The 56,162-nt window shown below is 70.4% G+C and carries 47 protein-coding genes and 10 pseudogenes (2 of these 57 cut by a window edge); 28 read left to right on the plus strand and 29 right to left on the minus strand.

Going from position 1 to position 56,162, the window contains the following annotated elements; translation table 11 throughout:
• The 3 genes and pseudogenes from ABZ721_RS14720 to istB all read left to right on the plus strand — a co-directional run.
• Positions 1–333 (plus strand): annotated as a pseudogene (locus ABZ721_RS14720) (transposase); its annotated part reaches 2 nt to the left of the window's first position; the annotation flags it as partial.
• A gap of 158 nt (positions 334–491) precedes the next feature.
• On the plus strand, positions 492–2,123 hold the full coding sequence (gene istA / locus ABZ721_RS14725) for an IS21 family transposase (RefSeq protein ID WP_358788991.1): 1,632 nt from the start codon (positions 492–494) through the stop codon (positions 2,121–2,123).
• A complete protein-coding gene (gene istB / locus ABZ721_RS14730) occupies positions 2,120–2,884 on the plus strand; it encodes an IS21-like element helper ATPase IstB (protein WP_358788992.1) in 765 nt (254 codons plus the stop codon). Before istA ends, istB begins: the two co-directional genes overlap by 4 nt.
• Here the strand turns inward: istB and ABZ721_RS14735 are convergent.
• Positions 2,870–4,657, minus strand: a complete 1,788-nt coding sequence (locus tag ABZ721_RS14735) for a reverse transcriptase domain-containing protein (RefSeq protein WP_358788993.1) — start codon at positions 4,655–4,657, stop codon at positions 2,870–2,872. The two genes, istB and ABZ721_RS14735, sit on opposite strands and share 15 nt — an antisense overlap.
• A 509-nt stretch (positions 4,658–5,166) precedes the next feature.
• On the opposite strand from ABZ721_RS14735, the pseudogene ABZ721_RS14740 reads away from it, so the two are divergent.
• Both ABZ721_RS14740 and ABZ721_RS14745 read left to right on the plus strand, forming a co-directional pair.
• Positions 5,167–5,328: pseudogene (locus ABZ721_RS14740) on the plus strand (ATP-binding protein); the annotation flags it as partial.
• A 557-nt stretch (positions 5,329–5,885) separates the two neighbouring features.
• A pseudogene (locus ABZ721_RS14745) lies at positions 5,886–6,188 on the plus strand (transposase); the annotation flags it as partial.
• Positions 6,189–6,420: 232 nt separating this feature from the next.
• On the opposite strand, the pseudogene ABZ721_RS14750 reads toward ABZ721_RS14745, so the two are convergent.
• Positions 6,421–6,573: pseudogene (locus ABZ721_RS14750) on the minus strand (transposase); the annotation flags it as partial.
• A gap of 14 nt (positions 6,574–6,587) precedes the next feature.
• Positions 6,588–6,818 (minus strand): annotated as a pseudogene (locus ABZ721_RS14755) (transposase family protein); the annotation flags it as partial.
• On the opposite strand from ABZ721_RS14755, the pseudogene ABZ721_RS14760 reads away from it, so the two are divergent.
• A pseudogene (locus ABZ721_RS14760) lies at positions 6,819–7,151 on the plus strand (hypothetical protein); the annotation flags it as partial.
• A gap of 254 nt (positions 7,152–7,405) precedes the next feature.
• Here the strand turns inward: ABZ721_RS14760 and ABZ721_RS14765 are convergent.
• The 6 genes and pseudogenes from ABZ721_RS14765 to ABZ721_RS14790 form a co-directional block, all read right to left on the minus strand.
• On the minus strand, positions 7,406–7,822 hold the full coding sequence (locus ABZ721_RS14765; protein WP_358788994.1) for a hypothetical protein: 417 nt from the start codon (positions 7,820–7,822) through the stop codon (positions 7,406–7,408).
• A 291-nt stretch (positions 7,823–8,113) separates the two neighbouring features.
• Entirely contained in the window at positions 8,114–8,623 is a 510-nt protein-coding gene (locus ABZ721_RS14770) for a GNAT family N-acetyltransferase (protein WP_358789084.1), read from the minus strand.
• A 70-nt stretch (positions 8,624–8,693) separates the two neighbouring features.
• A complete protein-coding gene (locus tag ABZ721_RS14775; protein ID WP_358788995.1) occupies positions 8,694–8,855 on the minus strand; it encodes a hypothetical protein in 162 nt (53 codons plus the stop codon).
• A gap of 137 nt (positions 8,856–8,992) precedes the next feature.
• Positions 8,993–10,125: pseudogene (locus ABZ721_RS14780) on the minus strand (IS630 family transposase).
• A gap of 93 nt (positions 10,126–10,218) precedes the next feature.
• Positions 10,219–10,635 carry a GNAT family N-acetyltransferase gene (locus tag ABZ721_RS14785; RefSeq protein WP_358788996.1) on the minus strand — a complete coding sequence of 139 codons (417 nt, stop codon included), beginning with the start codon at positions 10,633–10,635 and terminating at the stop codon, positions 10,219–10,221.
• 344 nt (positions 10,636–10,979) lie between these two features.
• A pseudogene (locus ABZ721_RS14790) lies at positions 10,980–11,210 on the minus strand (transposase); the annotation flags it as partial.
• Positions 11,211–11,645: 435 nt separating this feature from the next.
• On the opposite strand from ABZ721_RS14790, the gene ABZ721_RS14795 reads away from it, so the two are divergent.
• Positions 11,646–12,158: a hypothetical protein gene (locus ABZ721_RS14795; protein WP_358788997.1), complete on the plus strand. Its 513-nt coding sequence runs from the start codon at positions 11,646–11,648 to the stop codon at positions 12,156–12,158.
• A gap of 511 nt (positions 12,159–12,669) precedes the next feature.
• Positions 12,670–13,269: a hypothetical protein gene (locus ABZ721_RS14800; protein WP_358788998.1), complete on the plus strand. Its 600-nt coding sequence runs from the start codon at positions 12,670–12,672 to the stop codon at positions 13,267–13,269.
• A 635-nt stretch (positions 13,270–13,904) separates the two neighbouring features.
• On the opposite strand, the gene ABZ721_RS14805 is transcribed toward ABZ721_RS14800, so the two are convergent.
• From ABZ721_RS14805 to ABZ721_RS14815, 3 genes are all read right to left on the minus strand, one after another.
• Positions 13,905–14,297, minus strand: coding sequence for a hypothetical protein (locus ABZ721_RS14805; RefSeq protein ID WP_358788999.1), 393 nt, complete (start codon positions 14,295–14,297; stop codon positions 13,905–13,907).
• Positions 14,298–14,299: 2 nt separating this feature from the next.
• Positions 14,300–16,894, minus strand: coding sequence for a hypothetical protein (locus ABZ721_RS14810; protein ID WP_358789000.1), 2,595 nt, complete (start codon positions 16,892–16,894; stop codon positions 14,300–14,302).
• A gap of 560 nt (positions 16,895–17,454) precedes the next feature.
• Entirely contained in the window at positions 17,455–17,865 is a 411-nt protein-coding gene (locus ABZ721_RS14815; protein ID WP_358789001.1) for a DUF6479 family protein, read from the minus strand.
• 410 nt (positions 17,866–18,275) lie between these two features.
• On the opposite strand from ABZ721_RS14815, the gene ABZ721_RS14820 reads away from it, so the two are divergent.
• The 4 genes from ABZ721_RS14820 to ABZ721_RS14835 all read left to right on the plus strand — a co-directional run bounded on the left by ABZ721_RS14820 (position 18,276) and on the right by ABZ721_RS14835 (position 21,065).
• The gene (locus ABZ721_RS14820; protein WP_358789002.1) at positions 18,276–18,959 is read left to right on the plus strand and encodes an ANTAR domain-containing protein; all 684 of its coding nucleotides are present in this window, start codon (positions 18,276–18,278) and stop codon (positions 18,957–18,959) included.
• A gap of 418 nt (positions 18,960–19,377) precedes the next feature.
• On the plus strand, positions 19,378–19,770 hold the full coding sequence (locus tag ABZ721_RS14825; protein ID WP_358789003.1) for an ANTAR domain-containing protein: 393 nt from the start codon (positions 19,378–19,380) through the stop codon (positions 19,768–19,770).
• A 435-nt stretch (positions 19,771–20,205) separates the two neighbouring features.
• Positions 20,206–20,631 (plus strand): Hsp20/alpha crystallin family protein, encoded by a 426-nt coding sequence (locus ABZ721_RS14830; RefSeq protein ID WP_358789085.1) that lies wholly within the window; start codon positions 20,206–20,208, stop codon positions 20,629–20,631.
• A 50-nt stretch (positions 20,632–20,681) separates the two neighbouring features.
• Entirely contained in the window at positions 20,682–21,065 is a 384-nt protein-coding gene (locus ABZ721_RS14835) for an STAS domain-containing protein (RefSeq protein ID WP_358789004.1), read from the plus strand.
• 314 nt (positions 21,066–21,379) lie between these two features.
• On the opposite strand, the gene ABZ721_RS14840 is transcribed toward ABZ721_RS14835, so the two are convergent.
• The gene (locus tag ABZ721_RS14840; protein ID WP_358789005.1) at positions 21,380–22,354 is read right to left on the minus strand and encodes a helix-turn-helix domain-containing protein; all 975 of its coding nucleotides are present in this window, start codon (positions 22,352–22,354) and stop codon (positions 21,380–21,382) included.
• A 408-nt stretch (positions 22,355–22,762) separates the two neighbouring features.
• On the opposite strand from ABZ721_RS14840, the gene ABZ721_RS14845 reads away from it, so the two are divergent.
• The 5 genes from ABZ721_RS14845 to ABZ721_RS14865 all read left to right on the plus strand — a co-directional run bounded on the left by ABZ721_RS14845 (position 22,763) and on the right by ABZ721_RS14865 (position 28,471).
• Entirely contained in the window at positions 22,763–24,919 is a 2,157-nt protein-coding gene (locus tag ABZ721_RS14845) for a hypothetical protein (protein ID WP_358789006.1), read from the plus strand.
• A complete protein-coding gene (locus ABZ721_RS14850) occupies positions 24,919–25,329 on the plus strand; it encodes a hypothetical protein (RefSeq protein ID WP_358789007.1) in 411 nt (136 codons plus the stop codon). The genes ABZ721_RS14845 and ABZ721_RS14850 overlap by 1 nt, the downstream gene beginning before the upstream one ends.
• Positions 25,326–26,747: a PrsW family glutamic-type intramembrane protease gene (locus ABZ721_RS14855; RefSeq protein ID WP_358789008.1), complete on the plus strand. Its 1,422-nt coding sequence runs from the start codon at positions 25,326–25,328 to the stop codon at positions 26,745–26,747. The genes ABZ721_RS14850 and ABZ721_RS14855 overlap by 4 nt, the downstream gene beginning before the upstream one ends.
• Positions 26,744–27,079 (plus strand): hypothetical protein, encoded by a 336-nt coding sequence (locus ABZ721_RS14860; RefSeq protein ID WP_358789009.1) that lies wholly within the window; start codon positions 26,744–26,746, stop codon positions 27,077–27,079. Before ABZ721_RS14855 ends, ABZ721_RS14860 begins: the two co-directional genes overlap by 4 nt.
• 678 nt (positions 27,080–27,757) lie before the next feature.
• Positions 27,758–28,471 carry a GAF domain-containing protein gene (locus ABZ721_RS14865; RefSeq protein ID WP_358789010.1) on the plus strand — a complete coding sequence of 238 codons (714 nt, stop codon included), beginning with the start codon at positions 27,758–27,760 and terminating at the stop codon, positions 28,469–28,471.
• Between the two features lie 180 nt (positions 28,472–28,651).
• Here the strand turns inward: ABZ721_RS14865 and ABZ721_RS14870 are convergent, their stop codons facing one another.
• The 4 genes from ABZ721_RS14870 to ABZ721_RS14885 all read right to left on the minus strand — a co-directional run bounded on the left by ABZ721_RS14870 (position 28,652) and on the right by ABZ721_RS14885 (position 31,910).
• On the minus strand, positions 28,652–28,945 hold the full coding sequence (locus ABZ721_RS14870; RefSeq protein WP_358789011.1) for a DUF1330 domain-containing protein: 294 nt from the start codon (positions 28,943–28,945) through the stop codon (positions 28,652–28,654).
• Positions 28,946–29,044: 99 nt separating this feature from the next.
• Positions 29,045–30,529 (minus strand): MFS transporter, encoded by a 1,485-nt coding sequence (locus ABZ721_RS14875; RefSeq protein ID WP_358789012.1) that lies wholly within the window; start codon positions 30,527–30,529, stop codon positions 29,045–29,047.
• Complete coding sequence (locus tag ABZ721_RS14880) at positions 30,526–30,984, minus strand: MarR family transcriptional regulator (RefSeq protein WP_358789013.1); 459 nt, start codon at positions 30,982–30,984, stop codon at positions 30,526–30,528. The genes ABZ721_RS14875 and ABZ721_RS14880 overlap by 4 nt, the downstream gene beginning before the upstream one ends.
• A gap of 467 nt (positions 30,985–31,451) precedes the next feature.
• Entirely contained in the window at positions 31,452–31,910 is a 459-nt protein-coding gene (locus ABZ721_RS14885; RefSeq protein ID WP_358789014.1) for a MarR family transcriptional regulator, read from the minus strand.
• 61 nt (positions 31,911–31,971) lie between these two features.
• Between ABZ721_RS14885 and ABZ721_RS14890 the strand changes: the two genes are divergently transcribed.
• Both ABZ721_RS14890 and ABZ721_RS14895 read left to right on the plus strand, forming a co-directional pair.
• Positions 31,972–32,340 (plus strand): VOC family protein, encoded by a 369-nt coding sequence (locus ABZ721_RS14890; protein ID WP_358789015.1) that lies wholly within the window; start codon positions 31,972–31,974, stop codon positions 32,338–32,340.
• 376 nt (positions 32,341–32,716) lie between these two features.
• Positions 32,717–32,982, plus strand: a pseudogene (locus tag ABZ721_RS14895) (IS5/IS1182 family transposase); the annotation flags it as partial.
• Between the two features lie 46 nt (positions 32,983–33,028).
• On the opposite strand, the gene ABZ721_RS14900 reads toward ABZ721_RS14895, so the two are convergent.
• Positions 33,029–33,886 carry an alpha/beta hydrolase gene (locus ABZ721_RS14900; protein WP_358789016.1) on the minus strand — a complete coding sequence of 286 codons (858 nt, stop codon included), beginning with the start codon at positions 33,884–33,886 and terminating at the stop codon, positions 33,029–33,031.
• A gap of 136 nt (positions 33,887–34,022) precedes the next feature.
• Here ABZ721_RS14900 and ABZ721_RS14905 point away from each other — a divergent pair, with 136 nt between their 5' ends.
• Positions 34,023–34,397, plus strand: coding sequence for a helix-turn-helix domain-containing protein (locus ABZ721_RS14905; RefSeq protein ID WP_358789086.1), 375 nt, complete (start codon positions 34,023–34,025; stop codon positions 34,395–34,397).
• A gap of 49 nt (positions 34,398–34,446) precedes the next feature.
• On the opposite strand, the gene ABZ721_RS14910 is transcribed toward ABZ721_RS14905, so the two are convergent.
• Complete coding sequence (locus ABZ721_RS14910; RefSeq protein WP_358789017.1) at positions 34,447–34,989, minus strand: winged helix-turn-helix domain-containing protein; 543 nt, start codon at positions 34,987–34,989, stop codon at positions 34,447–34,449.
• Between the two features lie 57 nt (positions 34,990–35,046).
• Here ABZ721_RS14910 and ABZ721_RS14915 point away from each other — a divergent pair, with 57 nt between their 5' ends.
• Complete coding sequence (locus ABZ721_RS14915) at positions 35,047–35,952, plus strand: S41 family peptidase (RefSeq protein WP_358789018.1); 906 nt, start codon at positions 35,047–35,049, stop codon at positions 35,950–35,952.
• A 102-nt stretch (positions 35,953–36,054) separates the two neighbouring features.
• On the opposite strand, the gene ABZ721_RS14920 is transcribed toward ABZ721_RS14915, so the two are convergent.
• Both ABZ721_RS14920 and ABZ721_RS14925 read right to left on the minus strand, forming a co-directional pair.
• Positions 36,055–36,798: a phosphotransferase gene (locus ABZ721_RS14920; protein ID WP_358789019.1), complete on the minus strand. Its 744-nt coding sequence runs from the start codon at positions 36,796–36,798 to the stop codon at positions 36,055–36,057.
• Between the two features lie 494 nt (positions 36,799–37,292).
• On the minus strand, positions 37,293–39,569 hold the full coding sequence (locus ABZ721_RS14925; protein WP_358789020.1) for a DUF4157 domain-containing protein: 2,277 nt from the start codon (positions 39,567–39,569) through the stop codon (positions 37,293–37,295).
• 373 nt (positions 39,570–39,942) lie between these two features.
• Between ABZ721_RS14925 and abc-f the strand changes: the two genes are divergently transcribed.
• Positions 39,943–41,598: a ribosomal protection-like ABC-F family protein gene (gene abc-f / locus ABZ721_RS14930; protein ID WP_358789021.1), complete on the plus strand. Its 1,656-nt coding sequence runs from the start codon at positions 39,943–39,945 to the stop codon at positions 41,596–41,598.
• A gap of 222 nt (positions 41,599–41,820) precedes the next feature.
• Here the strand turns inward: abc-f and ABZ721_RS14935 are convergent, their stop codons facing one another.
• Both ABZ721_RS14935 and ABZ721_RS14940 read right to left on the minus strand, forming a co-directional pair.
• A complete protein-coding gene (locus ABZ721_RS14935) occupies positions 41,821–42,156 on the minus strand; it encodes a hypothetical protein (RefSeq protein WP_358789022.1) in 336 nt (111 codons plus the stop codon).
• 49 nt (positions 42,157–42,205) lie between these two features.
• Positions 42,206–42,811 carry a dihydrofolate reductase family protein gene (locus ABZ721_RS14940; protein ID WP_358789023.1) on the minus strand — a complete coding sequence of 202 codons (606 nt, stop codon included), beginning with the start codon at positions 42,809–42,811 and terminating at the stop codon, positions 42,206–42,208.
• Positions 42,812–43,053: 242 nt separating this feature from the next.
• On the opposite strand from ABZ721_RS14940, the gene ABZ721_RS14945 reads away from it, so the two are divergent.
• Both ABZ721_RS14945 and ABZ721_RS14950 read left to right on the plus strand, forming a co-directional pair.
• On the plus strand, positions 43,054–44,244 hold the full coding sequence (locus tag ABZ721_RS14945; RefSeq protein ID WP_358789024.1) for an IS110 family transposase: 1,191 nt from the start codon (positions 43,054–43,056) through the stop codon (positions 44,242–44,244).
• A 581-nt stretch (positions 44,245–44,825) separates the two neighbouring features.
• Positions 44,826–45,383, plus strand: a complete 558-nt coding sequence (locus ABZ721_RS14950) for a GNAT family protein (RefSeq protein WP_358789025.1) — start codon at positions 44,826–44,828, stop codon at positions 45,381–45,383.
• A 508-nt stretch (positions 45,384–45,891) separates the two neighbouring features.
• Here ABZ721_RS14950 and ABZ721_RS14955 read toward each other — a convergent pair.
• Positions 45,892–46,263, minus strand: coding sequence for a helix-turn-helix domain-containing protein (locus tag ABZ721_RS14955; protein ID WP_358789026.1), 372 nt, complete (start codon positions 46,261–46,263; stop codon positions 45,892–45,894).
• A 92-nt stretch (positions 46,264–46,355) separates the two neighbouring features.
• On the opposite strand from ABZ721_RS14955, the gene ABZ721_RS14960 reads away from it, so the two are divergent.
• Positions 46,356–47,195, plus strand: a complete 840-nt coding sequence (locus tag ABZ721_RS14960) for an NAD(P)H-binding protein (protein WP_358789027.1) — start codon at positions 46,356–46,358, stop codon at positions 47,193–47,195.
• A 217-nt stretch (positions 47,196–47,412) separates the two neighbouring features.
• Here the strand turns inward: ABZ721_RS14960 and ABZ721_RS14965 are convergent, their stop codons facing one another.
• The 3 genes and pseudogenes from ABZ721_RS14965 to ABZ721_RS14975 all read right to left on the minus strand — a co-directional run.
• Complete coding sequence (locus ABZ721_RS14965; protein ID WP_358789028.1) at positions 47,413–48,213, minus strand: nucleotidyltransferase domain-containing protein; 801 nt, start codon at positions 48,211–48,213, stop codon at positions 47,413–47,415.
• Between the two features lie 291 nt (positions 48,214–48,504).
• The gene (locus ABZ721_RS14970) at positions 48,505–49,383 is read right to left on the minus strand and encodes a GNAT family N-acetyltransferase (RefSeq protein ID WP_358789029.1); all 879 of its coding nucleotides are present in this window, start codon (positions 49,381–49,383) and stop codon (positions 48,505–48,507) included.
• Positions 49,384–49,830: 447 nt separating this feature from the next.
• Positions 49,831–50,187, minus strand: a pseudogene (locus ABZ721_RS14975) (hypothetical protein); the annotation flags it as partial.
• A 145-nt stretch (positions 50,188–50,332) separates the two neighbouring features.
• Between ABZ721_RS14975 and ABZ721_RS14980 the strand changes: the two are divergent.
• Both ABZ721_RS14980 and htpG read left to right on the plus strand, forming a co-directional pair.
• Positions 50,333–50,986: a type III effector protein gene (locus tag ABZ721_RS14980; protein WP_358789030.1), complete on the plus strand. Its 654-nt coding sequence runs from the start codon at positions 50,333–50,335 to the stop codon at positions 50,984–50,986.
• 132 nt (positions 50,987–51,118) lie between these two features.
• Complete coding sequence (gene htpG / locus ABZ721_RS14985; RefSeq protein ID WP_358789031.1) at positions 51,119–53,038, plus strand: molecular chaperone HtpG; 1,920 nt, start codon at positions 51,119–51,121, stop codon at positions 53,036–53,038.
• A 242-nt stretch (positions 53,039–53,280) separates the two neighbouring features.
• Here htpG and ABZ721_RS14990 read toward each other — a convergent pair whose 3' ends face one another.
• Entirely contained in the window at positions 53,281–53,967 is a 687-nt protein-coding gene (locus ABZ721_RS14990; RefSeq protein ID WP_358789032.1) for a sigma-70 family RNA polymerase sigma factor, read from the minus strand.
• A gap of 157 nt (positions 53,968–54,124) precedes the next feature.
• Here ABZ721_RS14990 and ABZ721_RS14995 point away from each other — a divergent pair, with 157 nt between their 5' ends.
• Positions 54,125–55,156, plus strand: a complete 1,032-nt coding sequence (locus ABZ721_RS14995) for a MerR family transcriptional regulator (RefSeq protein ID WP_358789033.1) — start codon at positions 54,125–54,127, stop codon at positions 55,154–55,156.
• A gap of 27 nt (positions 55,157–55,183) precedes the next feature.
• Here the strand turns inward: ABZ721_RS14995 and ABZ721_RS15000 are convergent, their stop codons facing one another.
• Positions 55,184–56,162, minus strand: partial view of a glycosyltransferase gene (locus ABZ721_RS15000; RefSeq protein WP_358789034.1) — the end only. Its footprint extends 1,082 nt past the window's final position; 979 of the gene's 2,061 nt are visible here — the last part of the coding sequence; its start codon lies beyond the right edge, outside the window; its stop codon occupies positions 55,184–55,186.

Below are 56,162 nucleotides of genomic sequence, written 5' to 3' on the forward strand. Positions count from 1 at the left end.
CGGATGCAGCGGGGTCACCTGCTGGCGGCGCCTGCGGGACTGGACCGAGGCGGGAGTCTGGCCGCGCTTGCACGAAGCACTTCTGGCTGAACTGAGGGCGGCCAACCTGCTCGAGATGGACGATGCCGCGATCGACGGCTCGCACGTCAGGGCCCTCAAAGGGGGGATCACACGGGCCCCTCACCGGTCGACCGGGGCCGGCCGGGCAGCAAGCACCATGTGATCGTCGACCGGCACGGCACACCACTCGTCATATCTCTGACCGGCGGAAACCGGCACGATGTCACCCAGCTCATACCGCTACTGGACGCGATACCCCGTATCCGGGGCCTGGCATTAACGCTCTGATTCGGCTCCACTTTCCGGCTTGAGTTGGCCCCACCCCTGGGGGCGTACGGGAGCGTTCGGGGGTTGTTCCGGTCTGATCTGGCCCCACCGGGCGTCGAGCGGTGGGACGGTCGTGGTGGGCCACCGCGTGGGGGCGATGCCGGATGGAGTTGTCGAGGGAAGAGCTGTTCCTGCGGATCCGTCGTGACTCGTGGCAGGAGGGGCTGTCGATGCGGGCGCTGGCCCGCAAGTACGGCGTGCACCGCCGGCTCGTACGCGAGGCTTTGTCGTCGCCGGTGCCCAGGCCGCGGAAGACGCCGGTGCGGCCATCGCCCCGGTTGGATCCGTTCAAGAAGACGATCGACGAGTGGCTGCTGGGGGATCTGGAGGCGCCGCCGAAGCAGCGGCACACGGTCCAGCGGATCTTGAACCGGCTGCGGCAGGAGTGCGGGGCGGAGATCGCCTACACCACGGTCTGGGACTACGTCTCCCGTCGGCGTCGGGAGATCGCCGAGGCTGCGGGGGCGGCACCGGCGGCGGGGTTCGTGATCCGCCACAACCAGCCGGGCATGGACGCCGAGGTCGACTTTGGCGAGGCATGGGTGGACCTGGCAGGCGAGAGGACGAAGTGCTTCGTCTTCGCCCTGCGTCTGGCCTACTCGGGCAAGGCGGTGCACCGCATCACCACGTCCTGCGGGCAGGAGGCTTTTCTGGATGGCCACGTTCACGCCTTTCGCACGCTGGGCGGCGTCCCGGGCGGTCAAATTCGTTATGACAACCTCTCGCCGGCGGTCTCGCGGGTGATCCACAAGAGCCGGTCACGGGACGAACACCCCAGGTGGACGGAGTTCCGCCAGCACTTCAGGATCACCCCCTTCTATTGCGAGCCGGGACTTCGCGGCGCCCATGAGAAGGGTGGAGTGGAGGGTCAGGTCGGCTACTTCCGCCGCAACTACCTCACGCCCGTTCCCCGGGTGGGCTCGCTGGACGAGCTGAACGCGTCCTTCGCCGAGTTCGAGCGGGCGGAGGAAGGCCGGAGGATCGGGATGCGGATCCGCACGATCGGCCAGGACTTCGCCCGCGAGTCCGTGCTCCTGATGCCGCTGCCGCAGGATTCCTTCGAGACCGGCGTCGTGTTCACCCCGCGGGTGGACCCCTACGGGATGATCGCGGTGAGGGTCTGCCGCTACTCGGTTCCGGCCCGGTTCATCGGCCGCACCGTCCGGGTCGTGCTCCGCTCCAGTGACCTGATCGTTTTCCACGGCCGCACCGAGATCGCCCGCCACCCCCGCCTGACCGCGAAGGGAGCCGAGCGGGTCGTCCTGGACCACTTCCTCGAAGTCCTGCTGGCCAAGCCCGGCGCCATGGCCGGCTCCGAGGCTCTGGACCAGGCCCGCCTCGAGGGCACGTTCACCGCCGCCCACGAAGCGTTCTGGGCTGCGGCGAAGAAGGCCGAGGGCGACACCGAGGGCACCAAGCAGCTGGTCCACGTGCTCCTGCTGCACCGCCATCTCGAACACCGCGACGTGATCGCCGGAATCCGATCCGCCCTCGCGGTCGGTGCCCACACCGCCGACGTCGTCGCCCTCGAGGCCCGCAAGGCCGCTCAGAGCGATGGCCGTTCCCCCACCGTGACGGTCACCGGGCCGGCACCGGCACTGCCCGGGCCGGAGCCCAGCGAGGTGGTCAGCCTGAATGCCCGCCGGGCTGTCCGCCTCCCTACCGACCAGCGTCCCCTGCCCGCTCTTGACCGCTGGGACCAGCTGCTGAACCGCTCCAGGAAGGACGCGCCATGACCGGCCCGCACCACAACCTGACCGAGACCGCCTCCGACGCGGCGATCGACACCGCCTGCCGGGTCCTGCGGTTGCCCACCATGCGAGCCCAGTTTCCCGACCTCGTCGCCCGCGCCGAACGCGAACGGCTCTCCTACCGAGGGTTCCTGGCCGAGCTGCTGATGTCCGAATGCGAGGACCGGGACCGGCGACGCTCCGAGCGACGGATCCGGGCGGCCGGCTTCCCCCGCCAGAAGTGGCTCTCTGACTTCGACTACAGCGCCAACCCCAACGTCGTCCCGGCTGTGGTCAACAACCTCGCCACCTGCGACTGGGTCAAGAAGGGTGAGCCGCTCTGCCTGATCGGGGACTCCGGCACCGGTAAGTCCCACCTTCTGATCGGGCTCGGGACGGCGGCAGCCATGGCCGGCTGCCGCGTCCGCTATGCCCTGGCCGCCAAGCTCGTCAACGAGCTCGTCGAGGCCGCCGACGAGAAGCAGCTGTCCAAGACGATCGCCCGCTACGGGCGCGTCGATCTGCTCTGCATTGATGAGCTGGGCTATCTCGAGCTTGACCGGCGGGGAGCCGAGATGCTGTTCCAGGTTCTGACCGAGAGGGAGGAGAACAACAGCGTGGCCATCGCTTCGAACGAATCGTTCGGAGGTGAAGTAGGCCGCCGACGAGGTACCCCTGGCTGGGGTCCTTTTCCGACGGCCCCTTCCCGAACGGTACGGGCGCCTTTCAACGCATACCGCTCTCCAGTGATGTCATCTCCGGGTTGAGGCTGTGGCCCGACCTCTGTGGATGTCCCAATGACAGTCGTGACAGACCACAAGGGTCTTGCGTCGACGTTGTGCCATGAGCTTTATCCAGGGAGAGGCTTCGGGCCGACCGGGCCGGTTGAGATCTGCCATCTTGCGGATGTGGTGAACTTGCAGACCATCCCGCGATCCGCACATCTCGCACTGTACCGCCAAGAGCCGGTGGATCAGCTCGTTGCTGCCGGTGTATCTCGTTGACGGTTTCCTGTCGGCCAGGTCAGCAAAGCGTTGCCGCTTCAGCGGAATTCCGCCAAAGCGAGCGACCAGTGGCTTCCTTCCGTCACTGCGCTTGACGATGACCTGCATGCATGTCCGTGGTCCGTCGGGCGTTTGGACGGTCGCCCTGTGCCGGCGAGCCATCTTCGTGACGGTGGACTGATGCTTCCTGGCCAGTGTCTTGAGCATGGATGTCTCCATGGCCCAATGCAGCATGCCCAGGCGTCCTACGTCCTGGGCCAGAAGGTAGTACTGGACGAGTCCTCGGTATTCCGCCTGGTATTTCGCCACGATCGAGTAGTCCTGATCGTGCATCAGGGCCCCGCGGAATGCCGGTTTCCCGTACTTCATGTACAACGCGCATCGCTTCCGGACTACGTCCCGTGGCACGTAGAGGCCGATGCATCCGTTGACCGCTCGACGCCCGCGAGTGATCTTCGTGTCAGCTAGTTGGGTCCTCAGTTCATAGCCGAGGAAGCGCGCCGCCTGGCTGGCGGCGTGCGTGATCAAAGTTTTGGAATCCGAGAGTTCCAGCCTGAGTTCGTCACGCAGGTAACTCGTCATCCGTTCTTTAATCTCCAAGGCTTCTCGCTTTGGCCCGGCAAAGCCGAGCAGCCAGTCATCGGCATAGCGGACATACCGAAGTCGCCGATAGTCCGGATCGTTCGGGTCGGCACTGGGAAGGCGACGAAGATGCTGCCGAAGCGTATGCACCGCCGCTATATCCCCACGCTGGCCTGCCCGTTTGATCCTCGCTTCGACGCGCCAGTACTCCCGATTTCGCCGACGCAGTCTGCCCCGGTTGTAGTCCGGTATGAGGTGCTGCTCAACAAACTGATCCAACCGGTCCAGGTAGATGTTGGAAAGGATCGGGGAGGCCACGCCGCCCTGCGGCGCACCGCTGAGCGTGGCATTCCAGCGCCAGTCCTCAAAGTACCCGGCCTTGAGCATCTGGTGGATCAGCCGCAGAAACCGCCCATCATGGATTCGCTCTCTCAGAATCGCGAGCATTACCTCGTGATCCAGGCTGCCGAAGCAGTCAGAGATGTCACCCTCGATGAACCAGTGTGTTCCCTTCCAGACTTCCACAACCTCATTGAGCGCGGTGTGGCAGCCTCGTCCGGGGCGGAATCCGTGGGAATGGCGGGAAAACTGGACGTCGTAGTACGCCTCCAAAAGGAGGCGGACCACCTCGGCGACCAACTTGTCCGACCACGTAGGCAATCCGAGCGGCCTCTTCCTCCCGTTCTTCTTGGGGATGTAGGTCCGCCGAACCGGAGTCCATCGATACGTCTCGGCCCGTAGCCTGCCGATGATCATGTCGATCTTCTCCAGGGACATGCCATCCACGGTTTCCCCGGTGGCCCCGGGTGTCATCGCACCCTTATTGGCGTAGATGCGCCCATAAGCCATCAGGAACAACTGCGGGTTGAACAACTGCCGATACAGCCTTTTTAGCGGCAGGTTCTTCCTGCCACGTTCCCGGAGGACGTCCAGCACCGTTGTGGCGCTCTGCATTTCGCATACCTCCCATCGCCGGACGTCTCAATCACCTGTGTCCCTTTGCCCTGTGACCGGCTTTCCCGGCCTCCTTGGCAGGTCGTCAATCCTGCGACTACTACGGACACTCCGTCACCGTAGGGCTCGCGCCCCTTAGGTGATCCCGTGGTACGTCTTCGCTGTACGTATCGAGCGCGACTTAGGCCGCCCACTCATTCCCTTGGCCGCCCTCGCTGGGAGGCGCTCTACGCCATGGAGGTTGCCCCAGTCTCCAACCGCGACCGAAGCATGGCGTGACGTCGAATTCAGGCGTCGTTTCGACGGGTGTCTCTCGCACCGCTGGGAATTAGGCTTTAAGCAATCAAGCCTTGGCCATATCGCGCGGGTCTTGCGGCACCCCGCCTTGGACGCCTCCAGACAGGCACCGCTTTCCGAGCATGCTGTTGTCCCCTCACGCTTTCGCGCTCAAGTAAGCCCGGCGACCCAAGAACCTCCCTCCAAGTTCATCCCGACTGAATCGGGGATACAACGAAGCGCCTCACGGCGCACGCTGGACGAAGACGTTCACGGACCCGCGGCTCTGCGCGGCCATCGTCGACCGGCTCACCTTCAACGGCACCATCATCGAGACCGGCACCGAGTCCTACCGCCTCGCCCAGACCGAGGCCAAGCAACAGGCGAAGAAGTAGCCCTCACAGATGACGGGTCGCCCTCTGGATGTGGATCACGGCTTCTGGCGATCTTGGCGATCGAGGTAGTCGACCAGTTTCGCTTCGCTGCGGCGCAGTCGAACAGACTCGTCCTCAGGCAGAGAGCCCAGCGCGTCGACGAGGACACGTGTTCGGAGAACGTGGACCATCGCACTGGAGTAGATCCGGCACCCGGAGCACCATGCCAAGCCGACGCACCGCTCGAACATCGAGGACTCAGGCGGATAGAGACGGAACTGGTAGGAGCGGACGGCGGTCCCGCAGGCAGTGCAGCTTCGGCGATCACCGTCCTCGACCGTTTCCCAGGTCGCCACCTTGACCCAGTGCCACCGCCTTGCCGGTGCTCTTCAAGTCGTCATGCGCAGCATTCTCGCTCATGGCCCATCAGCCCACCTCAATAGCCCCACGACTACCATGGCTGGCCCTGCTGAGACCGGAACCCGGAGCCAGTTCAGGCCGGAACAAGGGTCGCTTCAACCACCGACGTGGGGCCGGCCCAGACCGAAAATCTGGGGCCATTTCACGCCGTTAACGCCAGGGGCCGTCGCGGCCGCCCCCGAAACCGCCCCAAGCGATTGTTCGCCGACCGCGGCTACGACTACGACAAGTACCGCCGCCTGATCCGCGCCCGCGGGATCACTCCGAAGATCGCCCGCCGCGGCGCACCACACGGCTCCGGGCTGGGCAAAAAACGCTGGGTCGTAGAACGCACCTTCGCATGGTTGCACCAGTTCAAACGACTCCGCATCCGCTACGAGATACGAGCTGACCTCCACCTCGCACTACTCCAACTCGCTTGCAGCATAATTTGCTTGAGGCGACTCAGATCTTCATTCTGAAATGATCAGTTAGAGGTCCTAACAGAAGCCGGTTGTCGTGTGACGGTCGGCTTGGATGCTCGTTGGTAGAGGTGTGGGAAAGAGAGAGTCTCGTCCGTGGATCGTCTCGGATGAGCTGTGGTCGTTGATCGAGCCGATTCTGCCGATGCCTGGGCCGAAGTTGAAGCCGGGTCGGCCTCGGGTACCGGACCGGCGGGCGTAGCGCGGCATCTTGTTCGTGCTGCATACCGGGAGCCCGGGACCAGTCGATCCGCTTCTCCGCCCTCAACTTCGCGAGCAAGAGACCATGGAGCCGATCCCAGACGCCGGCCTCGTTCCAGGCCTCAAGCCGACGCCAGCAGGTCATACCTGAGCCGAAGCCCAGTTCCTGCGGCAGATACTCCCACTGGATTAGGACCTCTTAGACACCCCGAACAACGGAGCGAGCTGGCACATGGTCAGGTTCGTGCGCCAGTACGTGGCGACCAGCAGGACCCGGTCCTCCAACGGCAGGCCCCACGGCCGTCCCTTGCGGACCGCGTCTGCACCCTCGCGCCGCAGAACTGTCACCAGCTTTCCGAACTGCCGCGGCCTCAGCCCGGTGAACGGGGCTATCCAGGATGGCTCGGACGCCGTGATCACACCAGCCACTCGGAGGCCCGGCGCGCGGAACGGCTGGCGCTGCTGGAGCGGTTCGTCGAGGTGGGGGCCGAGGCCGAACGTTCCGCGTTTAGTCGGCCTTCCGAGTGGGAGGACACGGACGCCTGGTTCCTCACGACCCGAGACGTCATGAACAGACTGTGGGTTGCAGAGCGGCTCATCCGCATCCAGTTCCCTCTGCCGGTGCACGACGCGGCCCGCGCGTACTTCCTCGACCTCAACCGGACGGTATGGGAAGGCTTGCCCGACGGTGAAGGCGTGCGGGACTACCTGGAGGACAACCGGCTGGCGTTTCTGGACGCGGCTCGCGCGGTCATGGGGTAGCGCACCGCCGTCCCCCGGAGACCTTTTACGGGACAGCCCTTGGGCGAGATCATCGAGCAGGAACCGCATGCGAGGATGGTCTTCAACCCGAACGGCCTCGACCAGAGACTCGACAAGAGCACGGATAGCGGCGGGCACAACCCTAGGATCAGTGCACATACCCAGTGTTATCAGACAGTGCAGCCGGGACGGAATCGCCCGATGAGGTGACCGCCCATCGCACCGCCTCACGGGCACCCAGGCCATGCAGGCTCTTACCCGGCAGCGATCCGCGCTAGACCGTCCTGGAGTCGGCGGACGGCCTCCTCCGCCTCCGTGTATTCCTCAGGGCTCGCAAGGACAGTGCCGAAGGCGCCACCACGATCAGCAGGCAGAGCACGCCAACGCAGGACGGGTTCGAGCGCGTTGATGGCACCGGAGAGGAACCAGGCCAGGCGGCCGTGAGTGCGAGCAAGGGAGATCGCCAGAACGGCGAGGGTTTCCCGTAGGTGTTCGAGCCGCTGGATCTGCGGCAATGCCTCTTGGACATCCGGCGGCCCGATAGCTCTGCGCAGGCCGGCCTCCGTCTCAGAGGCGAGAGCACGTTCGCTGCGAACCAGCTCCCACACCTGGTCATGGATTTGTTGCTCGGCCTCCTCGGCCAGCACCGCGACGATCCTCCGCATGTCCATGCGGCTAACCCTAGTGAATCAGCCAACGCCGCTCGGCACGGCCCGTTCGATTCCTGGCCTGGCTCAATGACACACCCAGGATGAAAAACACCTACTGAACAACCGCGATGTCTTCGCCTCACCCTCGCTTCGCTGGTCCATCCCGCGGGCCCGCTTGCTGGACGGGCCCGCGGGGACGCTGTCGAGGAGGACGTCCTGGCGGCCCAGCAATGGTGGAGTCGGGTATTGGAACTCTCTGAATGCCTCCCGCCCTCGGGGCTCCGCGTGGGTCCCGGCGTGCTGGACCTGTAGTCAGGTCAGGTCGGTGCGAGGGTCGATAGCCCAGTGATTGGTTTGCAGGACTCGACCGGCAAAGGGCACGTCTTGCTTGCCCAGGAATCGGAATCCGAGGGCTCGGCAGATGCCGTTGGACGGGGCATTGGTTGTTGCCGGAAATGCGTGTACCAACCCCCACCGGCCGTCGTCGCCGGCCAGCTCAAGCAGTGTGCGGACGCCCTGCTTCGCGAGTCCCCGTCCCTGGTACTCCGGCAGTACCATCCAGCCGATCTCGGAGATGCGCTCGCCGTCTGCGGCGTGAGGCCACAACGTCACGGTTCCCGCGACCATGTCCAGCTCGGCCTCATCGGGCACGATCATCTTTGTCCAGTCGGTGTCCGCTGCCACCCGTTGAACATCACGCTGGACCTTCGCCTCCATGCCTTCGTAAGGCAGCGGCCCGCCCAGCTCGGCCATCATGACCGGGTCGCATCGCATCCGGACGTAGGCGTCGACGTCGCCGTACTCAACATCACGTAGCAGCATCTGTGGTGCTCCCTTGCCTTTGGATTCGGGCGTCATGATGACGGCTGCTGACCTCGGCCGCGTAGGCGCCTCAGTCCCCGGCGGCGGCTCGCTGCCATTTGACGGCGACGGTGATGTCGATGCCGGGGGTGCCGGCGAGGACGGCGGCGGGCAGCTCGGTGGCGAGCTGGAACAGTGCGGTCGAGCGGGCTTCCGCGAGCCGGATGCCGAGTTTGCGGAGTCGCTCGCCCATGGCCCAGGCACTGATCGGACGGCCGGGCTGACCGCCGGGAAAGAGCCAGGGTGACTTTGCGGGGCTCAGGAGGACTCACGGGATGTCGCACATGAGAAGACTCGTAGATTGGGGGGCCAAGGTGGGCTAGTGCCGCATCAGGCAACGTTCGCCCTGTTCACGACTTCGCGTAGGCGTTGGTCGGTGGCGTGCTTGTTCCGCCAGATGATGGAGCGGCGGATTATGCTGCCCTGGGCCTTGTGGCTGGGGTGGTCGGTGCCGTCGAGGGCGAAGTAGCGCAGGGCGGTGAACTGGGCCTCGATCCGGTTGAGCCAGGAGCTACTGGTCGGGGTGTAGGCGATCTCGACGTTGTTCGCGGCCGCCCATGTCCCGACTCGCTGGCACCGCTTCGTCGTCAGGTGAGGCGAGTAGTTGTCGCAGATGATCGCAATGCGCACGTCCGCCGGGTGCAGCGAGCGCAGGTAGCGGCAGAACCTCAGGAACTTGGACCGGTTCTTGGTCTTCTTGACGTGGCCGTAGAGCTGGTCCTTGGCCAGGTCTTAGGCGGCGAACACGTGCCGCACCCGGTGCGGTCGGGTGTAGGTGGCCCGCCGGCGGGGTCTGGGCTCGCGGTCGGGGTCCTTGCCCTTGCCGCCGCGTTCCGCCCACTGCCGACCGGGGTGGGGCTGGAGGTTTAGCGGGCCGAACTCGTCCAGGCAGCCGACGACTTCGGGTTCGCCCTCCTAGGGTATGACCTCGCCGTCGGCGATCGCGTAGAGGTGCTCGACGCGGGCCTTCTTGGCCGCGTAGTCGGGGTCGCGGGAGGTCTTCCAGGTCTTCACGCGTTGAAACGAGACGCCCTCCTCGCGGAGCAGGACCCGAAGGCCCTCGTGGCTGATGTCGTCGACCACCCCCTCGGCGACCAGGAAGTCGGCCAGCTTGGCCAGGCTCCAGGTCGAGAAGGGCAGGCCGTGCTCGGCCGGCTTGGACTTGGCGGTCTTCTTGATCTCCCGGCGCTCGGGCAGTGTGAACGTGCTCGGCGGCCGCCCCTGTACTTCGGGTAGAGCGACTCGAAGCCGTCGGTGTTGAAATTGTGAATCACGTCCCGGACCCGGTCCGCGCTGGTGAACGTCACTTCGGCGATCTTCGCCACCGGCATGCCCTGCGCGGACGGCAGCACCATCTGGGCCCGCCGCCAGGTCACCACCGACCCAGTGCCCCTGCGGATGATCCGCAGCAGTCGCCTGCCTTCGTCGTCATCGATCTCGCGGACCTGTACACGTTCAGCCACCAGGACAGCTCGACGGAAACCGCACGTCCCAGGTAGTAGCCGGACGGCAGGCCGCCAACGGTCTGGTGCGGGAAGGGGATCCGTTGCGTCGGTCTACAGCTGATCGAACGTCCAGGTGAGTGCGACCTGTCCCGTTTCCGCGACGCCGCCAGCGCGGCGGTACGTCGCCAGTGCCGCCGTATTCTCTTCGTCCGTGATCGTCCACACGCCGTAGCAGCCCCGTTCACGTGACAGGTCCGCAAGCGCCGACACCAGAGCCTGGCCGATACCACGCCCACGGAACGACTCGTCCACGCCCAGCTCGTACAGGAACATCTCGGTTCCCTTGTCCGGGTGGGTCATCTCGACGCCGGTGACCATCCCCGCCGGGATGTCGTCCACGTAGGCGATCAGGAGGTGATGGCACTCGTCCGTCAGGAACCGGTCAGTGGCCTCCCGTCCTGGGGCGGTGTCGAAGAGGTGTCCAGCGGCGTTGACTGCCTCAATTTGAGTGGCACGACGAATCTCCATTCGAGGATCCTGACACGCTCCGGCCTCGGGGGTCGGCCATTTTGCCGCGGAGTGATCCCGATGCCGAGTTCAGCTCCACGGCCTTCGAAACCCCACCGCGCTGACCTCTGCCGTTTCTCAGCAGGGCGAACGTTGCCTGATGCGGCACTAGTTGGAGACTTGTGGAGGTGGCTCTGATCCGCACCGGGACCGCGTCGCGGCGCTGGTAGGCCAAACGGCTGACATCGACGGGAAGCGATCTTTCCACGGGTCGGCGGGTACGAAAGGATCCCTTCATGACTGATTCCGTGAACGACAGCGCCCTGACGCCGACAACCCTGTCGATCCCCGTGAAATCCCTCGTGGATGCCGGTGGGCTGGTGGAACACGGTGTCCTGCTGCCAGCGGGCGAAGTAGCCGTAGACCGTCTGGTGGGCGGGAAGTCGTGGGGCAGATACCGCCGGGGGATTTCGGTGCGGTCCACGTACGGGATCGCGTTCATGATCTGGCGGGGGTCGTGCTCGGGGTGGGCGTTCGATGTCCAGGGCGAACTGACGACGCCTGGCCCGCCAGGCGGTGAGGACTGGTTCGATCAGAGCTCACCGCGCGTCGGAGAGGTCGCTGGGGTGGCCGTCACGTGCGGTCATGTTGCAGAGGTACTGCAACATGGTGGCCCTGGTGAGCAGGGACAGAGGTTTGGGGCAGGGCGTGTTGGAGCAAGGCAGGAGAAGTCCGGGTAGGACATGTCTCTGCTGCTGCAGGAAATTGCAGCAGCCTCACCGCTCGCTCCAGCACCAGAGCAACTAGGACGGAGAACCCCCACAGGCTGCGGTGCAACAGGACCAAACGCTCAGTAACAACGCAACCCCTGGGGGACGATCGCCGGACCACCGAGGCTGACCACGCGTGACGGGTATCGAGCAACGGTCACCGGTCGTGACCGACAGCTGCCCGTGCGGCCTGCCGGGCACGATCGGGCGCCACCACCGCCCGGAATCGGGTGCGGGGAGCCCCAACGCTAACCTGATCCCATGGGTGTTGCGATCGCTGCCATGGTCACCGCCGTTGTCGGCGTACTCGGCACACTCCTGGCGCCGCTGATCGCGCAGCGCAGCGCTGCAGCACAACGCGCCCAGGAAACGGTGGAAACCGACCGGCGGCGCACCTTCGAGGAACGACGTGCCGCCTACACGGCGATGAACCGGGCCTCGCGCCAGTTTCATACTCTGCTCAAAGACGCCCTGCACCGCCTCCGCGACGGCGTCTACACCCCGGAGGACCGTGCGCTCGTCGAGGAGACACGGCGCGACTACCGCGACCGCTATGCCGAGGCACAAATGATCGTCCCCCAGCGCATTCTCGAAGCCTCCCGAGACCTCAACAGCGTCCTCGCTGCCGCTGATGCCGCCGCCAAGCGACTGGACCGGGGTGTGGCCCCGCACGCTGAGAGCCCCGAGACGGCCCTGTCGGACCTCCAAGCGGCCGAACCCAAACTGACGGCGCTGCACTTGTTGATGCGACTGGACCTGGGGATCGAGGACTGACGTCGTTCCGCGCGTCACCGGTGCGTGCACGGTGCACGCTGGTCAGGACACGGCGCCTTCACCCACTGCACGCCAGCGGCGGCCCCGCCGTCAGGAGCCGTCTCTCAAACGATCGTGGAAGGTGCAGGTCGAACAGGGTTTCCGGTGGCTGGTTTTCCCGCGGTGAGCAAGGCCGTCCTCGCCCCGGAGAAGCACCGACGAAAGGACCTGTTGCGCTCTGCGGTCGCGTCGGCACCGTCGCTTTGGCCCGTGAAGGCGACACCACACCAGGGCGATGGACCGCCGTGTGTCTGGACGAGACGTTCCTGCGAGGGATGGAGTGGGCTGGGGGCAGTGACGGCGCGGTCGTGTCCCGTGGAGTCCGGCCGTTTCTCGTCAGATTCATGCGGAGGTGTTAGGGGGCTGGGGCGCGGGGAACCGGAGAAACTACAAGTTCCGCCTATGCCGTTGACCGGCGTTGCGGCGGATCTACGCGTCGTGTGCTTCGTATCCGCAAAGGAGGAGGCCGAACATGACCGAACGCAGCACCATAGTGCGCAGTCTGCACGATCTAGGGCTGGCGATCTGGTTCGGAGGGTCGCTGATGGGATCGGTCGGGCTCAACGGCGCCGCTGAGGAAGTAGGTGGCCCACCATCACGGGACCCCGACCAGGCGACGAGTGAGGTCCAAGCACCCATGGGTGCGAAGATCGCCAGTACCGGATGGCGCAAATGGACGCCCTACAACGCAGGAGCCATCGTGGTCCACCTTGTCGGTGGTGCGGCACTGCTGCGGGACAACGCCGACCGAGTGAGAAACCAGCAGGGCGTGACCACGTCCACCGTGGTGAAGACGGTGGTCACGGGTGCCGCATTGGCAGCCACCGCCTACACCCGGATCCTGGGCAAGAAGGTGGAGCTGGCGACATCCGAGGACAAGGAGGACAGGGTCCGGGCCGAGGAGCATCCGATCTCGCTGGAGCAGGCGCAGCGCCAGCTCCGTCTCGTGCAATGGAGCGTCCCCGCTCTCACCGGTGCTCTGGTGGTCCTCAATGCTCTCCACGGGGAACAGCAGCGGCCGTCCGTGCAGGGCCTCGGCCGGCTGCAGAAGGTCATGTCCCGCCGTCAGTGAGCGTGGCAGGGACCGGCAGGGCTCCGGTGCCCACGCGGACACAGCGACGGCAACGAGGGGACGCCTCAGGGCCCGTCCGGTGTGTCGACTGTGGTTCACCGTGGGGCGGACATCGCCCGCGACTGGTCTCGCAGGCGGGCGCGCAGGCCGCTGCCCGGATAGGTCTGCGGGCCGTCGTGCGGTGGGTTTCGCCACGACGGTGGGTCGTCCTGGGGGCGGTGCACGCGCCGCCCCCTCTCGCCTGGCCGCGACGGGTCATCCTGCGGTGGTGCTGCCCGATCAGTGCCCGCACAGCACCCCAGGCGTCCTCGCAGCGGTCTGCGCCTGCGCCCAGGGAGCGGTAGGAGCGAAGGGGGCTGGAGTGGCCGGACCAGGGGGCGCCCGCAGGGTGGCGTCGCTTGGCAAGGCTGTGCGGGCCGTCGCATGACTGGGCCGGGGTGCTGAGCCAGGTCGTGCACGGCCAGGCCGTCGTCAGCCGTCAGGGACGTGCTCCAGCCGGTGTTGTCTGGTCGCTGGCCCCCGCGCGGCACGGCACCGGGCGTGCTCGCCCCCGGTGTAGGAGGGGACATCCGCTCCAGCACCGCAGCGGCCGGCCACGCTCGTGCGGCGCAACCAAGGCGTCGGACACGGGCCCGTCAGTTGGCTGGGGGCAGGACGTTGGTGGCGATACTGTCGGCGGCGGCTGCGGCGGCCGACGCCGCGAGGGGGAGGACGAGGGTGGTGACGCGCTCCAGCAGCGCGGGGGCGTGTGCGGTGATCCAGGCGCGGAGCCGGGCGCCGACGCCGTGGACGGGCCGGCCCGCGGCCGCCGCGGAGGCCAGCTCGTCGAGGAGGGCATCGGCCTCCGCGCGGTCGGCTTCGGCGGGGAGGGCGGCGAGGTCGCGCCGCAGGTCGGCAAGGACGTCCGGCAGGGTGGTGCGGTGCTCCTGGCGCTGATGGACCGCGCGGCCGGCACCGATCTGTGAGTCGGTGACCGCCCCGCCGATGTGGATGCGGATGCTGTCGCCGGTGGGCGGTTGCTGGGTCATGGTCATGTCCTCCCGACGGTGAAGGTGAGGGATTCCTGGGGGTTGCCCGGCGGCCGGGCGTCCTGGGCGGCGTAGGTGAAGACCACGCGGTAGGTCCCTGTCGCGGGAGCGACCTGGACGGCGATGTACTGGCGCTTGGGCGTGACGCCGTGGGCGTAGCCGCCGAAGCTGGTTCCGACCTCGAAGGGTCGGCGCGTCCCGTTCGGCTGGATCACGTCGAAGTCCTGCGGCGCGAGATCGACACCGCCGGGCGGGGCGTCGAGGATCTGCACGGTGAAGGTGAGCAGCAGGCTCGCCCGCCCCGCGCGCAGTCGCGGTGCCGTCCAGCCGGGGCTGTCCAAGGCCACGTCGGTGCGGTACTGGGCGCCGGTCATCGTCACCTCCATCCAGGCGTTCCGCAGTTTTCCGTAGATGACCGCCTCTTGGGGCGGGTGGGCGATCAGGGGCCCGCCCCGGCTGCCGGGCACGAGCGGCACAGTGGTGACCTCGTCCGCGTCCGCGGGGAACTCCAGGCGGGCGTCCTCCCAGCGAAAACCCTGCTCCAGGGGGAAGGTGAACGTCACGTGGACGGCGTCGGACCCCGCCGCGGTGGTGTCGGTGCGCGCGCTCGTCTGCCGGCCGCCCTGGTGCAGGACGGGCAGGTACCCCAACGGGCGGCGCGACGGACCGGCGAGTTCGTTGCGCACCAGGGACGTCAGCAGCAGTTGCGGGCGCCCGCCGGCATCGCGGTTGGCGACGGCGCCGATGACGTCGTAGCGGAAGCCGTTGGCGTACACCGCTGTTCCGATCCGGCGCCCACCGAAGGGGAAGTCCTGCCACGGGTCGCTCGCCGCCGCGGACTGGTCGCTCGATGCCGGCGCGGATCCGGGCCCTGCCCCGTGGTCGGCACTGCTCTGGCCCGCGGCGGAGCTGTCGGGCACGGCGGAGCGGGTCGGTGTCGTCGACCGGTGCCCTCCGGTCACCTGCGGCCCGGCGGTCGACGGGGGTCCGGCCTTCGTCGTTTGCTGCCCACCGAAGGCGTTGACGCCAAACGTGGTCGCCGCGACCACGGCGGCCGCGGCCAGCAGGGCTTTTCCGGTGAGTAGGCCGTGGTGCCAGGGACCTGCCGCAGGTGACGGGGCCGGCGGGGGCGCTGCGGGAGGCGGGCCGGGCGGCTGGGCCACGGCCGTGGTGCCCGGATCCGACGGGGCCGGGGGATCGTTCAGCAGCTCGCGCAAGGTCGCCGCGCCCCGCACGCCGAGGGCGGCTGCGGCCGACAGCAGCGCGGTGGCTTTGACCACGTCGCCGAGGCACAGCGCGCGAATCCCGGACTCGTGGGTGAAGTACACCTCGTCGTCGCTGCGCTTAGAGCGGCGCGCCGCTTGCAGGCCCACGTCGAGCAGCCGCCCCCAGGCCCGCCAGCGCAGCGCGAGCATCAGGCGCGGGGCGCCGGCCCGTGCCAGGCGGGTCACCAGCGCGTCCAGGCCCGCGTCGGCCGCCTGTTGCGCCAGGGCCGTGAGGACTTCGGCCTCGGCGGCGGCGTCGGTGGGCGCGGCGCCGGCCAGCCAGCCGGCCGCCGCCTCGGCCACGGTGGGAAGGGTGGAGCCCGGCGGGTCGTCCCCGAGTCCTGCGGCGACGCCCTGCGCCAGGCGCAGCCTTGCCTGGTTCCGCACGAGCAGCCGTGCCCGGACCAGCTCGTCCACCGCGGTGGCGGTACCGTCCGGCAGCGCGTGGACCAGTGGCATGCCCCATTCGCTGTCCCCGAGCACCGACAGCTGGCGTAAGAGCGCTGCCGCCTCGGTGCTGAGCCAGGACACCAGCTGGGGGATCACCAGGGGCAGGCCGTCCGCCGGGGGCACCGCGGGCGGGATACCGTGTTCGGCGGCCTCGCGCAGATATGCCGCGACCAGGCCGAGGCGTCCGGGATGGCCGTCGGTTGCCCGCCAGGCCTCTTCCGCCTGCACCGCTTCCCGCGCGCTGAGCGGCCGATCGAGGGCATCCTGGAAAAGGGTCAGCGCGGCAGGCAGCGGCAGACCGCGCAGGCCGACGGTGCAACCGCCGGTGGCCGTCATCCGTTCGGCGGCGGTGACGACCACGCAGTGCGGCAGGGCGTGCACCAGGTCGGCGACCTCCGCGGCCGGGCAGTCGAGATCGTCCAGCACGACGAGGACCCGCAGGGCCGCGAGCAGCCTGCGGCGTTCGGCCTGCGCGGGGACGTGCACCGCGGTGACCTGGTAGGTGGCGAGGAGGATTTCCTGCAGTACCTCCTGCGCCGGCAGGCCGCGGGCGGAGAGCAGGACGGTGCCCTCGGTGCCGGTCGCACCGAGGGTGCCCCGGCTGGTGGCGTGCAGCAGCAGCGTGCTCTTGCCGATCCCGCACGGCCCGTATACCTGGACCGGCCCCCCTTCCTCCACCGCGTCGGCCAGGCGGGCGAGTTCGCGCTCGCGGCCCAGGGCCGCGAGTGAGCGGTGCGCCTGCACGGTGCGGGGCAGCGGGCGCCGCTCCGCGCCGGCCGGCTCGGCGCCGTCCACGAACAGCACGGTCGCGAACCCGTCCGCCTGGATCTGCACCACCTTGCCGCCGATGCCCACCTGGGAACCAGCGAGGTCACCCGCCACGGACACCGATCCTCCCGCTGTCCCCGTCGCGGGCGGCAGGGCGGGCTCGTCCGGCGCAGCCCGTGCGGTCGGCGCGCTGGCCGGCGGCGGCTCGGCGCGATCTGCTGCGCGCGGCGGGTGCTCCTCAGCTCCGGGCGAGTGCGGCATGGGTCCCCCAATCCGTCAGGGCGGCCCGCACGCGACCGAGCCGGTACCCGACCGGGGCTGCCGTCCCGATTGTCCCGTCCGCCCCGCGCGCAGACCACCGGAATGTTGTTATTCGTACGGGAATTGGGCCGCGGGGCGGACCGGCCTTCCGGTCGCTGCGGAAGGGCCGTTGGCGATGCCGGACCGCAGCAGGGCGCGCAAATCGTGGACATGACGGGTCATGGGGTCGAACCAGGCCCCCAGTCAGCGAGTCTGCCCAGGACCCAGGGGTGGCGGTGCGCGGAGGGGCGGACCCGGGCGGCTTGAAGCCGTGCGGTCGCCGTGCTCATCGCCTACCGCTGGTGATCATCCGGGTAGGTGGGGACTGCACCGGCCCCCGAGTGCCTCCCGCCGGATCCGGCCCCTGCCGGCCCCTAACCCTCTGGCGCGTCGGCCGTCCCGTGTGCGGGGGGCGCGGGATCGCCGGGGGCGGAACGGTCCGGCTCATGAGCGGAATCGCGGTGCTCGCCGCGTCGCGCCGAGCCGGCCTCGGCGACCGTCCCACGCTCTGGGTACCCCGGTCCGTGATCGGGTGGAGTGGGGGCGTCGAGTTCGTCGGGTGTCTGCCAGGCGCCGTCGCGCGGTTGCGGTCCGGTTGGGGGCGGCGGTTGGCGTCGGCGCAACCGCCGGCCGTAAGCAACTGCGGCGATGAGCGCTGCCACCATCACGACACCAAGGGCCGCTGGCGCGATGCCGACCAGAACGTCGTGCGGGACGGCTAAGTCACTGATTTCCCTCACTTGTGGGCTCATATCTGGCGAACTACCCTCGCTGATTTCGCTCATGCGTGCGCGTGACCGGAGGCCGCCCCGGCTGGATCCGACGGGCGCCGCCCAGGCCGGGGAGGCACCACACCCGAGGGTGAACGGTCACCGGTGCGCTGTGCGGAGTGCCCGGGATGATGTCTGGGATGCCTGCGGTCGCAACCGCTTCTTGCTGTGGCGCCGCCGGGCACGGCGCCACAGTGGGGCGAAGGAGGCCGGCGACCCTGGCGGTCCGCCGCGCCGACCACAGGACATGACCAGGTTCAGGGTCCAGCCTGCAAAGGTTGGCGTGGATCCGCCCAGCAGGGCGATCCGCCGGATGGCCCTGCCCCGTTTCCGTGTTTCGCGGCCCGGCGGAGGGTGATAATTACGGTGAAAGGGTGCGGCCGGTGCTTGGCGGCCCACGGGTTTTGGCGAAAGCGTGCGCGGACATGGCCTCGGAGGTCACGGAGCTACTCGACTGCCTGTCTGCGGCGGCGGACGAAGCGGAGCGCCAGGGATGGGCGTATTCCTGCGCCCTGGCCCTGGGACTGGGCGGTTTGGCCGTCGCCCTGGGGCGGGAACTGGTGTGGTTCAGCGATGACACCAGTGCGCGGCTGGCAGATCTGCAGTTCGTTCTCGGCCAGGGCCCCGGGCTGCACGTCGAGGCGGCGAGCACGGTGTGTGAGGTGCCCGATCTCGGGCGGCTGCTGGCTCAGCAGTGGCCGCAGTATGCCGCTGGAGCGGAAGGCCTCGGCGTTGCGGCGCTGTTCGTGTGGCCGGTGCACATCGGCGCGGTGCAGACCGGCACGCTCACCGGCTACCGGCGCACCCCCGGCCCCCTCACCGCACAGCAGTCCGCGCAGGGTTGGCTGGTCGCCGACGCCTTGGCCCACCACGTGCTGAATCGCTGGCCCGCAGCCGGTCACCCCGGCACTGATATCGGGCACGCGGGCGCAGTCGAGCTGCACCGCGCCGAAGTGCATCAGGCCACCGGTGTCCTCAGCGTGCGGCTGGGCGTGCCGCTGCACGAGGCCCTGGACCGGCTGCGCGCCTACGCATACGCCCAAGGCCTGTCCCTGACCGACGCCGCCCACGCCACCCTTGAGCAGGAACTGCCCGACACCGCCCCCTAGCCCAGCCCCCCCGCACCGGCCACCCTCTACCCGGGAGTGAGCAGTGCACACCCAGGAGCAGGGACGAGCACATCGCACGGACCTTCGTAGAATTGGCAGAAACGCTAGTGGAAGACTTTGGCGACGGCTTCCTGCAGCAGATGACCGTCCGCTGCCAGGAACTCCTCGACGCCACCGACGCCGCGGTCTTCCTGGCCCACCCCGGCCCGCACCTGCACAGCCCCGCACCGTGCGATCCCGCGCCGGCCCTGCGGCGCATGCTGCACGCCGCGTGCGGGCAAGGCCCAGCGGTGGAGGCGCACCGAACTGCCCGTACGGTGCGCCTGCCGGAGCTACCCGACGCGGCCCTTCGCTGGCCGCACTTCACCGCGGACCTGCAGCAGGCCAGCTACCGCCATGCCATCGCCGTGCCATCGCCGTGCCGATACGCCTGCGCGAAGACAGCCTCGGCAGCCTTCTGCTGCTGCGCACCGGGCTGCGGCCGTTAATCGGCGACGATCTCGCGCTCGCCCAAGCGCTGGCCGACGCCGCCACGATCGGGCTCATACATGCCCGCATCATCCGCGAGCAGAACGCGCTTAACGAGCAGCTGCAGACCGCGCTGCAGAGCCGCATCATCATCGAACAGGCCAAGGGCCTGATCGCAGCGCGCAGCAACATCACCCTCAACCAGGCCTTCGAGGCCCTGCGCAGGCACGCCCGTCGGCACCGCGTCCCGCTCAGCACGGTTGCCCGTGAAGTGATCGACACCGGGCTCACGCCGGACTCCCTCTCGGCCTGCCCAGAACTCGCTGCAGGAGACAGTTCGTAGACAGGAACCTACGCGTTGGCCGCCAGGTGCCGCCCACACGCCCAGCGGCCCCATCGGGCTATCGCGCCCTCCTGCGCCGGGTCGCCCATGACCGTGCCGCAGGCCGGCACACGATCGAGGAGCCGATACTCGACGTCGCCCGCGTTCTGTCCTGCAGCGCTGAGGGCGTGGCCCCTCGGCGTCATCGATGTCCTGCTTCGCGGTCGCACAGGGACCTGCCGCAGCTCGTCTCCAGCGGCGCCGTCACGCGCGGCGTCCTGGCGGGAGCCGCTCTGCTCACTCCTGCTAGCTCAAAAGAAGAAAAACTATCGCCGATAGAGAAGAAAAACTAAGCTGACTCTTGTCATGGCTGGCGGGTTGGCGGTATAGAAAGGGGCGATGGCCTCCGGGCTTCTCCGGCCCGGGCCGACCGCTCTGGACGAGAGGAGACCTCTGATGTTGTTACGCACCGACCCGTTTCGTGAACTGAACCGACTCGCCGAGCAGTTTGTCGGCACGGCCGCTCGCCCCGCGGTGATGCCGCTGGATGCCTACCGCGACGGCGATACGTTTCTGATCCACCTGGATCTGCCGGGCATCGAACCGCACTCCCTGGACCTGGACGTGGAGCGCAACGTACTGACGGTACGCGCCGAACGCCGGGCGCCGGACGTCAAGGGTGAGAGCCTCGTGGTCGCCGAGCGCCCGCACGGGGTGTTTCACCGGCAGCTGTTCCTCGGCGACACCCTCGACACCGAACACATCGACGCGGTGTACGACGCGGGGGTGCTGACCGTGCGGATTCCGGTGAGCGAGCAGGCCAAGCCGCGCCGCATCGCCATCAACAGCGGCGACAGCGAGCCCCGGCAGATCACCCGCTGAGCGGATCGAGCACCCTCGCTCGGTGCACCAACTCGGCCCCGGAGGAGGCCATGGCTCTGTTCCTATCGACGCGACGGGAGGGCGATCGGCAGGTCGTCGAGGTGCGGGGGCGCCTGGGGGACGTCACCGCCTCCCGGCAGTTGCACGATTGTCTGGACACAGTGTTCGCTGCCTGCCCGCCGCCGACCCGCCTGGTGTTGGACCTGTCGGGCGTGACCTCCTGCAATGCCGCCAGCCTGGCCGCGTTCATCGGGGCGCGGAACCGGGCCCTGGCCAGTGGGGGAGAAGTGCGGTTGGTCTGCCCGCCGGGCGCGGTCCGCCGCGCCCTCGAGACCAGCCGCCTGGCCCAACTGCTGCCCACCCACCCCACCGTGACCCACGCGCTGGCCGACCGAGACCACCATGAAGCGCAATTGGCCGACGGCCTGCCCTGACCGCCCCCGGGCCGGGCGTGCACCGCACCACCTCTCCCAGCGATGCCCCGGTTGCGCGCCCGGGCTGAGACACACCACCAGGGCGCCGCGGCGTCCGGGAGGGATGCGGGCGCCGCGTCGGCGGTGGAGCGGCAGAAGGCGGCGACGGGGGAGCCGGTACACCAGGCGGTCCCTGCGTTCGCGGTCGTCTCGGACGCCGCACCCCGCTCGAATCGGTCCGCGTCCAGCGCCCAACCCGGCGGCCGTGGTGTCGACCCGTCGGCCCGGCTTGGGAAGCTGGAGCGGGCCAGCCGCCCGCCGGGGGTGATAGGCGCTCAGGTGTCCTGCGCTGCGGGTGCCGCGTGCAAGGTGCGGTATTCGGTGGCCGACATCCCGGTCGCGGACCGGAACGAGCGGGCGAAGGCGGCCGGGTGGGGGTAACCCCAGCGGCCGGCGATGGCGTTGATCGTCAGGTGCCGCAGGGCCGGATCGGCCAGGTCCCTGCGGCACCGGCCCATGCGCTGCTCGCGGATGAAGGTGCGCGGCGTGGTGCCGTTGTGCTGGAAGACCCGGTGCAGGTAGCGCAGCGAGATGTGGTGGGCCGCGGCCAGCATCTCGGGGCCCAGATGCGGGTCGGCCAGATGTTCGGTCACGAAGGCGCTCATCTTCACGAACGTCGCCTGCTGCGAGGGCTCCCTGCCCCCGGGCGCGTCGTCCTCCTGGGTCAGGACGGCCATCAGCAGATCCACCGCCGTGGCCCCGAGCCCGGCCGCCTGATGCGGGGTGCAGTGGGGGTACTGCTCGGAGAGCTCCACCAGGAACTGTCCGAACATCCGCCCCACCCCGTGCGTCCAGGGTCGCGACAGCCCGCAGAGCGCGGTGAACCGCTCGTGGGGCACCCGCAACAAGCCCTTGGGGAACTGGAACAACAGCGCGTGTCCCGGTGCTTCGCCCGCCTGGGTGTCGAAGGGGCGGGAGCTGTCGAAGAACCCCATGTCGCCCTGGCGCAACAGGGAGCTCTGCCGGTGCTGGTCGATGCCGATCTCGCCCCCGGTGGCGACGGCCACGTGGTACATCTCCGGGTCCGACTGGCGCACGAGTTTGGGCGTGCGCTGGGCGACGAGCGAGGCGTATGAGAGCGTCGACAGCTGCCCCACGCCCAGCGGCATGAGCTCCATCCGGGCGTTGAACCGTGCGGTCTCGAGGAACTTCACCCGCTGGGTGACCTCGGCCAGCGCCATCGTCTCCACCCAGGCGGCGGGCCGGTCCGCGACGGGGACCTCGACGGTGTCGAAGACGATGGGGTGCATGTCTGCTCCCGCGGGGGTGAGGGGTCCGGAGCTCCAGCCAACTGCAGGGGCTGGTGATGCGGAAGGGCGTTCCACGCCAACCGGTGGGCGCTCAGCGCCAACGACAGGCCGGAAACCGCTCAGACAGGATCTTGGTAGCCCCCTCCCGGGATGCCGGGGGGTCACCGGGAGGCGGGCGGGACTCACCCGACAAGGCGCCCGTGCCGACGGCACGGCGGAAGGAACGGCATGCGACGGTATCTGGGCCGACGCCTGGCACGCGGGGCGGGGGCGTTAGGGCTGGTGGTCGCGGTGCTGCTCGGTGGCGGCGCGGTGCCGAGGGCCGCGGCCGCCGGGCCCCAGCCCACGCCCACACTGACGTCCCCGGGAGCGGGTGCTCGCCCACCGGGCTCCGCCACGGGAACGGACTTGTCGCAGGACAAGCGGTACCAAGGCAAGAACCTGCTGTTCCACCCGCTGATGCTGCCGATCACGGACTTGCGCCTCGAGTTCTACCAGCGCCTTGCGCTCGGTGACCGGGATGCGGCGTTCAACGCGCACCGCAACGGGGCCGTCGAGCTGCTCAATCCTCTGGGCCTCGAGGCGACGATGATGAGGATGCTGAAGGATCGAGCCGCCGCCTCGCCCACCCACGCCTTCTGGCGGAACTCCGTCGTCTGGCTCGACTCGGTGGCGCCGTTCCTGCCCCCGGCACTCGTGGCCCAGCTCCGGGGCAGGGGGGTGAGTGAACTGGTGGCGGTCAGTGCGCTGAACCTTCCGGAGCAGGAGGATGCGACCTCCGCGAAGACCCTTGAGCGGGAGCATTCCGAGGCCGTGATCCAACGGCATCTCCAGGACTACAAGATTCCTCCCAGCGCTCGGGTGCTCGGTATCTCGGAGCGGCAGCAGTGCTCGCAATGCGCGGGTCTCTACCCGTCCGACCTGCCGACCTTCTACGCCCACCGCTACGGCCTGTCCGTGGAGGAAACGGCCGAACAGCAGCGGCAGCTGGCCGCTGCACGCAAGCGACTGGACCGCAGCGCGAAGTGGCGCGCGGAGGAGGTCCGGCGGATCAACGAGAAATTCGGCAATCTGCGGCGGACCCGGTCCTCCACCGCGACGCAGCAGATCGGGCTGGATCTGGATGCGGTCAAGAAGCTCGGGACCGACCACCCGAACTCCACTGCAAGTGCCGCCCTCCAACTCTTCGCGTACTCCCACGATCCGAGCGGCAAGCCGTGCCCGCCGTCCGCCGGTGCGATGGGCTCCGCGGTCCTCCGGGCCGCCCCCTGTGACCCGTCCGCAGGCGGATCCTCCCCGGCGAGCGGGGGAACCGGCGCGGCTACCGGATTGGGGCAGACCCTGACCGGCGGCCCCTCCACCGGGCCCGGAGGCATCGACTTCACCACGATGAACCTGCGCTACCTGGCGGACCCGGGGGACGGGTCCGGCCTGCAGTACTCCTTCGCCGCGCGCCGGGACCCGCTGCGAGGGGACGCGCGCACCAGCACCGGCATGGACGCCGCCCTGCTTAGCTCGAACGCCTTCTTCGTATGGCTGTCACTGCGTCCCGGCGCCTTCTGGGTCAATCTGAACCCCGACCAGCCCGACCGCATCGTCGACGCCCGCCTGGGGTCAACCGACGCCGGCCGCGTGCTGCTCCAGGCCGACCTGCGGATGAAGAAGACCGTCGGCACGCTGATCCACCCCGAGACCGGGGCCGGCAAGGAGTTGTGGAACCGCGTCAAGGGGCAGTGCCTGTCGTTCCGCACCTGGATCGTGCCCGCGCCTGCCTCGGTCCATCAGGACGGCGACAAGCTGTACATCCTCGACGCGCCGCTGGACGTGAAGATGGACACCCAGTACCTCAAGTCCCGCGGTGTGACGCGCGGGCAGAACTGCCCCCGCCAGGATGCGGCCACCGAGGAGTACAACGAGCAGGTCTATCGCGATCTGGTGCTGCCCAAGCTGAAGCAGGCCATCAACACCGGCCCGGACTACGCCGACCTGCGCCGCGTCTACCTGGCCCGGGTGGCCGCCGAGTGGTACCGCAACCTGAGCCGCACCCGGCACACCACCTACGGAGCCCTGATCGACCGAGAAGACGTGCGGGCCTGGCCCACCAAGACGACCTGGAAACCCACCGACACCTTCGACGCGTTCGTGAAGTCGTACACCAAGGGCGAGTTCAAGGTTACCCGGCGCACCACCCGGGGCACCACGGACTACGTCAGTACCTACACCTACGGAGGCGTGGACCTGAACACAGTGCCGTTGCGCGACGCACCGGCCGCGGTGTTCGCCCCGCAGGTGCAGCGCTCACTGCGGACCGCGGACCTGTCCGACCCCGGTGATGCGATCTGGCTCGGGGCTCCCACACCCCGGCAGGCCGCCGGCCTGGATGCGGCCGAGGGGGCGCTGTCCCGCACCGCCCTGGCCATCCGGGTGCTGCCCGTCCTGCTGGTGGCGGTGGGAGGACTGCTGTGGTGGCACCGACGCCGCCTCGGCGCCGCCGGTTCCATCAGCCCCCTGCGCCGTGCGGCCGTCTCCCGCCCGCGCGGGCCGTTCCGCACCCCGAGGCCCTGATGACCCACCCCGGCCCGCAACCGCCCATACCGCCGCAGCCCGTCGGACCGCCGCAGCCGCCGCAGTCCGTCGATTCGCCGCGGCGCCCGCCTCTTCGGCTGCTGGCCGCTGTCGGGGTCCTGGGCGCGGTGGCGCTCGCCCTGGGCACCCTCGCCGCGTTCACCACCGAGTCGCCCATCCCGCTGCCGGAGAAGATGCCCACGGTGCCGTCGCGGTCCGGCATGCCTCCGCTGCCCTCCGATCTCCCCACCGATCTCCCCACCGACCTTCCGACCGACCTTCCGACCGACCTTCCGACCGGCCTGCCGACGGGCTTTCCCACCGGCCTGCCGACGGACTTCCCCACCGCCTTTCCGTCGGGCTTTCCCACCGGGCCCCCCGATTCCGCCCCGTCCGGAGGCCCCCGATGACCCTGCCCCTGCTCCCGCCTCCACCCCCGCAGACAGCCCCCGATACCTTCCGCCGCCCGTGGCGCATCGCCCTGGCCATCGCCCTGGTGCTCTCCGCGGCCTTCGCGATGGCGCAGGTGCTGTACTGGGCCGAACCCGCCATCCGCTCTCCGCTGCCGTGGATGCGGATCTATTTGTTGCCCCAACCACCCGCGCTGAAGCTGACCCGCACGCTGCTGTACACCGGCTGGAGCATCGCCCTGCTGCTCACCCCGGTGCTGTACACCGCGCACCGCTCCGGCCGGCGGCGGGTCGTGCGTGCCTGCCGGGCGGCCGTCCTAGCGGTGTTGCTGCTGCCGTACACCGCGATGGCGGTCGACGCACTGTCCGGGGCGCCGCTGACCGCGCTGCTATGCCTGCCAACCTCCGGTGTCGCGCTGTTGATCGTGCACCGGGCCCAGCTGTACGTGCGGCTGCCCGCCCGGCTGACACTCCTGGCGTTCGGCTGGGGCGCGCTGGTGGGAGCCGGGTTCGCAATCGTCATGACCCTGTGGTTCGCCTGGTACGCAGGCGGCTACGTCATGGACTTCCAGCACCCGCGGGGCTCGATCCGCACGCTGCTGGCCCTGTCAGCGCTCAACGCGGACCTGTTCGCCGAACTCGGCAAGGCGGCCGGCGTCGCCCTGCTTGTGCTGGTCTTCCGCCGGTATGCCGAGGGGCTGATCCCCGGGCTGGTGCTCGGAGCCGCCGTGGGCTTGGGCTTCAACCTTACCGAAACCGTCCGCTATGTGGCGGAGATCGAACCCGGCCAGGCAGCCGCCCAGTTCTGGACCCGCCAGGTCGTGGGCGTGCTGACCGTGCACAGCGCGTTCACCGCGCTGGCGGGGGCCGGGTTCGGCACGGCACTGCGGGCCACCAACCGCCGGGAGCGGATCACCGCGGGCGCGTCAGGGCTGCTCGCCGCTTTCGGCGGCCACTTCCTGCTCGACACCGCCACGCCGCTGCTCGACCGGTGGCGCAAGGACCTGTTCACCGGCAACGAGGTGCTCGGGGTGCTCCTGGGCGTGCCGCTGGTCACGCTGCTCGTCACCGGCCCGTTCGTGGTCCTGGGCGTCCTGCTGCTGCGGCGGGGCCTGCGCGATCAAGCGGCCGAGCTGCGCGCGGCGCTGCGGTACCAGACGGGGGCAGGCCGCCTGGCGGTGACACCCGTCGAGGGCGAGCTGCTGCTGTCCCCGCGCCGGCGCCTGCTGCTCGAACTGCGGGTTTGGCGGCGCGACGGCACCGCCGGGCTGCGCCATCTGATCTGCCTGCAGCAGACTCAGCTACGCCTGTTGAGCACACCGCTGGCGCGACAGAGCGACCACGTCATGGCGTTGAAGGGGTTCTCGACGGCTCCGCAGGCTCATCCGGCCCATCCCGAGCAAGGAGTCCCGTCGTGACCCGATCCCGCGCCCTTCAGCCCCTGGCCGTGTGGTCTCCTCTTCTTGCGGCGGCCGTTGTGCTGGGGGCCCCGGATCCCGCGGTCGCGCAGTGCGCCGCTCCCAACTACCGCGGCGGCCGCTCGCTGCCCAGCGGTGGCTGCCCCACGCACGCCGCCGCCACCGCCTCCGCCACCGTCTGGGCCGTTCTGGCCCTGGTGGGCCTGGCCTGGCTGCTGCTGGCGATACGCCGGGGCCGTGACGTCACGGACGCGGACCTGGCCGTGGTCGACGCCGGCTTCGCGGCCACTGCCCAGCAAGAGGCACCGACCGGGCAACAGGCCGCCCCCTGAGGGCACCGCGCGGTGGTTGCGGGGTCGGCGGAACCGCTCCAGGGCCAGAAGAGGTGTGCCGGCGCTGCCCGGTGCCCGATGACGAGAATCACGCAGGATCGGATCCGAGCGGACCGCGTGTCGCAATCGCTGAGGGGGCCGCGTCTGTGGGGCGTGTTCCCGTCCGCGGCGCCTGGTGGGACTCCGCACCTACGCCGCGCTGTAGGACGAGGGGCAGCCTCGCCCATGGACGCACCCCTCCAGCGAACCACCATGCCACCAAGTCGAGTTGACGGTGGGCAGCGGTCGTCAGGAGTCCGTGCCCCACAGGGCCGCCCGTCGCCAGACAGGGCGGAGCGGCGGGCGGGTAGCGCTGTCGTGGCAGCGCTCACCCTCGTATCTGAGCTCTTGCACCGTATCTATGGGCATGTCTCATCCGCTGATGTGTCCACGTTCGTCGGTTGCCGTTCCGGCGGTGATGTCCGGCCGGGAATGCTGCCGCTTCGCCTGGCACGGCTCCTGCTATTGCCGTAGCCGTTCCACTGCGCGCCGCCACCCAGGGGGTGGTGTCGACTACGCTGCCACGCCCACGTCTCCGTGCTACGGCCCGTGCGCGAGAACCACATGGGCGGGCGGGCCGGTGGGGAAAGGGGCGCGGAGCCGGGTAGGTGCCCGGGGGACGACGAAGTGGGTGGTTCAATGGCGGACGAATCTGCTGCGGCATGGTTGGTGCTGGCTGCTGTTGCCGGGGGTGATGAGGCGGGTCTACCCCAGCGGGTGTGCCATGCGCTGCGTGAGGGGCTCGACGTGGATGGGGTCACGATTTCGTTGCTGACCCATACCCCGGTGCGGCAGTTGCTGTGTGCGTCGCGGCCCGCCGCGTTGCGGTTGGAGGAGTTGCAGTTCACCCTCGGGGAGGGGCCGTGCATCGATGCCGCGCGGGACCGGGTTCCGGTGCTGGTGGCCGACCTGCACGGAGAGCTGACTCGCTGGCCGTTGTTCGGTGCCTGCGCCCGTGAACTGCTGCCCCAGGTGGGCGCGGTGTACGGCTTCCCGCTGCTGGTGGGCGGGCAGGCACTGGGCGCGGTCGATCTGATCCGCGACCAGCCGGCGCCGGCGGATCCGCCATTTCTACGTCGGGCGGAGTTGGCGGTACAGGCGGTAGCCCAGGTCCTGCTGCCGGTGTATCGGCGGCTGCTGGCGGATGAGGAGGCGCCGCCCTGGGAGCCCACGGACATGATTGCTACGCACTGGGGGGCGACGTACCGGGCTGCGGGCATGCTGGCAGTCCGCAGGGGGATCACGGTCCTGGAGGCGCTGGACCGCATGCGGGCGGAAGCCTTCGTGACGGGCCGCCCGCTGTCCGCCATCGCCGCCGACCTGCTCGATCCTCCGCCGACCTCCGACGGATGAGAACCGCGGGGCCGGCCTACATCGGGGCAACGTGCCGCCGCGCCGCCGGGAGCCGTCGCCGGGCGGGACATCACCACCGATGCCCCTGGCCTGACGCTGTCCGCGAAGGCGCGGCGCGCTGACGAGCCGGGGTGATTCCCGCAGTCGGCGTCGGGTTCGTCGCCGCCTCGGCCGAGATCGTCAGTCGAGGCCTTCGATGATGCGGAAGTCACGCTCAACGGCGTCAGCAAGTGTGGCCAGCGCCTCCTGGTAGGCCGCACTCGCATGTGCGGCGACCGCCTGTTCGAAGCTGTCGAACTCGATCAGGACGGTGCGCTCGGCGATTCCGTCGTCGTGGGCGACGACCCGGCCGCCGCGGGCGAGCGGGCGCCCGCCGGCGGCCCTGACGGCCGGACCCGCCAGTTCGCTGTAGGCAGCCAGCTTGTCGGGGTCCGCAATGGTGCGGTAGGCGCTGATCCAATAGCCCTTGGCCACGGTACCTCCTGTGTTCGAAATGGATGTTCAGGTCCCTGGACGGTGCGCAGGGGGGAGCGAGCCGACGGAGACGGCGTCGACGCCGGACGACTTCGCTCCTCAGTCTCCGGTGCGACGCGACCGGCCCCGGCCCGGCACGCCGGGTGGGGCGGTGATCGGATGGGTCTCGGGTGCGGGGCGGCGGGCGAGGGCGAGGGCGGCCAGCGCCGTGACCGCCATCGCGGCCACGCCGAGGAGTGCCGCGGTCGTGTAGGCGTCGTCGTTCGGGAAGAGGCGGCCCGTGGGGGTGCCGGCGGCCAGAGCCAGACCGCCGAGGGCGCTGCCCAGGGAGTACCCGACGCTGCGGACCACGTAGTTGAAGCTCATAGCGCTCGATGTCTCGCTCTGGGGGGTGACGGCCAGGATGACGCCGGGCATGGCAGCCGAGAAGCTGCCGACGCCGAAGCCCAGCACGCCCATGGCCGTGAGGAGTTCGGCCACGGTGGACCGGGCGGTGGCGAACAGGACGAACCCGCCACCGACGATGACCGCGCTGCCGGCCAGGAGCAGGGGACCGTCGATCCGCGTCCGGAACCGCGGCGTGAGCTTGCCGGCGACGAACCCCAGCACGGAGAACGGGATGAGGACCAGCCCCGCCCCGAAGGTGGTCAGTCCGAAGCCGTAGCCGGCGCTGTGCGGCGTCTGCGCGTAGCGGGTGAGGAGCGTGAGCAGGAGGTACATGCCGCTCCCGCCGACGAACATGGCCAGGTTCGCCCCGGCGACCGCCGGGTGCCGTACGGCCCGGACGTCGACCAGGGGCGTCGAGGTGCGCAGTTCGCACACGACCCAGACACAGAGCAGGAGGACGGCGGCGACGGCAAGGGCCACCGCCCCGGCAAGGTGTCGGCTCCACAGGCTCCTGTCGCCCGCCAGGAACAGGACGAGGAGCAGTCCACCCGCCAGGAGGAGCGCACCGGTCACGTTCACAGGAGCGGAGCGGCCTGCGGGAGCTGCGGGCAGGGAGCGCCACGCGGCCAGGAGGGCGAGAGCGGTGACGAGCAGGCCGAGGCCGTAGGCGGCCCGCAGGCCCCCGAACTCGGCGAGGAGCGCGGCCAGCGGGTAGCCGACGCCGGCGCCGATGATGGAGACCACGGAGATCAGAGCGATCGTGGCCGCGCTGCGCTCCTCGGGGAGATGGTCACGGGCCACGCCCATCATCAGCGCCGTGAGACCGAGGCCGACGCCTTGGGCTGCTCGGCCCACCAGCAGCCATGCGAACGGCAGGGGCAGCACGGTGAGCGTGCTGCCGGCGACGACGATGGCCAGCGTGGTGAGGATCGTGGCCCGCCGGTGCGGGCCGGCGCCGAGCCGGCCGAGGACGGGTGTGGCGACGGCGCCGCTGAGCAGGGCGATGGTCAGTGTCCACTGCGCGCTGTCGAGGGAGACATGGAACGTGGTCGCCACGCTGGTGATGAGGGGTGTCCCGAGGCTGGCGACTGCCGCCACGACCAGGGCGATGAACAGCAGCGCAGGGACCAGCCGATGGGCCTCGGAACGTATCGGGGCAGTGCCCGTGGGCCGGCCTTGAGCCGGGGCCGCGGTCACCGGTCCGACTCCGCACGGGCGTGGCGTTCGAGCTCCGCCAGGTGCAGCAGCGCCGGCAGGGCTGCTGCCAGGGCGTCGATCTCGGCACCGGTGAGTTCGTCGATCAACCGTGCGTACGCGTCGACGCCCGCCTGGCGTCGCGCCCGGACGTACGATGCGCCGGCCTCGGTCAGGCACACCAGCGTGACCCGCTTGTCGGACGGATCGCCCTGCCGCTCGACCAGCCCGGATTCCTCCATCACCCGGACCAGGACGGTCATCGCGGGCTGGGTGACGCCCTCGGCCACGGCCAGATCGGTGATCCGTCGCGGGCCGGTCTTGTCCAAAGTGGCCAAGGTGGCGGCGGACGTCAGGCTCATGTCGCGGGGGAGGCGTCTGACGGCTCTGGTGGCCAGGCCGTAGAGGGCTGACCCGATGGCTTCGGATGCGTCGTGCGCGGCGTCTCGGCGACTCATGCCTGAAGCATAGCAAGTTTATATGAATACTTTATGTATTCCCCGATCGGCGTTCGGCGCGCGGTTCTGAGCGCCCTGTTGACCCCTGTGGAGGCGGCGTGGTGATGCCGGTCGTGAGCGCGGCGAGGGACTTTGGCCACCATGTGCTGACGTGCGGCAGCGCGTCGCGCACCACCGCGGTGGCATCGGCGGTGGCGCCTCGATGGGCGTCACTGCTCCGGCGCTGCGCGTCGACGCACCGTCATCGGGAGTTGGTCCAGGTCGGACCGGTTCGCCGTCCACCCACGGGCAGGTCCCCCGGACGATTGCGTACCCAGCGGCGCGGCCGCCCGGGGTCCACATCGGCATGTCGTCGGCGCCGACGGCGTCGCCACTCGAAGATTCACGGGGCGTCGCGGGCGTTGTGCACCCGTCGAGCCCCTGCCGGCGCGCCGTGCCCGCCAGGCACGGTGACGCGCGCGCGTCCTCTATGCCCCGTCCTGGTTGTCGCGCAGCGAGTGAATCATGCTCCGTAGGATGTGGAGCGCGGCGGACTGCTCGGGTGCGGTCAGGCCGGCCAGCATTCTGACCTCGACGGAGCGGACCGCTACGGTCGCCTGCTCCAGGCTTTTCCGGCCGCGGGCTGTGAGCTGGGTGGGGAGAACCTTCCCGACCGGTGCCTGGGCGGGTCTGGTCACGTAGCCGTCCCGCTCCAGGGACTGCAGCAAGGTGTTCATCGACTGCCGGGTCACGAACGCGCCTCGTGCGAGGTCGGAGTTCGACAGGCCCGGGCGCTGGGCCAGCAGTTCGAGGCACGAGTAGTGCGTCACGCTCATCCCGAGCGGCCGCAGCACGGCCTCCATGGCGGCGCGCAGGGCGCTCGATGCCTCTTTCAGCAGGTAGCCCAGTGATGTGTCCAGGTCGATGCCGGCACCGTCTTGCCTCATGTCAGTATTCTGACATAGATTCGGCGTGTCAGAAAACTGACATGAATGAAGGAGTTTCGTCATGCCCGTCACCGGACCCGACTTTCTCTCGCTGCAGGCGCGTGACCTCGACGCTTCGCGGGCGTTCTACGAGCAGTACCTCGGCCTCGTCCGCTCGCCGGCCGGACCTCCGCACGCCGTCGTCTTCGAGACGAAGCCGATCGCGTTCGCCTTGCGCGATGTCGTCCCCGGCACCGATCTCGCATCGGTGGTCCGGCCCGGCATCGGTGCCGCGATCTGGCTCCACGCCACTGACGTCCAGGCCATCCACGATGCGCTCGTCGCCGACGGTCACGCCATCGTCTCCGCACCGATCGACGGTCCCTTCGGCCGGACCTTCACCTTCGCCGACCCCGACGGCTACCACGTCACCCTCCACGACCGCGCTTGAGGTCTCATGCGCCACCGACGATCACCCGGCCCCGAAGACCGCGATGACGCCCCAGGCTCGAGGTTGAGGTCGTGCAAGGAGGCAGGCTCTGCACCACTCCTCTCGACGGCCCTGACCCCACGGCCCTGACCCCGTGGACCTGGCCCCATGGCCCGGACCCCACGGTCATTCCCGCGGTCGAGTCCCGGGAGCGGGCATCCCTTCCCTGCCGCGTCGCCTCCCGCAGGGGGTGCGGGTCCGCGCAGCGGCTGTCGGAGTGTCGGCCTGCGGCTGACATGCGCCACGGCGATCACGGAGTCGCGACGCGCCGTGGGCGCTGGAGGCTCTGGCGCCCGCAGCGCCATCATGACGGGCTGAACCACTTTGGGATCCTGGAGGGCCGCCGCCCGACGCCGTCACCGTGCGCCTGGACACCGGCGAACGCGGCCTGCGCGAACGCATCGTGCACCAGGGGAGAAGGCACTCATCCGAGCCCGTCGGCGTGGGCACGGCGAACGCGCTCATGCGTGGGAGAACGCCGTTCATCGCCTCGCCCAGTACGACGAGCGTCGCGTCACGGTGATGGATGCCGTGCTCGACTTCGCCGACCCAGTCATCACCGTGCGCAGGCTGATCCGGCGGTCCTGGACAACTCACCGCTGAAACGAACGCTCCCATGGCCGGCGGTGATCCTTCGGCCCCGCTCCGGTCACGTCGGCAGATCGGCGGCGAGGAAGGGGGTGAGGAGCGCGAGCAAGGCGTCGGGGCGGTCGAGGGGGATGATGTGGCCGCAGTTCGGGACCTGGTGCCCGACCAGATCATCGGTGAAGGGACGGAGTTGGCGTGCGAGGCCCGTGCCGACGGGATGCGAGCCGATCGCCAGAGTGGGCATGGTCAGCCGGCCCGTCACGACCGCATCCTGCAGCTGCTGCGCGCTGGTGGGCAGGGCCCGGTAGTAGGCGAACGCGCAGCGCAAGGCCTCGCTCCCGGTGTACGCGTGGACGAAGGCCGCACGGATGGCGTCGGGTACTCCGCGCCCGCGCGTCCCCGCGTCGAGGAAGAAGTCGATGTACGGGGCCTCGTTGCCGGCCAGGACGGTCTCGGCGAGACCGGGGACGGCGTGGAAGCCGAACCACCACGGGGGGCCGCCCGCGACGACGTGCTCTGCTCCGGGCAGACGGCCGAGCAGCGCTTCCATCACGACCAGGCGCCGGACGAGGTCGGGCCGGCGCAGCGCGAGCAGGGCGGCGGGGGCGGCGCCCGCGTCGATGGCGACCACCGCTGCCGAGGGTTCGCCGAGGGCGTCGAGCAGCCCCGCGGCGTCGGCGGCGAGGGTGCCGGCGTCGTAGCCGTCGACGGCACGTTCACTGGCGCCGAAGCCGCGCAGGTCCGGGGCGATGACCCGGTACCGACGGGCCAGTCGGCCCAAGATGCCGCTCCAGAGTTGCCAGGTGTGCGGGAAGCCGTGCAGCAGGAGAACGGCAGGTCCGTCCCCCGCGATGGCGACGTTCAGTTCGACGCCGTTCGTCGCGACGCGGCGCAGATGGGGTGCGGCGGTCACCGGCACGATGACTCCTCCCGATGGTTACCATTGGTTACTACGAAACGATAAGTAACTATCCGGCCGCTTCCAAGGCGGCACTTTCAGGGAAGGTGGTGAGCCGCAGGTGACCACCCAAGGAGCGTCGGACGCCGGTCGCGGGATGCGCGGTGATCTGTTCGATCCCCACTGCCCGACGCGGCAGTTGCTGGACCGCATCGGGACGAAGTGGACGTCCATGGCGGTGAAGACGCTCGCCGATGCCGCGCCGGACGAGGTGCGCTTCGCGGAGTTGAAGCGCCGGATGCCCGGCGTCTCGCAGAAGATGCTGTCGGTGACGCTGCGAAGCCTGACCAGCGACGGGCTGGTCTCGCGCCGCGTCGAACCGAGCGTGCCCCCGCGGGTCTTCTACCGGCTCACCGGCCTGGGGCTGTCCCTGGAAGCCGCGCTGGCGGGGCTGCGGACCTGGGCGGAGGAGCACATGGCCGAGATCGGCCGTGCCAACGCAGCCGACGCCCAGGAGGCCGGCGAGGGATAGGCCGGCGGATTCCCCGCTCAGTACGGAGGCCTCGGGTCCTCGCTGTGGACTACTCCGCAGGGGTGGCGACGGCCGGCAGGGCCTGTTGATAGAGCGCGACCAGCACGCCGTGCACGGGCTGGTCCGCTGCGTCCTCCTCCGCCTCGTCGACCAGGCCGGCGAGAATCCTCCCGAGTTCTCCGGCCTTCGCGGGGCTCAGCCGCAGGTGGCGCAGGGTCAGGTGGGTCTCGCCCGGTGCGAGGTCCAGTTCCTGGGCGACCGCGGCCAGCATCGCGGCGGTGCCGGCCGCTTGTGGTTCGGCAACCAGCATGCGCCGGGCCGTGCGCTGGAAGTACTGCTCCGTGCCGCCGCGGACCTGGCGGCTCTCGGCGACGTGGACGATCCCGGCTTCGCGGAGCACTTTGACGTGATGGGCCACGGTGCCCTTCTTCGCGTCGAGTTGCGCCGCCAGCTGGCTGAGGGTGGCCGGCCGCTGGCCCAGGGCGAAGAGCAGCCGCTGGCGCAAGGGGTGAGCCAGCGCCGCGAACTGCTCGGGCGCACGGATCTCCAGGACGTCCTCAGGAGGGGGCTGATGGGAGGGTTGGTTGCTCATACCGAAAGTGTCCAATTAGCTTGACGCTTTCGCAAGGGTGATGCTCTACTCCCGGTCATGACGACGCCTACGAAACTTCAGCCAGCCCCGGTCATCGACGAGACCGCCCAACTCCTGACCGAGCACTACGTGTTCCCCGAGATAGCTGAGCAACTCGCCGCCTTGCTGCGGCGGCGCCTGCACGAGGGCGCCTATGACGTCGACGCCGCCGAGGACCTCGCCCCGCTGGTCACCGCGGATCTGCAGTCCGTCAACGGCGACCGGCACCTGAGCTTGAAGTACCACGCCGAACCGGTCCCCCCGGAGCAGGGGGAAGCCACCTTGCAGGCCATCCGCCGGGACTTCGACACCTCGCTGGGCGGTGCACCCCGCACGGAACTGCTGGATGGCCGCGTCGCGCTGCTGGAGCTGGCACCGATGCTGTTTCCGCTGGGATGGGCCGCCGAACCGCTGAGTGCCGCCCTGACGCTGGTCTCCCGCGCCCAGGCGCTTATCGTGGACCTGCGCGCCAACCGGGGCGGCGACCCGGACACCGTCGCCTTCGTCTGCAGCTACCTCCTGGACCAGCGCACCCACCTCAACACCATGTACTGGCGCGACGGCGAGCGCAGCGAACAGTCCTGGAGTCAGCCGCACGTTCCCGGAGCGAGCTTCGGAGGCAGCAAACCGCTGTACGTCCTGTCCAGCGGCACCACCTTCTCCGCCGCCGAGGAGCTGGCCTACGACCTGCAACAGCTCGGCCGCGCCGTCGTCGTCGGCGAGCGCACCCGCGGGGGAGCGCACCCGCGCAACGGCTGGACCGTCCACCCCCACCTGGAAGCCGCCATCCCGGTCGGCCGCGCCATCAACCCCGTCTCCGGCACGAACTGGGAGGGCACCGGCGTCCAGCCGGACGTCCCCTGCGCCGCCGCTGACGCCCTTGACCGCGCTCACACGCTGGCCCTCGCCCGGCTGGACGGCTGATCGGAAACCGTGGTCGCGGGCGCGTGAGGGCAGACAACGCGCCCCGGCAGACGGCCTGCTCGATGCCCCGGAACACCCGCAGGACGGCGGGCCCGTGCGCCCTCACATCCGGGATCGCAGCACGTCGACCTCACAGCCCGGCGCGAACGGGTCGAAGCCGTGCTCGACCAGCCAGCGAACCACCAGCAGACTGCGGACCGACCACCACGCGCGGATCACGTCGAGGTCGATGGCGGTGCCGTAGCCGGCGACGACGTCACCGAGGTGCTCCTCGTGTCCGAGCGTCAACGTCGCGAGGTCGTACAGGGCATCACCCGGGCCCGCCTCGGACCAGTCGATGATGCCCGTGATCTTGTCGCCGTCGGCGAACACATGAGTGAGCTGCAGGTCGCCGTGTGTGAACGACGGTGTCCACGGCCGGAGCGCGGCCTCGGCAACCCGGCGGTTGCGGGTGACCAGATCGGCGGCCAGGACGCCGTCCCCCACGAGCCGCTCGCACTCGGCGTCGAGATCCGCCACCAGCGCGTCGAGGCCCCGGCCCCGGGCGGGCCAGGGCGGCAACGGCGCGTCGTGCAGCGTCCGGAGGGCGGCACCGGCCGCGGCCCACGCGGCCGGGGACGCGGTCGACGGCTCGCCGAGGCGGCCGAGTGCCGTCCCCGACAGGGCCGCGATCGCGAGCACGGGCGGCTTGCGCCACAGCACCCGCGGGGTCGGAACCGGTGCCAGGGCCATCGCCGCGACCTCGACGTCCAGGCGCGTCTGATCGGCGTCGACCTTCAGGAACACCTCGCCGACCCGCAGGGTCGCGCGCTCGGCATGGGCGACGACCACGTGGACTTCCTCCATGGGCGCCCAGTATCCCGGGAGCTGCCGTCCGCGTCGCCGGGTTTGCCGCGGGCGACGACGCGGCTGACCGCGACCCGTTCCCTGGCGGGTCGGGCACGGCACCGCCCGCTGACCAGATGAAGCCCCTGCCCGGCAGGCCGGTCCGCGCGCCGATGGTCCCCGGACCGGACCCAGACCGCCGACGGGCGCCTGAGCCGCGTCATACGCCACACGGTCCGCACCAGGCCACGTTCGCCGTGTCGACGACGGTGCCGCGCCCACGGCTCCATGGCGGTCAAGCCCCTGCGCCAGAGGGCGTGAGGATTCCGTGCGGCGAAGGCGGTGGTCCTGCGGACCCCGGCGTCAACGGAAGCCGGCGGTCGCACCTGCCGCGGTGCCTCGGTCCGGACACACGCGCGGCGCCCTCTCGTGCGCGTTGCGGCGTGCTGCCCGCCGCCGTGCCGTGGGTGTGGGGGCCTCGGGCCCCGCACCCGAACGCGGCCTCCGATCACCCTCTAGGGGGAGAAGGTGACGTTGTCCCGGGGCCTCGGCCGCGGCTTCCCGTCGATGCCGGTGTGGCGCCCGGAGTAGCGGACCTCGGCGGTGTTGCGCCGGCCGGGGGTGGGCCGCACGGCGATGGCCAGCTTCTTCAGGTGGGCGAGCTGCTCCTCCTCGGTCAGGAGGCCGGCCGGTTCCGCGGTGGAGCCGTCCCAGTAGGCGTGCGGCGCCCATTCGCCGCGCTCGTCCTGGACCTGCTCCACGGAGCCGTTCAGGCCCTGCCGGGTGATCGCGCCGCGGTGGGGCTCGGCCGCGGGGCGCGCGTGGTCGCTCAGGGGCGGTGCGGTGGCCATCGTGGCCGCCACCAGGGCCTGGGCGGCGTGCCGCCAGGAGTAGCCCTTGAGCAGCTCGTACAGTTTGTCGGCCTGGTTGCGGGCACCCGGCAGGTTCTTGCGCAGGCTCTCCAGGGCGTCGGCCCACGCCAGCGCCCGCGCGTCGGCGCCGCCGTCGACCTCCGTGTTCTTGGCGGAATCCATGTGGACGGGCGCGTCGACCACGCCCATGAAGGAACCGCTGGTCACCTGGGACAGGAACTGAGCTGCACCGCTCTCGCCGTTGACCAGCACGGGCAGGCTGCGTCCCCCGCCTTCGGTGGCGACCAGGCCGAAGCCTTCGTGCAGCGACGGCATGATCACCGCGTGGGTGGCCTCCCGGTCGTCGTCCAGGTCCTTCGGGTTCTTGGTGAAGGGGAGCATGGTGACCCCGCCGGCGCCATGGGTGTCGACGATGTTCTGCCACCGGGCGAGGGCGGGGTCGTCCTGGCCCGGGGTGCCGCGGATCGTCATCCGGACATCGAGTCCGCGACCGCCCTCCTCCTTGGGACGGCGCAGGATGCCGATCGCGCGGACCGCCGCCTCGACGCCCTTGATCTCGTCCGTGGCCCGTCCAGGGAGCAGCACCTTGAGCTTGCGCGGCAGATGCAGCAGGTATTTGGCCTGGTTGGTCGCGGAGGGCTGGACCGGTGTGCCGATCTCGGTGCCCGGGATGAATTCGTGCAGTGCCGGGACGCGCAGCACGCCGTCCGAGAGCCGTTCGGCCTCCTTGGTGAGCAGCGATCCCACGCCGGCCACCAGGTCGGGCCTGCGCATGGCCTGACGTTCCTGGATGGCCTTGCCGGCGCCGTTCTTCGGCTTTCCCTTGATCTTGTCCAGCCGTACGGGACTGGTGTGCAAGAAGTGCACCACGCGTGCGCTGGGGTACCAGTTGTCGCGGATCATCTGCGCGGCCGGCCCGGAGAAGCGGGAGTGCCCGATGACGATGTCGAAGGAGTCCGCTGCGCCCGGCAACCGGTAGTCGCGCGGCGCGCCCTGGGCGACCACCTTGAGGCGGTCCCGTCCCTCCTCCACGTCGGGCACCTGCGCGTTGATGATGTGGGCGCCGCCGTGGGACTCGACCGTGCCCTTGTGGTCGTAGTCCGCCTCGGCGTTGACGGTGAGCACGGTGACGTCGTGGTCCTCCTTGAGCCCCTTGACCAGCTCCATGTTGAAGACCGGGACGCCGCCCCCGCCGTGCCCACTGCGGTCGCAGACCACCAGCACCCGGCGGCGCGGCTGCTCCGTTCCCGCGCCCTGCTCGCCGGGGTGCGCCCTCGTCCGCTGCACGGTGCCCGGCTGGGCGAGGCTGCGTTGCACCGGCGCGCCGTGCGCGTGGTCGTGCCCGTCCCCGGCGTGGTGCGGTGCGGGCGCCGGGGCATCGGCGAGCCGCTCGTTGGCGCTCGCCGCGCGCTCGAAGGGGTCACCGGGATCCGACACCCGCACCCCGTCCCCGCGGTCGGCTCCGGCGACCGCGCCCTTGCGCTGCTGGGAGACGTGAGTCAGCTCGTGGAACAAGGTCCGGTCATCGATGCTGCCGGACCCGGAGACGATGTTGTCGCCCACGGTGTAGGCGTGCGCGTCCACACTCGCCGCGGACCGCTGGGCGACGAGGTCCGTGTGCAGCCGGACGCGGGAGAAGTCCTCCCCGAAGGCGGACTCGGCCCTCGCGCGCTGCACCGGGTTCAGCGGCGCACCGCTCCGGGACGTCACCGCCTTGATCTCCGCGCCGGCGTCCAGCTGCGGCGTTTCCTCCAGGCTCTGGCTGCCGGGAAGATCTCCCGCGAGGCGCAGGGACTGCACCACCGCGGCGTTGCCCACGCTGCGCTGCAGCGCGAGCAGCCGCTGCTGCGGCGCGGGCGCCGAGTGCCGCGACACCGGGGTGGACTGCGCCGACTGCTGCGTGTCCCGGATCTTGCGCATGCTCATCGCGGTCCTCGGTGTCGGTGATCCTTCGCGCCCCAGGATAGGTTCCCTCCCTGCCCGATTACAGGGGCAACAAGGGCACTGGTGAGGGCAGTTGAGGGCACGCAGGGATCCCGCCGCGGCCCGGCGGGGCAACGCCCGGTGCGGCGCCGGACCCATCGTGCCGGGCCGTATCCCCCGGGACCGGACCCGGCGCCCTGACCGGACACACCGCCCGACGGCCGCACCCCGCCGCAGTAAATCGCTCGAGACGCGACCACCCGCCTTGTACCGTGGCGGGATGCGTTCCTACGACTTCCTCTGAGTCCGGGCACGGCCGTAGCCGCCGTTTCTGCCGCCCGTAGACCCGTCGCCTTCTCAGGGAAATGTCATGCGCGAACGCGCCCCTCTCGTCCTGCCCGCTGCCGTGGCGCAGCTGTCCGTCAAGAACGTCACCAAGTCCTATGGCACCCGGACCCTCCTCGATCAGGTCTCCTTCACCCTCCGACCGGGGGAGCGGGTCGCGGTCATCGGGGAGAACGGCTCCGGCAAGTCCACCCTCCTGCGGTTGCTCGCCGCAGCCGAACCCCCGGACACCGGGGAGATCACGGTCAGCTTCCCCGGCGGTACGGGGTACCTGGCGCAGACCCTCGATCTCACGCCCGACGGCACCGTGCAGGACGCCGTCGACCAGGCGCTGGCCGACCTGCGCGACCTGGAGCGCCGCCTGCGCGCGGCGGAGACGCGGCTGGGCGAGGCATCGCCGGAGGAACTCGACTCGTACGGCGCCTTGCTGATCGCCTTTGAGGACCGCGGCGGCTACACGGCCGACGCCCGCGTGGAGGCCGCCTTGCACGGGCTCGGGCTCGGCGCGCTCACCCGCGACCGCCCGCTCGGCACGCTGTCCGGCGGAGAACAAGCGCGCCTCGCCCTCGCCTGCGTGCTGGCCGCCGCCCCGGAACTGCTCTTGCTGGACGAGCCGACCAACCACCTCGACGCGACCGCGGTGCGGTGGCTGGAGGGACATCTGGGCGCGCACCGGGGCACCATCGTCGCGGTCACCCACGACCGCGGCTTTCTGGAGCGCCTCGCCACCACCCTCCTCGAGGTCGACCGGGACGCACGCACGGTCACCCGCTACGGCGACGGATGGAGCGGCTACCGCACCGCGAAGGCCGCCGCCCGGCGCCGCGCACAGCAGCAGTACACGGAGTGGCGTGCGGACCTGACGCGGGCCGAGGAACTGCTCGAGGCCGCCGGCAGGCGCTTGGCCACGACCGGCAAGGACCCGCAGCAGGGCTTCGGCAAGCACCGCCGCTCGCACGAGGCCAAGCTCGGCGGCCAGGTGCGGGCGGTCCGCGAGCGGCTGGCCCATCTGCGACGCCACCCCGTGGCGTCGCCGCCGGAGCCCTTGCGGTTCACGGCCGTGCCCGCGGCGGCCGGCGACGGGCCCCTGACCGGCGGCCCGCTCGCCGTCTGCGACGGGGTGACGGTCGGCGACCGGCTCCACCTGGAGGGCCTGTTGATGATCGCCCCTGGGCAGCGGCTGCTGGTCACCGGCGAGAACGGCGCCGGCAAGACGACCTTGCTGCGCGTCCTGGCGGGCGACCTTGCCCCGGACCGCGGCACAGTGTGCCGCCCGGCGCGGATCGGGTACCTGGCGCAGGAGCTCCCGGCCCGCTCCCCGCGGCTGCCGCTGCTCGCCGCGTTCGCGGCCGGGCGCCCCGGGGCGCCGGAGGAGTACGCCGAGGTGCTGCTGGCCCTGGGCCTGTTCCGTGCGGAGGACCTGCCCGTGCCGGTGATGGCGCTGTCGGTGGGGCAGCGGCGGCGGCTGCAGATCGCGCGCCTGCTGACCCGGCCCGCGGACCTGCTCGTTCTTGACGAACCCACGAATCACCTGGCGCTCGACCTTGTCGAGGACCTGGAGGCCGCGCTCGCGGCGTATCCGGGCGCGGTGGTCGCTGTCTCGCACGACCGGGGCTTTCGCGAGCGGTTTGCCGGCGAGCGATTGGAGCTGGAGCGCGGTCGCCGTCGGGGACCGGACTGAGCGGCGGCGCGCCGGCCCGACGACCGCTGCCCGGGAAGCCGCGCAATTCCGGGAGCGCGAGGGCCGCTGGCGGTCGCGTTGCTGCTGCAGCCGGGTGGGGCGTAGAGCGCGCTGGTGGCGATCGTCGCCGGCGCGAGGCCGGGCGCCGCGTGCGGTCCGCCCGTCGGATCGGCGGGCCCGTGGGACCGCGCCGATCCGACGGGCGGGGGAGTGTATCGGCGCTCAGGTCACGGCGCCTGCGCTGGTCGGGGAAGAAATCCCCGCCGTGGGCCGGGTGGTGCGGGCTGGTGATGAGGTCGGTCGTCTGGTGCCGGGAGCGGGCGTGGAGGTGGTGCGGGCCTGCGTGACGGCGTCGTAGAGGGAGGTCGGGTCGTCCGCGTGCAGCCTGATCACCTGTATGGGGCGGGGGGAGCCGAGGCACGTCGGCACGGTGACCGGTTCGGTCAGGTTGAGGGTGAGGGAGGTCGGCGAGCCGATCGGCAGGTTCAGTTCGTTGTCCTTCTTCCCGTGCGTGAACCGCGTCTCGCGTCGGAGAGTGGCGATCTGGCCGAGCGGCACGAAGCGCCGGCCTGGCGATCGCCCAGGCCGGCGGGCGGGCGGGGCGAGGTCACGCAGGGGCGCCGAGCGGCGGGTGGTCGAGCACGCGGGGCTGGTACTCGACCAGCTGGATGCGGCCGTCGAAGGTGCGGTGCTCGGTCATCTCGAGGGCGACGTCCGGATAGCCGTCGTAGATGCGTTCCTGGCCCGTGGCCCCGGTGATCACCGGGAACATCACGACCCGGAAGCGGTCGACGAGTCCGGCGCGTAGCAGGGAGCGGCACAGGCTGAGGCTGCCGATTGTGCTGAGGAGCCCCGAGCCGCTGGACTTCATGGTGCGGACCGTCTCGACGGCGTCGTCGCGGATGAGTGTGGAGTTGGCCCACGTCAGTGGCTCCTTGAGCGAGGAGGAGAACACCACCTTGGCCGCTTGCGTGAGCTCGTCGACGGATGCCTCTTCTTCGGGCCGGAACTCGTCTTGGCCATCGGGGACCGTGCCGGCGGCGAAGCCCGACATCAGGCGGTAGGTGTTCGCTCCCATCAGATACGTGACCTCGGGCTGCTCGCCGAGCCAGGCGAGGTACTCCGGGCCCTCGAGGCCCCAGAATCCGGGCCATCCCTCTCCTGACGCATAGCCGTCGAGGGACGTGATGAAGTCGACGAGAAGCTCCGACATAGCGGTGTCCTACCTTTCTAGGTGTGGGTCGGCTCCGGTCATTCGTAAGATCGGAGGGCCCGGGGGTTCTGGGTATGGCTGATGCGCGGGCCGCCGTCGGATGGCTCAAAGGACTTGGCCGCCCGGAGTCCTGCGACGGCTCGACCGCCAATTGGGATACGCGACTTGATCGCTTCTGTAGGACAACGTCGGCGAGGTCGTCTGCGGGTGTGATGTGACACTGCGAGCTGGCGGAGGGGAACGTGCCCGAGATCTGGGCCGGAGTGGACATCGGCAAGGAACACCACCACTGCGTGGTGATCGACGCGGACGGCAAACGGCTGTTGTCCCGCCGGGTCCTGAACGACGAGACCGAGCTGCTCCAGCTCATCGGTGACGTCCTGGCGATATCCACCGACGTGCTGTGGGCGGTCGATCTCAACCACGGTGGCGCCGCCCTGCTGATCGGCCTGCTGCTCGGCCACGACCAGCCCGTGGCCTATCTGACCGGTCTGGCGGTCCACCGGGCTTCGGCCACCTATCGCGGCGAGGGCAAGACCGACGCGCACGACGCCTTCGTCATCGCCGACCAGGCGCGCATGCGCAAGGACCTCGGTCTGCTGCGGCCCGGCGACGAGATCGCCGTCGACCTGCGCACGCTGACCACCCGGCGCCTGGACGTCGTCTTCGACCGCACCCGGCAGAGCAACCGCCTCCGGGCCCAGCTGCTGGAGATCTCTCCCGCGTTGGAGCGGTCGCTGGAGCTGGTCAACAAGGGGCCGGTGATGCTGCTGACCGGTTACCCGACCCCGACCGCGATCCGCCGGGCCGGTGCCAAGCGGATCGAGACCTGGCTGAGGAACCGCAAGGTCCGCGGCGCCGCCGCGCTCGCGAAGACAGCCGTGGAGGCCGCCCAGGCCCAGCAGACCGCGCTGCCCGGCGAGAAGTTGGCTGCCGCCATGGTGGCCCGCCTCGCGAAGGGGGTGATGGCCCTCGATGAGGAGATCGCCGAGCTCGACGCCCTGATCGAGGCCACGTTTCGCGAGCATCCGCACGCCGCGGTGATCCGCAGCCTGCCCGGTATGGGCCCGAGGCTCGGTGCCGAGTTCATCGCCGCGACCGGCGGAGACATGGACGCCTTCGGCAGCGCTGACCGCCTGGCTGGCTTCGCCGGCCTGGCACCCAGACCTCGTGACTCCGGCCGCACCAGCGGCAACCTGCACAGGCCCAAGCGCTACCACCGCGGCCTGCTGCGGTCGATGTACCTGTCCGCGATGGTCAGCATCACGACCTGCCCCGCGTCCAAGGCGTATTACCAGCGCAAGCGAAGCGAGGGAAAGGGTCACAAGCAGGCCCTGCTCGCTCTCGCCCGCCGCAGGATCAACGTGCTGTGGGCGATGATCCGTGACGGACAGTGCTACCAAGGTTCACCTCCCATCACGGGAGCGGCTTGACATCACGATTGGGAAGTCCTTTCCTGGGGTGTCACGAGCTTGGACCGGCTGGGAGCCACAAACTCATCGGCCGCGCTGCGGTGTATCGAGAAAGCCCGGGCCGTTGCAACCGAACAGCTCGACGTCCGCCTCGCGGACGGCCCGTACGGCCCCGTACAGCTCGGGCCCGAGCGCCTGGCCGCAGCTCCGCCGACTCAGCCAGGAAAGGGAGGCGAGGACCAGCAGGCTGGGTAACCTGCGACCACCGCCGGCCGGCGGTGATTGCAGGTGGGAAGGGAAGGGACCCGCTGGCGTCTCGCAGGCCGCGCCTGCGCGCGCCGGCGGCAGCCGTGGGCGAGGGATGTCGCGGCCCGGGCGCTGGGTTCCGTGAGCGGTGCAGTGCGGCGGGCCGAGGATGACGCCGCCGTGGCGTGCGGATGCCACTGCCATCAGGGGCTTGGCGGACTCGCAGCCGTCGGGGTGCGGGGTGTGAGGTCGCGTCCGGCGTGGCGGAACATGCCCTCGATGCCGCCGGGCGTGGCGACCGTCGGCGGCCTGGAAAATCGGTTCTGGACGGGTGCCTCCGTCGCTAGAGTGCGGCCGTGGAGATCACCTACCAACGCTTCCAGTCCAGCGACGCAGAGGAGCTGGTCGGTTTCCTCTCGGGCTGCGTCTGGCCGTTTCACGGCTCGCAGGTTGTTGACCAGGCCGAAGCCCGGCAGTGGATTGCAGAGGGCCGCTATGACGGCCAGGACACCCGGACGTTCTGGATCGTGGTTGACGGTGAGCGAACCGGCCTGGTCCGTCTGATGGACCTGTGCGACGACACGCCGCTGTTCGATCTGCGGATCCGCTCCGAGCACCGAGGGCAGGGCCTCGGAGGACAGGCTTTGACCTGGCTCACCAGGTACGTGTTCACCGAGTTCCCCCAGGTCCAGCGAATCGAGAGCACCACGCGGCAGGACAACCTAGCGATGCGCCGCGCTTTTCGAAGGTGTGGTTTCGTGAAGGAAGCGCACTACCGCGACGCGTGGCCGGCCTCCGACGGGAAGGTCCGTGACGCCGTCGGGTATGCGATTCTGCGACGTGACTGGCTCTCTGGCAGCACAACGGTTCCTGACTGGAACGACGAGCACCTCCTTGGATCGGAGGGCGCTTGATCCGGCTGCCGCGGTCTCTTCGCGCTCGACCAGGACGTCGTTGGCGCACCCGGAGCGGACCAGGGCAACCAGATGAGCTCCGGTGGTCGCACGCCAGCGGTCGGCCCTGCGGTGCCCCTGCTCCGCAGCTTGACCGACCTGCTGGGCCAGCGCCCGACCCCTCGGTCGGCCCGGCGAAATGCCGTTGCCGCCCGGCTCGCGCACTGCTCCCAGCAGCCGCGCACCCTGCGCCACCCGCGGCTCCGTGAACGTCTCCGCCCACACCCGCTCAGCGCTCGTGGCCGGCGCACTGGCAGGTGTCGCCCTCCCTGCCCCAGGGCAGCGGGTCGCTCGCGCGGAGGACCGTAAAGGGCGCGCCCGCCGGGGCCGAACCGCCCGATCTCGCTGACCAGCGCGGCCGTGTCCAGCCGTTGCCGGGCCATCCCTCCGGCGAGGTCGAGGAGCGGGGCGACGGTGCGGCTCAGCCGGTTGTCCCTCGTGTCGCGGATGGGCGCCGGCCGTGGCCGCGCTATCGCGCGCTGGGCGGCGACAGCCGCTGGGTGATCCGGTCGAACAGCTCCGTCAGCGGCTCGCCGACGTCCCGGCCGAACTCGCTCAGCCCGTAGGTGACCTGGGGCGGCGTCGTCGGCTCGACCTCCCGCCAGACCAGGCCGTCCTCTACCAGCGCACGCAGGGTCTGGGCGAGCATCTTCTCGCTGATGCCCTGGATGCTCTCGCGCAACTCGTAGAACCGCAGGTCGTTGCTCCGCAACGCAATCAGCACCCAGACGCCCCACCGGCTGGTCACATGGTCGACCACGTTCCGTGCGAGACAGTCGGTGTGAAACACGTCATACCGCGGACCTGCCTCGGCCACTGTGGGCTGCACGCTTCCCGTCATCTCATGAGCTTACCTCGAGGTATGTCCTTACCAAAAGTAAGTCGCTGCTCCTAGCGTGACGATCACACGGATCAACCAGCAAGGAGCACAACATGATCGTAGTAACCGGGGCGACCGGGAACATCGGCCGGCCGTTGACGCAGGCACTGGCTGAGGCGGGCCAGCAAGTGACGGCCGTGTCACGCCACCCGGCGGTGGTGCCGCACGGCGTCCGCCACGTGGTGGCCGACCTGGCCCAGCCGGCCGGCCTGCAGCCCGCGCTGGACGGGGCGAAGGCGCTGTTCCTGCTGCTCTCCGGCGACCTGCACGCCATCGGAGCCAACCCCGCCGACCTCATCAGCGCAGCGCAGGCCAGCGGGGTCCGCCGGGTCGTGCTGCTCTCCACGCTGGGGGTGGTGACCCGGCCCTCCGGCCAGACGCGGATCGCGATGCGCGCACTGGAGGACACGCTGCGGGAGTCGGGCCTGGAGTGGACCATCCTGCGGCCGGGCGGCTTCGCCTCCAACGCCCTGTGGTGGGCCGAGTCCGTCCGCACGCGTCAGGTAGTCGCCGCGCCCTTCGGCGACATCGGGGTGCCGATCGTCGACCCGGCGGACATCGCCGCGGTCGCGGCAGCCAGCCTGCTGGAGGATCGGCACGCCGGCGGTATCTACGAGCTGACCGGCCCGGCAGTGATCACTCCGCGCCAGCAGGCGGAGGCCATCGCCGCCGCACTGGGCTCGCCCGTGAACTTCCACGAGCTCACCCGCGACGAGGCCAAGACCGCCATGACCCAGAGCATGCCGGCGGAGCTGGCCAACGACACGCTGGACATCCTCAGCTCCCCGACCCCGGCCGAATTGCGCGTCAGCCCGGACGTCGAGCAGGTCCTCGGCCGCCCCCCGCGCCCCTTCGCCGACTGGGCCGCCCGCCATGTCGCCGCGTTCCGCTGAGGCAAGTCAGCACCGCGGGACCTGCGGCCGGGCTTGGCGATCGACGGCCGCCAGGCGACGAACCTGGCCCGACGGTGACGCCGACCTGGCCCCCAGGCCGTGGGGAGCGGGGCGTGCGGCACGCGCCCTGGCCACCCCCCAGGGATCTGGGGAGGGAGGAGTCGACCCGACAGCCCGCCGGGCGCTACCTCCCACCCCAGAGCTGGGTCACGCGGACTCAGCCGCCCTGTGCGAGGACGTCGTTCAGGTACTGCAGGGCGAGCTTCTCGGCGTGGTGGCGCCGTTCCACGCCCGCTCCCTCGGGATCGGCATCGGACCAGCAGCGGTAGAGATCGACGCTGGCGAGGAGCGCCCGTCCGGCGTCGTCGCGGTCGTAGCCGCACAGAGTGCTCTGGAGGGAACGCGCCGCGTCGGGCGCGATGGTCTCCAGGCGGCGTACGCCGTGGGGGAGCGCGCCCACCCGGCGGGCTGCCAGAGGCCCGAGCACGGTCTCGCGCAGGTAGGTGAGGAAGCTGATGGTCTCGAACAGCTCCCCGCGGCCGAGCTTCGCCGCACCGTAGTGCACCCAGATCCAGAACCGGTCCTCGATCCACTGGAGGTCGAGCGGCGGGGGGATCGGCGGTTGCTGGCCGAGGGCGTCGGCGAGGAGTCCGTCCCGGTCCCACAGGATCTGCGGGTCGCCGGTCCGCTCGGCGAAGTAGGAGGCGCGGACGAACGTGAAGTCGACGTGCAGGAGAGGCGGCCCGACGAGCGTGATGATCAGGCGCGGCTCGCCGACATGCTCGCCGGTGAATCCGGCTACCAGGGACGTCCAGGAGCCGATCAGCGCCAGCCGCTCCCGCATGACCGCGTCGTACGCAGCGTCCTCGATGACCAGGATCAGGTCCACGTCCGAGTAGGCGTCGGGGCGCCCTCCCGCGAGGGACCCGGTGAGCGCCACACCGGCCACGCGCGCGTCCTGCCGGATCCGAGGCAGCGCGTCGCGAAGGAACTGGCTGTGCAAGAAGGGGATGTCCATCTGCTTTCCTTCCCATCGGAGCAAAGCAGAGCAACGTAACACTCGAGCCGGCGGGGACCGCAACTTGAATTCCTCCGCACCGATCCTCTGCGGAGCACGATCGACGATCGGCCGGTGAACCCCCTTGGCCCCGCGACCAGGTCGCAGAACCTGCTCGTACTCAAAAAGCGGAACGGGCCCTCCTCCGAGACCGGCAGGGTGCGCCCGTCTGCGCCCCTGGCGGATTGTCAGTTCCTGTGGTGCACGTGCGGACGGACCGGACGAGGTGATGTCCGGCCCGCCTGCTCGTCGCTACAGGTCGAGCTGGTACTGGCGTGTCGTGTGCGTTGGCATGTAGCCGAGGCTGTCGCTGATGTGTCGCATGTGCGTATTGCTGTCGGCGGTGTCGGTCAGGAGGCCGCCGAGGTCGGGATAGCGCTCGTGGGCTTGTCGTATCGACTCGGCCTTCATCCAGCGGCCCAAGCCGTGCCCGCGGTGCTCGGGCAGCACGCCGGTGCCGTAGTGCTGGCCATCACCCGTGCCCTGGCCCGGGACGACGAGTTCGGTGAATCCGGCGATCGAGTCATCGCGGGTGTCGATGGCGACGACGGTGTGCAAGTCGTCGCCGCGCTCCGCGACGGCCTTCGCCGCAGCCCGGACCCGGTCCACGTCCCAGGCCGCAGTGCCGTAGTCGGCATCGTCCATCGGCATGTCGTCCATGGCGCGACGTGAGGCGGCAAATGTCTGGGCGAGGGTGTCGGGGACGGTTCCGTGCCAGGACGCCAGTCGGTAGTCGGAATGCGGTTTCTCGATGATCTTGGTGAGAGCGGTGGTATCCACGTCGGCCAGTGGCAAGCGGGCGAACCTCATGGTGAGGACCTTGCGGAAGCCGCGGGCCGGCAGGAAGTTGTCGCCGGGCGACTCGGCCGGGGCCTGCGCCATGACGCAGCGTCGGGCGTTGTCCCGGGCGGCGGCCACGGCGGCGTCGAGGAGCCGTGAGCCGACGCCCTTGCGGCGCTCCACGGGATGGACGTGGAGGGTCAGTTCGGCCAGGTGGTCTTGTCCGCCGTCGAACAGGCGCAGAAAGGCCGTCCCGACGGGGTTGGAATCGGCGTCGGATGCCAACCAGGCGAGGCGGCGGCTGTGCGCCCCGTCGACAGGGTCGGTCAGTGGGGTGATGCGGAGCGACAAGGTGTCTCCGTCGTGAGGAGGGGGCAAAGGTCAGTACGCGGGCTCAACTGCTCGGCAATCCTGCGCATGTGCTCCACACCTCCTCGTCGACAGCGCCGGTCCTGATCACCCTGGACGGCTGGGAGAACGTACCCGGTCCAGCGCAGGCGCGGCAACGGATTAACGGACAGCTGGTCCGGCCACGGGGTTGCAGTCCTGGTGATGGCCGCGATCCGCACGGGTGCTGCGTCACGGACGGCGGGTCGGTCCCCTCGCGCGGGTATGCCGGTCGCGGTAGTCGGCACGCCGTCGATTGCGACCGGCCCCACCGCTCCGGCCGCCGGCACCATGAAGCCGACCATGGCGCGCACGGCGCCCGCGAAGCCCACGGCGATGCTCATGCCCACGGGCGGGCCGGCGGACGGGCCGAGCCGGTTCTCGGACAAGCCCGGCTATCAAGGGAGGTCGTCACGGTCCTGACCGGGCTGCGAACGGCACCGCCGCACCGTGACCAGCTTCAGTGACACCGTTGCATTCCAGTGTGCAGAAGTGAGTCTTGGACCCCTGTTGTGTACTGGGCGCATCCCGAACGGTTTTGGATGCACTTGGTCCCCGCGTTCTCTTCCTGCTCGGCTCCACGCCTCCAGGGGCGTGGTTCGTTGCGGGTGGGCGGTTTCCGTCACGCCTTCGGATACCTGGCCCGGCCTGGACGGTCCGATGCCCCGCACGATCTCTCTGGTCGTGTGGGGGTGGCGTCGTCCGTCGCCGGATCGGGTGTCCGAGGGCGCGTCGTCCGATCGCGATACCGGCGGCATTGTGACGGGACAGCATCGGGATCGCGAACACCTCCAGCAGAATCAGAAATCGAGCAGTAGCTGCTTCTGCGTTGCACGGAAACCGTTGTAACATGTCATCCAATCGATGACAGGCATGATGTCATCGACTTGTTGACCACTCTTGGGAGGTGCCCGTGACCGCAGCCGACCGGCCGTCCCCGGCCCACACCGACGCCCACAGTCCGGCGTCCTTCCTCGCCGCCGCGGCAGCCCTGGCCGCCATCGACGCCGCGTTGCGCGACGCCCAGCACGAGACTCCCGACGCCTCCGGCCCCGGCCCCGAGCAGGCGCTGGCCTCGTTGATGCTGCTGCGGCAGGTCCGCGAGCAGCTCGCCGGATGGGAGACCGGGCTGATCGAGACCGCCCGTGACGAGGGCGCCAGTTGGGCCGACCTCGCCGGCCCCCTGGGCGTCGCCAGCCGCCAGGCCGCCGAACGCCGCTACCTGCGCGGCCGCCCCGGCGCCGCCGGCACCACCGGTGAGCAGCGCGTGACGGCCACCCGCCAGGCCCGGGCCGCCGACCGCGCCACCGCCACCTGGGCCCGCGACCACGCGGCCGACCTGCGCAGCATCGCTGGACAGATCACCGCACTGCGCCACGTCGCCCCCGAAGCGCGCCCCGCCCAGGCCGCCCTGCGGGCCGCGCTCGGCGCCGCCGACGCCGCCGAGCTCCTCATCCCCCTGGCCGACATGCGCCCCTACCTCGATGCCCGCCACGCCGACCTCATCGCCAGCCTCGACACCGTCGACGACCGGCGCACGCGGACCCCGGCCGCTGACGATGCCTGACTCCCGCCCTCCGGTGGCTCCCCCTGCGGGTGGGGCCCGGCGCCCGCACTGAACCACGCCGAGGACGGGGCACCAGCCCGTCCCGGCCCGCATGCCACTCCGTTCCTGACGTTCCCACAGAAAGAGGCCCCCATGGGCAGCAGCGTCCAGACGCTGGAATTCCAGGCCGAGACCCGCCAGTTGCTCCGGTTGGTGATTCACTCGATCTACTCGAACAAGGACATCTTCCTGCGTGAGCTGATCTCGAACGCCTCCGACGCCCTGGACAAGCGGCGACTGGAATCGCTGACCGACTCCAGCCCCACCGGGAGCGACGCCGCCGACCTGCACATCGTGCTGGAGGTCGACCAGGACGCCCGCACCTTGACCGTCCGGGACAACGGGATCGGCATGACCCGGGACGATCTCGTCGAGCTGCTCGGCACGATCGCCAAGTCCGGCACCGCCGCCCTGCTGGAGAAGCTGCAGGAGTCCAAGGACGCCGCCACCGCCGAGAACTTGATCGGACAGTTCGGCGTCGGCTTCTACTCGGCGTTCATGGTCGCCGACAAGGTGACCGTGCGCACCCGCCGGGCCGGCACCGACTCCGGTACCCGGTGGGAGTCCGACGGTGAGGGCACCTACGACATCCAGGCCGTCGACGACCTGCCCGTGGGCACGTCGGTCACGCTGCACCTCAAGCCGGTCGACAGCGAGGACGGACTCGCCGACTACCTGTCCGAGTCGAAGATCCGCCAGATCGTCAAGCGGTACTCGGACTTCATCCGCTGGCCGATCCGGATGGCCGCAAACGGCCCCGACGCCGAGGGCGAGAGCCCCTCCGCCCTCGACACGCTCAACTCGATGAAGGCGCTGTGGGCCCGGCCGCGCAGCGAGGTGACCGAGGACGAGTACACCGAGTTCTACCAGCAGATCAGCCACGACTGGCTGGCCCCGGCGGAGACGATCCACATGCGGGCCGAAGGGACCTTCGAGTACGAGGCGCTGCTGTTCCTGCCCGCGCAGGCACCGTTCGACCTGTTCTCCCGCGAGACCAAGCGCGGCGTACAGCTCTACGTCAAGCGGGTGTTCATCATGGACGACTGCGAAGCGCTCATGCCCAACTACCTGCGCTTCGTCAAGGGTGTCGTGGACGCGCACGACCTGTCGCTGAACGTCTCCCGCGAGATCCTCCAGCAGGACCGCCAGATCCGCGGCGTGCGGCGGCGCCTGGTCAAAAAGGTCCTCGGCGCCCTGAAGGATATGCAGTCCAAGGACGCAGAGCGCTACGCGAAGGTATGGGAGCAGTTCGGCCGGGCACTGAAAGAAGGCCTGCTCGAGGACACGGACAACCTCGAAGCCCTGCTGGCGCTGATCTCGGCCGCCTCCACCCACGACCCGGAGAAGACCACCACGCTGCGCGAGTACGTCGCCCGCATGAAGCCCGGCCAGGACGCCATCTACTACCTGACCGGCGAGAGTCGCGCCATGGTGGAGAACTCCCCCCACATGGAGGCCTTCACCGCCAAGGGCTACGAGGTCCTCATCCTCACCGACCCCATCGACGAGGTGTGGACCGACCAGGTCCCCACCTTCGACGGCCACCGCCTGCAATCCATCGCCAAGGGCCAGGTCGACCTCGACGAGTCCGCGGACGGCGAGCAGCCGGCCGACGCCGACAAGGCCCAGCGCGAGCAGGACTTCGCCGCCCTGCTGCCCTGGCTGACCACCACCTTGTCCGACCATGTCAAGCAGGTCCGCCTGTCCGCACGCCTGACGACCTCGGCGGCCTGCATTGTTGGCGACGCCCACGACGTGACGCCGACTTTGGAGAAGATGTACCGGGCGATGGGCCAGCAGATCCCCCCGGTCAAGCGGATCCTGGAACTCAACCCCGCCCACCCGCTGATCAGCGCGCTGCGCACGGCCCACGCCGCGGGTGCCGACGACCCGGCACCGGCGGAGATCGCCGAGCTGATCTACGGCAGCGCGCTGCTGGCCGAGGGAGGTGACCTGCCCGACCCCGCCCGCTTCACCCGGCTGCTCACCGACCGCCTGGCCCGCACCCTGTAGCCCACGGCGCGGCCTGGGGGATCCGGCCGGGGGCCCGGCCGGATCCGGTCGCCCTTCGCACGGTGGCCGCGCGCCGTGCGGACGACCTGGCGGGGGCCCGGCGCCCGCTCGCCGACGTCGGCGCGGGCCGGGGCGCTCGCACCGCCCGGCCGCGGGCCCGGCCGGCTCGGCAGCCGGAGAAGCGCTGGGGATGCCGTCGCGCGTGTCCCGGTGCGCGACGGCAGGCGGCCCGGCGGTGCAGCTCAGCCGGGTGCGGCGGATGCCTGCAGGAGCAGGTGCAGGCGATGCAGTCCGCGGCGTGCGTGGCTCTTGACCGTCCCCAGCGGCAGGCCCGTGCGGGCGGAGATCTCCGCGTGCGTCAGGTCGGCGTAGAAGGCCATGGACAGCACCTGCTGCTGGGCTGCGGGCAGCCGGGCCAGCTCGCGGGTGATGACGATGCGGTCGAGCGCGGCGTCCGGTTGGGCGCCGGGGTTCGCCTCGCGCGGGAGCGCGCCGCCGGCCTTGGCCACCAGGGCGGCGCGCCGGGTGCGGGCGGTGAGGGCGTCGGCGATCTTGCGGTGGGTGATGCCGATCAGCCAGCCGGCCAGGGCGCCGCGGTCCGGGCGGTAGCCGTGTCGGCCGCGCCAGGCGGCGAAGAAGACCTGTTGGGTGACGTCCTCGGCTTCGCGCGCGTCGCCGAGAGATCGGCGCGCGAGCGCGTACACCACCGCGCCCCAGCGGTCGTAGGCGGCGGCCACGCAGTCCTCGTCGCCGCGCACCAGACCGGCCGCCAGTTCCGCGTCGCCCAGTGCCGAGGCGGCCGGCGCCCACAACGGCGCGGGGGACGGTGCCGGTACGGCGGCGGAGCCGGGTATGGGGGCGGGCACCGCGGCGGCAGCCGGTGCGCAGGCGGGGTCGTGCGCGCTGTGGTCGGCGCTGCGTATGGCCATGAACGGTAACCCGCCCTTCGTCGGTCGGAGCCGGCGGGTGCCGGTGACCCCGGGCCGGGCACCAGCCACCGGCCCCCGCGGTGGGGCCGCGCTCTCAGGATCGGAAGATGGATCATGTGGAGCAACTTGCATTGGTTATGCGTCGTATAGTCGGGGGATGGTCACAGCCGTAGCGGGAACGCCGGACGCGCCGCCGGCGCAGCAGCCGGCCGAGGTCGGGATCAGCACCGGTGCGCTGGCCCGGCGGCTCGGCGTCTCCGCCACCACCGTGCGGACGTGGGATCGGCGCTACGGCGTCGGCCCGGCGGTGCGCTCCAGCGGCCAGCACCGGCGGTGGACCCCGCAGGACGTGGCCGTCGTGGAGGAGATGTGCCGGCTCACCGCCTCGGGTGTGCCGCCCGCGGAGGCGGCCCGCGTCGTGCGCGGGGCCGGCCCGGCGCAGGCCGACGCCGCGCCGTCCGGCCCGCCGCGGCCCGCCCGCCCGGCGTCGAAAGCGGGCAGCGGCCTGCCGCTCGGCGAAGCCCGGCAGGAGTGCCGCGGGCTGGCGCGGGCCGCCATGCGGCTGGACGGGCCGGCCGTGGACGCGCTGCTCGCCGGATTGATCGACCGGCACGGCCTGGTCGTGGCCTGGCAGGAGGTGATGGCACCGACCCTGCGCGCGGTGGGCCGCAAGTGGCAGACCTCCGGCGAGCGGTACGCGGAGGTGGAGCATCTGCTGTCCTGGCACGTCTCGTCCGCGCTGCGCCGGCTGCCCGGGACGCCGCCCGCGGCGGGCGCCACACCGGTGCTGTTGGCCGGGGTGCCGCACGACCCGCACACCTTGGCGTTGGAAGCTTTGGCCGCGGGACTCAGCTCCCTGGGGGTGGCCACGCGCATGTTCGGCGGCGCGGTGCCCGCGGACGCCCTCGACGAGGCGGTCCGCCGGATCGGTCCGGCGGCCGTCGTGCTGTGGTCCCAGTCACGCGCGACCGCCGACCGCCGCCTGGCTCGGCGGGTCGCGGCCACGTCCTGGGGCGTGCGGGGCGCTCGCGCGCATCCCCTGGTGCTGCTGGCCGGGCCCGGCTGGGCGGGGCCATTGATGCCCGGCATGCTCCGCCCCCAGAGCCTGCTCGACGCGCTGTCCGCGCTGGCCGAGGCCGGTTCGGCAGACGGGGCCGCCGGCGGGCCGGTGCCGGCGGCCGCCACCTGACGCCCAGGTGCGGTGGGGGCGGGCGGCTCACCCCTCGTCGGCGGTCGGAAGGGACCGCGGGGCCAGGTACTCCGCGACCAGGGCGTCGGCGGTGGAGTGGAGGGTGTAGCCGGTGCGCACCGTGGTCCTGCCGCGGGCGGCCAGCGCCCGGCTGGCCGCGGCCGGCATCTGCACCAACCGCTCCAGGCCCGGGGCCAGGGCCGCGGGCGAGGAGGTGTCCAGCAGGACCCCGTTGACGCCGTCGCTCAGGTAGTGACGCACGCCGCCGCGCTGCGGGGCGGCGGTCGGCAGACCGGCGTCCATGGCCTCCAGCACCCCGATCCCGAACTCCTCCTTGGCGCTGGGGCACACGTACCACGCGCGGACCCCCGAGGTCGGGTCGGCCAGCGCCCGCTCCAGCCGGCGGATGCGCGCGTTGGCCAGGGCCGGCAGCAGGACGAGGCGGTGCGCGGCGTCCGGGTGGCGGGCCAGCAGGCGGCGGATGCGGGCGCGCATCGCGGTCTCGGCGGCCGACGGGGCGGTGGACGCGCCGCCGATCAGCACCAGAAACGCCCGCCGGTACAGGCCGGCGTCCAGCCAGGCCCGCACCAGGACGTCCTGCTGCTTGACCGGATGCAGCCGGCCCACCGACAGCAGCACCTGTTCGGGCCGCACGGGCGGGCCCGGGGAGCGGGGGCCCAGGACCGCAGCCAGCAGCGCCGACCGGTCGGACGCTTCGTCGGCTGCGGGCACGTACGGTCCGATGCCCTCGGGTGGCACGGCCGGCCCCGCACCGCCGCGTGCGGCGGCCAACTGGGGGAAGTGCTGGAGCAGCTCCGCACTGCCGCCGTCGTGCCCGGGAATGCCGATGACACGTCCGGCCCGTTCGACCAGCCGATCCGCCAGGAACACCCGGTGCAGGTCGTGGCGCAGCTCCTCGGACGGGGTCGGGGCCGCCCCGTGGCGCTCGGTCATCTGCCGGTGCGGATCGGGGGTGGCGGTGAACACCAGGCGCGCTCCCAGCCGG

The sequence above is a fragment of the Streptomyces sp. NPDC006733 genome (assembly GCF_040636125.1).
In the GTDB taxonomy this organism is placed as follows: Bacteria; Actinomycetota; Actinomycetes; order Streptomycetales; family Streptomycetaceae; genus Actinacidiphila.

Excerpts from the sequence above, each read along its gene's own strand:
- ABZ721_RS14820 (WP_358789002.1), top strand. The coding sequence starts at position 18,276 with ATGGCCTCGGAGGTCACGGAGCTACTCGACTGCCTGTCTGCGGCGGCG.
- ABZ721_RS14835 (WP_358789004.1), top strand. The coding sequence starts at position 20,682 with ATGGCTCTGTTCCTATCGACGCGACGGGAGGGCGATCGGCAGGTCGTC.
- ABZ721_RS14990 (WP_358789032.1), bottom strand. The coding sequence starts at position 53,967 with ATGGCCATACGCAGCGCCGACCACAGCGCGCACGACCCCGCCTGCGCA.
- ABZ721_RS14785 (WP_358788996.1), bottom strand. The coding sequence starts at position 10,635 with ATGGAGATTCGTCGTGCCACTCAAATTGAGGCAGTCAACGCCGCTGGA.
- ABZ721_RS14805 (WP_358788999.1), bottom strand. The coding sequence starts at position 14,297 with ATGACCCAGCAACCGCCCACCGGCGACAGCATCCGCATCCACATCGGC.
- abc-f (WP_358789021.1), top strand. The coding sequence starts at position 39,943 with ATGCGCGAACGCGCCCCTCTCGTCCTGCCCGCTGCCGTGGCGCAGCTG.
- ABZ721_RS14880 (WP_358789013.1), bottom strand. The coding sequence starts at position 30,984 with ATGAGTCGCCGAGACGCCGCGCACGACGCATCCGAAGCCATCGGGTCA.
- ABZ721_RS14965 (WP_358789028.1), bottom strand. The coding sequence starts at position 48,213 with ATGGACATCCCCTTCTTGCACAGCCAGTTCCTTCGCGACGCGCTGCCT.
- ABZ721_RS14890 (WP_358789015.1), top strand. The coding sequence starts at position 31,972 with ATGCCCGTCACCGGACCCGACTTTCTCTCGCTGCAGGCGCGTGACCTC.
- ABZ721_RS14995 (WP_358789033.1), top strand. The coding sequence starts at position 54,125 with ATGGTCACAGCCGTAGCGGGAACGCCGGACGCGCCGCCGGCGCAGCAG.
- ABZ721_RS14735 (WP_358788993.1), bottom strand. The coding sequence starts at position 4,657 with ATGCAGAGCGCCACAACGGTGCTGGACGTCCTCCGGGAACGTGGCAGG.
- ABZ721_RS14920 (WP_358789019.1), bottom strand. The coding sequence starts at position 36,798 with ATGGAGGAAGTCCACGTGGTCGTCGCCCATGCCGAGCGCGCGACCCTG.
- ABZ721_RS14800 (WP_358788998.1), top strand. The coding sequence starts at position 12,670 with ATGACCGAACGCAGCACCATAGTGCGCAGTCTGCACGATCTAGGGCTG.
- ABZ721_RS14850 (WP_358789007.1), top strand. The coding sequence starts at position 24,919 with ATGACCCACCCCGGCCCGCAACCGCCCATACCGCCGCAGCCCGTCGGA.
- ABZ721_RS14770 (WP_358789084.1), bottom strand. The coding sequence starts at position 8,623 with ATGCTGCTACGTGATGTTGAGTACGGCGACGTCGACGCCTACGTCCGG.
- ABZ721_RS14815 (WP_358789001.1), bottom strand. The coding sequence starts at position 17,865 with ATGAGCGAAATCAGCGAGGGTAGTTCGCCAGATATGAGCCCACAAGTG.
- ABZ721_RS14795 (WP_358788997.1), top strand. The coding sequence starts at position 11,646 with ATGGGTGTTGCGATCGCTGCCATGGTCACCGCCGTTGTCGGCGTACTC.
- ABZ721_RS14960 (WP_358789027.1), top strand. The coding sequence starts at position 46,356 with ATGATCGTAGTAACCGGGGCGACCGGGAACATCGGCCGGCCGTTGACG.
- ABZ721_RS14885 (WP_358789014.1), bottom strand. The coding sequence starts at position 31,910 with ATGAGGCAAGACGGTGCCGGCATCGACCTGGACACATCACTGGGCTAC.
- ABZ721_RS14925 (WP_358789020.1), bottom strand. The coding sequence starts at position 39,569 with ATGCGCAAGATCCGGGACACGCAGCAGTCGGCGCAGTCCACCCCGGTG.
- ABZ721_RS14765 (WP_358788994.1), bottom strand. The coding sequence starts at position 7,822 with ATGGACATGCGGAGGATCGTCGCGGTGCTGGCCGAGGAGGCCGAGCAA.
- ABZ721_RS14840 (WP_358789005.1), bottom strand. The coding sequence starts at position 22,354 with ATGCACCCCATCGTCTTCGACACCGTCGAGGTCCCCGTCGCGGACCGG.
- ABZ721_RS14940 (WP_358789023.1), bottom strand. The coding sequence starts at position 42,811 with ATGTCGGAGCTTCTCGTCGACTTCATCACGTCCCTCGACGGCTATGCG.
- istB (WP_358788992.1), top strand. The coding sequence starts at position 2,120 with ATGACCGGCCCGCACCACAACCTGACCGAGACCGCCTCCGACGCGGCG.
- ABZ721_RS14830 (WP_358789085.1), top strand. The coding sequence starts at position 20,206 with ATGTTGTTACGCACCGACCCGTTTCGTGAACTGAACCGACTCGCCGAG.
- ABZ721_RS14905 (WP_358789086.1), top strand. The coding sequence starts at position 34,023 with ATGCGCGGTGATCTGTTCGATCCCCACTGCCCGACGCGGCAGTTGCTG.
- ABZ721_RS14775 (WP_358788995.1), bottom strand. The coding sequence starts at position 8,855 with ATGGGCGAGCGACTCCGCAAACTCGGCATCCGGCTCGCGGAAGCCCGC.
- ABZ721_RS14955 (WP_358789026.1), bottom strand. The coding sequence starts at position 46,263 with ATGACGGGAAGCGTGCAGCCCACAGTGGCCGAGGCAGGTCCGCGGTAT.
- ABZ721_RS14915 (WP_358789018.1), top strand. The coding sequence starts at position 35,047 with ATGACGACGCCTACGAAACTTCAGCCAGCCCCGGTCATCGACGAGACC.
- ABZ721_RS14855 (WP_358789008.1), top strand. The coding sequence starts at position 25,326 with ATGACCCTGCCCCTGCTCCCGCCTCCACCCCCGCAGACAGCCCCCGAT.
- ABZ721_RS14910 (WP_358789017.1), bottom strand. The coding sequence starts at position 34,989 with ATGAGCAACCAACCCTCCCATCAGCCCCCTCCTGAGGACGTCCTGGAG.
- htpG (WP_358789031.1), top strand. The coding sequence starts at position 51,119 with ATGGGCAGCAGCGTCCAGACGCTGGAATTCCAGGCCGAGACCCGCCAG.
- ABZ721_RS14865 (WP_358789010.1), top strand. The coding sequence starts at position 27,758 with ATGGCGGACGAATCTGCTGCGGCATGGTTGGTGCTGGCTGCTGTTGCC.
- istA (WP_358788991.1), top strand. The coding sequence starts at position 492 with ATGGAGTTGTCGAGGGAAGAGCTGTTCCTGCGGATCCGTCGTGACTCG.